At 72.6% G+C, this 41,919-nt stretch carries 43 protein-coding genes; 22 read left to right on the plus strand and 21 right to left on the minus strand.

Annotation, left to right across the window (positions count from 1 at the left end; all coding sequences use genetic code 11):
* Positions 1–214: 214 nt before the first annotated feature.
* Positions 215–1,714, plus strand: coding sequence for a SulP family inorganic anion transporter (locus tag ACZ6I1_RS31870; protein WP_469292378.1), 1,500 nt, complete (start codon positions 215–217; stop codon positions 1,712–1,714).
* An 84-nt stretch (positions 1,715–1,798) separates the two neighbouring features.
* On the opposite strand, the gene ACZ6I1_RS31875 is transcribed toward ACZ6I1_RS31870, so the two are convergent.
* The gene (locus tag ACZ6I1_RS31875; protein WP_469292412.1) at positions 1,799–3,370 is read right to left on the minus strand and encodes a M4 family metallopeptidase; all 1,572 of its coding nucleotides are present in this window, start codon (positions 3,368–3,370) and stop codon (positions 1,799–1,801) included.
* A gap of 210 nt (positions 3,371–3,580) precedes the next feature.
* A complete protein-coding gene (locus ACZ6I1_RS31880) occupies positions 3,581–4,621 on the minus strand; it encodes a M4 family metallopeptidase (protein WP_469292379.1) in 1,041 nt (346 codons plus the stop codon).
* Between the two features lie 258 nt (positions 4,622–4,879).
* Between ACZ6I1_RS31880 and ACZ6I1_RS31885 the strand changes: the two genes are divergently transcribed.
* The 5 genes from ACZ6I1_RS31885 to ACZ6I1_RS31905 are packed head-to-tail and all read left to right on the plus strand — an operon-like array spanning position 4,880 to position 9,447.
* Positions 4,880–5,509 (plus strand): RNA polymerase sigma factor, encoded by a 630-nt coding sequence (locus ACZ6I1_RS31885; protein WP_469292380.1) that lies wholly within the window; start codon positions 4,880–4,882, stop codon positions 5,507–5,509.
* Positions 5,506–6,393: a hypothetical protein gene (locus tag ACZ6I1_RS31890; protein WP_469292381.1), complete on the plus strand. Its 888-nt coding sequence runs from the start codon at positions 5,506–5,508 to the stop codon at positions 6,391–6,393. The genes ACZ6I1_RS31885 and ACZ6I1_RS31890 overlap by 4 nt, the downstream gene beginning before the upstream one ends.
* 14 nt (positions 6,394–6,407) lie before the next feature.
* Positions 6,408–6,962, plus strand: a complete 555-nt coding sequence (locus ACZ6I1_RS31895; RefSeq protein ID WP_469292382.1) for a hypothetical protein — start codon at positions 6,408–6,410, stop codon at positions 6,960–6,962.
* A gap of 38 nt (positions 6,963–7,000) precedes the next feature.
* Positions 7,001–9,154, plus strand: a complete 2,154-nt coding sequence (locus tag ACZ6I1_RS31900) for a bifunctional polysaccharide deacetylase/glycosyltransferase family 2 protein (RefSeq protein WP_469292383.1) — start codon at positions 7,001–7,003, stop codon at positions 9,152–9,154.
* Positions 9,070–9,447: a hypothetical protein gene (locus ACZ6I1_RS31905; RefSeq protein ID WP_469292413.1), complete on the plus strand. Its 378-nt coding sequence runs from the start codon at positions 9,070–9,072 to the stop codon at positions 9,445–9,447. The genes ACZ6I1_RS31900 and ACZ6I1_RS31905 overlap by 85 nt, the downstream gene beginning before the upstream one ends.
* 43 nt (positions 9,448–9,490) lie before the next feature.
* Here ACZ6I1_RS31905 and ACZ6I1_RS31910 read toward each other — a convergent pair whose 3' ends face one another.
* From ACZ6I1_RS31910 to ACZ6I1_RS31925, 4 genes are all read right to left on the minus strand, one after another.
* Positions 9,491–9,997, minus strand: coding sequence for a DUF5956 family protein (locus ACZ6I1_RS31910; RefSeq protein WP_469292384.1), 507 nt, complete (start codon positions 9,995–9,997; stop codon positions 9,491–9,493).
* 50 nt (positions 9,998–10,047) lie between these two features.
* On the minus strand, positions 10,048–10,659 hold the full coding sequence (locus ACZ6I1_RS31915; protein WP_469292385.1) for an HD domain-containing protein: 612 nt from the start codon (positions 10,657–10,659) through the stop codon (positions 10,048–10,050).
* Positions 10,660–10,670: 11 nt separating this feature from the next.
* Positions 10,671–11,978, minus strand: a complete 1,308-nt coding sequence (codA, locus tag ACZ6I1_RS31920; protein ID WP_469292386.1) for a cytosine deaminase — start codon at positions 11,976–11,978, stop codon at positions 10,671–10,673.
* Between the two features lie 66 nt (positions 11,979–12,044).
* Positions 12,045–12,212: a hypothetical protein gene (locus ACZ6I1_RS31925; RefSeq protein ID WP_215143325.1), complete on the minus strand. Its 168-nt coding sequence runs from the start codon at positions 12,210–12,212 to the stop codon at positions 12,045–12,047.
* Positions 12,213–12,311: 99 nt separating this feature from the next.
* Between ACZ6I1_RS31925 and ACZ6I1_RS31930 the strand changes: the two genes are divergently transcribed.
* Together ACZ6I1_RS31930 and ACZ6I1_RS31935 are read left to right on the plus strand one after the other, a co-directional pair.
* Complete coding sequence (locus ACZ6I1_RS31930; protein WP_469292387.1) at positions 12,312–14,135, plus strand: S9 family peptidase; 1,824 nt, start codon at positions 12,312–12,314, stop codon at positions 14,133–14,135.
* Positions 14,136–14,169: 34 nt separating this feature from the next.
* Positions 14,170–14,946, plus strand: coding sequence for an SURF1 family protein (locus ACZ6I1_RS31935; RefSeq protein ID WP_469292388.1), 777 nt, complete (start codon positions 14,170–14,172; stop codon positions 14,944–14,946).
* Positions 14,947–14,957: 11 nt separating this feature from the next.
* Here ACZ6I1_RS31935 and ACZ6I1_RS31940 read toward each other — a convergent pair whose 3' ends face one another.
* From ACZ6I1_RS31940 to ACZ6I1_RS31970, 7 genes are all read right to left on the minus strand, one after another.
* Positions 14,958–16,025: a hypothetical protein gene (locus tag ACZ6I1_RS31940; RefSeq protein ID WP_469292389.1), complete on the minus strand. Its 1,068-nt coding sequence runs from the start codon at positions 16,023–16,025 to the stop codon at positions 14,958–14,960.
* The gene (locus tag ACZ6I1_RS31945) at positions 16,022–16,582 is read right to left on the minus strand and encodes a SigE family RNA polymerase sigma factor (protein ID WP_469292414.1); all 561 of its coding nucleotides are present in this window, start codon (positions 16,580–16,582) and stop codon (positions 16,022–16,024) included. The genes ACZ6I1_RS31940 and ACZ6I1_RS31945 overlap by 4 nt, the downstream gene beginning before the upstream one ends.
* 430 nt (positions 16,583–17,012) lie before the next feature.
* Positions 17,013–18,086 carry an aspartate-semialdehyde dehydrogenase gene (locus ACZ6I1_RS31950; protein WP_469292390.1) on the minus strand — a complete coding sequence of 358 codons (1,074 nt, stop codon included), beginning with the start codon at positions 18,084–18,086 and terminating at the stop codon, positions 17,013–17,015.
* A complete protein-coding gene (locus ACZ6I1_RS31955) occupies positions 18,083–19,357 on the minus strand; it encodes an aspartate kinase (protein WP_446590598.1) in 1,275 nt (424 codons plus the stop codon). Before ACZ6I1_RS31955 ends, ACZ6I1_RS31950 begins: the two co-directional genes overlap by 4 nt.
* Positions 19,358–19,524: 167 nt before the next feature.
* On the minus strand, positions 19,525–20,172 hold the full coding sequence (locus ACZ6I1_RS31960) for a DUF5063 domain-containing protein (RefSeq protein WP_469292391.1): 648 nt from the start codon (positions 20,170–20,172) through the stop codon (positions 19,525–19,527).
* Positions 20,165–20,764 (minus strand): recombination mediator RecR, encoded by a 600-nt coding sequence (gene recR / locus ACZ6I1_RS31965; protein ID WP_469292392.1) that lies wholly within the window; start codon positions 20,762–20,764, stop codon positions 20,165–20,167. Before recR ends, ACZ6I1_RS31960 begins: the two co-directional genes overlap by 8 nt.
* A 36-nt stretch (positions 20,765–20,800) precedes the next feature.
* Positions 20,801–21,145, minus strand: a complete 345-nt coding sequence (locus ACZ6I1_RS31970) for a YbaB/EbfC family nucleoid-associated protein (RefSeq protein WP_469292393.1) — start codon at positions 21,143–21,145, stop codon at positions 20,801–20,803.
* Positions 21,146–21,401: 256 nt separating this feature from the next.
* Between ACZ6I1_RS31970 and ACZ6I1_RS31975 the strand changes: the two genes are divergently transcribed.
* The gene (locus ACZ6I1_RS31975) at positions 21,402–22,157 is read left to right on the plus strand and encodes an SLATT domain-containing protein (RefSeq protein ID WP_469292394.1); all 756 of its coding nucleotides are present in this window, start codon (positions 21,402–21,404) and stop codon (positions 22,155–22,157) included.
* 58 nt (positions 22,158–22,215) lie between these two features.
* On the opposite strand, the gene ACZ6I1_RS31980 is transcribed toward ACZ6I1_RS31975, so the two are convergent.
* The 3 genes from ACZ6I1_RS31980 to ACZ6I1_RS31990 form a co-directional block, all read right to left on the minus strand.
* Complete coding sequence (locus tag ACZ6I1_RS31980) at positions 22,216–22,866, minus strand: hypothetical protein (protein ID WP_469292395.1); 651 nt, start codon at positions 22,864–22,866, stop codon at positions 22,216–22,218.
* Positions 22,867–22,962: 96 nt separating this feature from the next.
* Positions 22,963–23,631, minus strand: coding sequence for a GntR family transcriptional regulator (locus tag ACZ6I1_RS31985; protein WP_469292396.1), 669 nt, complete (start codon positions 23,629–23,631; stop codon positions 22,963–22,965).
* A 96-nt stretch (positions 23,632–23,727) separates the two neighbouring features.
* Positions 23,728–25,089 carry an aminotransferase class III-fold pyridoxal phosphate-dependent enzyme gene (locus ACZ6I1_RS31990; RefSeq protein ID WP_469292397.1) on the minus strand — a complete coding sequence of 454 codons (1,362 nt, stop codon included), beginning with the start codon at positions 25,087–25,089 and terminating at the stop codon, positions 23,728–23,730.
* A gap of 228 nt (positions 25,090–25,317) precedes the next feature.
* On the opposite strand from ACZ6I1_RS31990, the gene ACZ6I1_RS31995 reads away from it, so the two are divergent.
* From ACZ6I1_RS31995 to ACZ6I1_RS32005, 3 genes are all read left to right on the plus strand, one after another.
* Complete coding sequence (locus tag ACZ6I1_RS31995; RefSeq protein ID WP_469292398.1) at positions 25,318–25,947, plus strand: DJ-1/PfpI family protein; 630 nt, start codon at positions 25,318–25,320, stop codon at positions 25,945–25,947.
* 130 nt (positions 25,948–26,077) lie between these two features.
* Positions 26,078–26,491: a MarR family winged helix-turn-helix transcriptional regulator gene (locus tag ACZ6I1_RS32000; RefSeq protein ID WP_469292399.1), complete on the plus strand. Its 414-nt coding sequence runs from the start codon at positions 26,078–26,080 to the stop codon at positions 26,489–26,491.
* 108 nt (positions 26,492–26,599) lie between these two features.
* Positions 26,600–26,977, plus strand: coding sequence for a nuclear transport factor 2 family protein (locus ACZ6I1_RS32005; protein ID WP_469292400.1), 378 nt, complete (start codon positions 26,600–26,602; stop codon positions 26,975–26,977).
* 2 nt (positions 26,978–26,979) lie between these two features.
* Here ACZ6I1_RS32005 and ACZ6I1_RS32010 read toward each other — a convergent pair whose 3' ends face one another.
* A complete protein-coding gene (locus ACZ6I1_RS32010; protein ID WP_469292415.1) occupies positions 26,980–27,456 on the minus strand; it encodes an HIT family protein in 477 nt (158 codons plus the stop codon).
* Between the two features lie 199 nt (positions 27,457–27,655).
* Here ACZ6I1_RS32010 and ACZ6I1_RS32015 point away from each other — a divergent pair, with 199 nt between their 5' ends.
* From ACZ6I1_RS32015 to ACZ6I1_RS32045, 7 genes are all read left to right on the plus strand, one after another.
* Positions 27,656–28,714: an alpha/beta hydrolase gene (locus tag ACZ6I1_RS32015; protein ID WP_469292401.1), complete on the plus strand. Its 1,059-nt coding sequence runs from the start codon at positions 27,656–27,658 to the stop codon at positions 28,712–28,714.
* On the plus strand, positions 28,707–29,912 hold the full coding sequence (locus ACZ6I1_RS32020) for an acyltransferase family protein (RefSeq protein WP_469292402.1): 1,206 nt from the start codon (positions 28,707–28,709) through the stop codon (positions 29,910–29,912). The genes ACZ6I1_RS32015 and ACZ6I1_RS32020 overlap by 8 nt, the downstream gene beginning before the upstream one ends.
* Positions 29,905–31,257 carry a sensor histidine kinase gene (locus ACZ6I1_RS32025; RefSeq protein WP_469292403.1) on the plus strand — a complete coding sequence of 451 codons (1,353 nt, stop codon included), beginning with the start codon at positions 29,905–29,907 and terminating at the stop codon, positions 31,255–31,257. The genes ACZ6I1_RS32020 and ACZ6I1_RS32025 overlap by 8 nt, the downstream gene beginning before the upstream one ends.
* Positions 31,254–31,925 (plus strand): response regulator, encoded by a 672-nt coding sequence (locus ACZ6I1_RS32030; RefSeq protein WP_215143277.1) that lies wholly within the window; start codon positions 31,254–31,256, stop codon positions 31,923–31,925. The genes ACZ6I1_RS32025 and ACZ6I1_RS32030 overlap by 4 nt, the downstream gene beginning before the upstream one ends.
* A gap of 149 nt (positions 31,926–32,074) precedes the next feature.
* On the plus strand, positions 32,075–33,370 hold the full coding sequence (locus tag ACZ6I1_RS32035; RefSeq protein WP_469292404.1) for a sensor histidine kinase: 1,296 nt from the start codon (positions 32,075–32,077) through the stop codon (positions 33,368–33,370).
* Positions 33,367–34,026 (plus strand): response regulator, encoded by a 660-nt coding sequence (locus tag ACZ6I1_RS32040; RefSeq protein WP_469292405.1) that lies wholly within the window; start codon positions 33,367–33,369, stop codon positions 34,024–34,026. Before ACZ6I1_RS32035 ends, ACZ6I1_RS32040 begins: the two co-directional genes overlap by 4 nt.
* 9 nt (positions 34,027–34,035) lie before the next feature.
* The gene (locus ACZ6I1_RS32045) at positions 34,036–35,244 is read left to right on the plus strand and encodes a cytochrome P450 (protein WP_469292406.1); all 1,209 of its coding nucleotides are present in this window, start codon (positions 34,036–34,038) and stop codon (positions 35,242–35,244) included.
* Between the two features lie 9 nt (positions 35,245–35,253).
* Here the strand turns inward: ACZ6I1_RS32045 and ACZ6I1_RS32050 are convergent, their stop codons facing one another.
* Together ACZ6I1_RS32050 and ACZ6I1_RS32055 are read right to left on the minus strand one after the other, a co-directional pair.
* Positions 35,254–36,837: an ABC transporter permease gene (locus tag ACZ6I1_RS32050; RefSeq protein ID WP_469292407.1), complete on the minus strand. Its 1,584-nt coding sequence runs from the start codon at positions 36,835–36,837 to the stop codon at positions 35,254–35,256.
* Positions 36,834–37,751, minus strand: a complete 918-nt coding sequence (locus ACZ6I1_RS32055) for an ABC transporter ATP-binding protein (RefSeq protein WP_469292408.1) — start codon at positions 37,749–37,751, stop codon at positions 36,834–36,836. The genes ACZ6I1_RS32050 and ACZ6I1_RS32055 overlap by 4 nt, the downstream gene beginning before the upstream one ends.
* 87 nt (positions 37,752–37,838) lie before the next feature.
* Here ACZ6I1_RS32055 and ACZ6I1_RS32060 point away from each other — a divergent pair, with 87 nt between their 5' ends.
* Positions 37,839–38,321, plus strand: coding sequence for a GbsR/MarR family transcriptional regulator (locus ACZ6I1_RS32060; protein ID WP_469292416.1), 483 nt, complete (start codon positions 37,839–37,841; stop codon positions 38,319–38,321).
* On the opposite strand, the gene ACZ6I1_RS32065 is transcribed toward ACZ6I1_RS32060, so the two are convergent.
* The gene (locus ACZ6I1_RS32065) at positions 38,294–38,791 is read right to left on the minus strand and encodes a hypothetical protein (protein WP_469292409.1); all 498 of its coding nucleotides are present in this window, start codon (positions 38,789–38,791) and stop codon (positions 38,294–38,296) included. The two genes, ACZ6I1_RS32060 and ACZ6I1_RS32065, sit on opposite strands and share 28 nt — an antisense overlap.
* Before the next feature lie 30 nt (positions 38,792–38,821).
* A complete protein-coding gene (locus ACZ6I1_RS32070; protein WP_469292410.1) occupies positions 38,822–39,676 on the minus strand; it encodes a diacylglycerol kinase family protein in 855 nt (284 codons plus the stop codon).
* 163 nt (positions 39,677–39,839) lie between these two features.
* Between ACZ6I1_RS32070 and ACZ6I1_RS32075 the strand changes: the two genes are divergently transcribed.
* Together ACZ6I1_RS32075 and ACZ6I1_RS32080 are read left to right on the plus strand one after the other, a co-directional pair.
* Positions 39,840–41,123, plus strand: a complete 1,284-nt coding sequence (locus ACZ6I1_RS32075; protein ID WP_362588411.1) for an adenylosuccinate synthase — start codon at positions 39,840–39,842, stop codon at positions 41,121–41,123.
* Between the two features lie 185 nt (positions 41,124–41,308).
* A complete protein-coding gene (locus tag ACZ6I1_RS32080) occupies positions 41,309–41,815 on the plus strand; it encodes a carboxymuconolactone decarboxylase family protein (protein ID WP_469292411.1) in 507 nt (168 codons plus the stop codon).
* The last annotated feature ends 104 nt before the right edge of the window (positions 41,816–41,919 follow it).

A 41,919-nucleotide genomic window follows, 5' to 3' on the forward strand; every position in this document is an offset into this window, starting at 1 on the left:
AGCTTCACAGGTCCCTGAGCCGTCCGGATCTTGCGGATCTCGAAGTCCATCGCATCCCCTGAACTGGGGTGTTGCAACGACTCCTAGAACCCAAGATCGCGGATCAGGCCCTTCCTGTCGTCTCGGCTCCTGTCGTCCCCGCGCGCCCGCCTGCCCGGTTCGGGTGCATCCGATCCCGAGGTCTGTGCCCGTGTCTCCCGTGTCTTCTTCCCCTGTGTCCGGATCCGCGAGGCTGCGCGGGGCGTTTCGTCCTTCGCCGCCGGTCTGGCTCTCGCCCAAGGTGTTCCGGACCGAGGTGCTCGCCGGTCTGGTGGTCGCGCTCGCGCTGATCCCCGAGGCGATCTCGTTCTCGATCATCGCGGGAGTGGATCCGGCGATCGGGCTGTTCGCCTCGTTCACCATGGCCGTCGTGATCTCCGTCGTGGGCGGCCGGCCGGCGATGATCTCCGCCGCCACCGGTGCGGTCGCCCTCGTGATCGCCCCGCTGAACCGGGAGCACGGGCTCGGCTACCTGATCGCGGCGGTGATCCTGGCCGGTGTCTTCCAGATCGTGCTCGGCGCGCTGGGCGTGGCGAAGCTGATGCGGTTCATACCCCGCTCGGTGATGGTGGGCTTCGTCAACTCCCTCGCCATCCTGGTCTTCATGGCCCAGACGCGCGAGATGGTCGGCGTTCCCTGGGCCGCCTACTTGCTGATGGCCGCCGGGCTGGCGCTGATGGTGTTCTTCCCGAAGGTCACGAAGGCGGTGCCGGCGCCGCTGGTGTCCATCGTCATCCTCACCGTGATCACCGTGGCCGCGGGCATCGCCGTCCCGACCGTCGGCGACAAGGGCGCGCTGCCCTCCGCGCTGCCGGTGCCGGGCCTGCCGGACGTGCCGTTCACCCTGGACACGCTGACCCTCATCGCCCCGTACGCGCTGGCCATGGCGCTCGTCGGGCTGATGGAGTCGCTGATGACGGCGAAGCTGGTCGACGAGATCACCGACACCCGGTCCTCGAAGACGCGGGAGTCCATCGGCCAGGGCATCGCGAACATCGTCACCGGGTTCTTCGGCGGCATGGGCGGCTGCGCGATGATCGGCCAGACGATGATCAACGTGAAGGTGTCCGGGGCCCGCACCCGGCTGTCGACCTTCCTCGCGGGTGCCTTCCTGATGGTGCTGTGCATCGCCTTCGGGCCGGTCGTCTCCGACATCCCGATGGCGGCGCTCGTCGCGGTCATGGTCATGGTGTGCTTCGCGACGTTCGACTGGCACTCCATCGCGCCGAAGACCCTCAAGCGGATGCCCACCGGTGAGATCGCCGTCATGGTCGTCACCGTCGTGTGCGTGGTCGTCAGCCACAACCTGGCCGTGGGCGTCGTCGTGGGTTCCGTCACCGCGATGGTCATCTTCGCGAAGCGGGTCGCCCGGCTGGCGAACGTCACCTCCGTCCTCGATCCGGACGGCGGCCAGGTCGTCTACTGCGTGACCGGCGAGCTGTTCTTCGCCTCCTCCAACGACCTGGTGGGGCAGTTCGACTACGCCGGCGACCCGGACAAGGTGGTCATCGACCTCAGCGGCGCCCACATCTGGGACGCGTCCTCGGTGGCCGCGCTGGACGCGATCGAGCACCGGTACGCCCAGCGGGGCAAGACCGTCGAGATCACCGGCCTGAACGAGGCCAGCGCCCGCATCCACGGCACGCTCAGCGGCGAACTCTCCTCAGGGACCTGACGCGCCGCGTCGCCGCGCCCCGGCGGGGAGGAAGCCCGGTGCCGAGGGGGCGGAGCCCCGTCCCGGCACCGGGCTGTCAGTGCGTCACTTGACGTTGACGGCCGTCCACGCGGCCGCCACCTGCTGGTATTCGGCGCCGGACGTGCCGTACAGGTCGGCCGTCGCCTGCAGGGTCGCGGTGCGCGCCCCCGCGTAGTTGGTGGTCGACGTCATGTAGGTCGACAGCGCCTTGTACCAGATCTTGTAGGCCTTGGTCCGGCCGATGCCGGTGACGGTGGAGCCGTCGTAGGTCGGGGAGTCGTAGGACACGCCGTTGATCGTCTTCGCGCCGCTGCCCTCGGAGAGCAGGTAGAAGAAGTGGTTGGCGACGCCCGAGGAGTGGTGGACGTCGAGCCGGCCGACGGTCTTCGACCAGTAGTCGGCGGAGGAGCCGTCCTTGCTGGGCTTGTCCATGTAGCGCAGCGGGGTGCCGTTGCCGCGGATGTCGATCTTCTCGCCGATGAGGTAGTCGCCGGCGTCGGCCGGGTTGTTGGCGAAGAACTCCACCGAGGTGCCGAGGATGTCGCTGGTGGCCTCGTTGAGGCCGCCGGACTCGCGGTTGTAGTTCAGCTTGGCGGTGGCGGCGGTCAGGCCGTGCGTCATCTCGTGGCCGGCGACGTCCAGCGAGGTGAGCGGCTTGAGGTTGCCCGCGCCGTCGCCGTAGGTCATGCAGAAGCACTGGTCGGACCAGAAGGCGTTGACGTACGCGTTGCCGTAGTGGACCCGGGTGTACGCGGCCTTGCCGTCGCCGGCGATGCCGTTGCGGCCGAGCTCGGCCTGGTAGAAGTCCCAGGTCACGGCCGCGCCGTAGTGGGCGTCGACGGCGGCGGTCTGCCGGTTCGTGGCCAGTCCGTCGCCCCACTTGTCGTCGGCGTCGGTGAAGAGGCTGCCGGTGCCGGTGGTGCCGCCGTTCAGGTCGTACGTCTTGTGGCCGCCGCGGGCCGCGTCGGTCAGGTTGTACGTCGACCCGCTCAGGGTGCTGCCGACCGCGACGGAGCCGGAGTACTGGCCGGTGCCGGTGCCGGTGTGGACGGCCTCGTAGGACCAGAGCTCGGCGCCGGTGGCCGCGTCCGTGATGACGTGGCGCTCGCTCGGGGTGCCGTCGGGCTGGGTGCCGGTGACGACGGCCTCGTAGGCGAAGACCGGCGTGCCCTCCGCGGCCCAGACCACCTGGCGGGCGCCGGCGGGCGCGGCCTTCGGGGAGCGGGCGGCGGCGGGGGCTATGCGGGCTTCGGTGCCCTTGGTGGTCTTGCGGCTGCCGTCCTTCTTCTGGTGGACGACCAGGTCGCCGCCGAGGACGGGCAGACCCGCGTAGGTGCGCTCGTAGCGGGTGTGGACCGTGCCGTCCGCGTCCTTGATCACGTCCCGGGCCACGAGGCGTTCCTGGTCGGAGAGGCCGATGGCGCGCGCGGTACCGACCGCTTCGGTCTGGGCGGCGGCGATCGCCTGGGCGCGCGCGGAGGCCGACAGCCGGACGGCGGTGGCTCCCTCCTCGCGCTCGGCGGCCGCGTTGGCGGAACCGCTCTGGACGGCGATCGCGACCATCGCCGCGGAGGCGACGAGCGCTGCGGTGCGCAGCACGCGGGTCCGGCTGCGGGAGGTGGGGGATGAGGACATGTGGTGGGTCACTCGTTCTCCTTCGTTGCCGTGGGGGCGGCAGCGAGCGTGCCAGGAAGGAGGGCCCGATTGACAGGTATGCAACAAGAATTTGACGAGCTCTTGTCCGGAGAGAGGACTTTCCTGTCCGCTCAACGGTCAAAAACGGAACATTCCGCTTGGCCCCGGGGCCGGTTGGGCTCCGGGGCCGGGCGGTGTCGCCAACGGCCGTCAGACGCCGGGGATCTGACGGGCCTGGAACGCGCCGCGCACCGCGTCCGCCGCGCTCTTGCCGTGCATGCGCTCGGCGGTCGCGATCGTCTTCAGCGCCGCGTCCGTGAAGCTGGTGTCCGCCGCGAAGCCGAACTGCGCGTTGACGATGATGCGGTCGGCGGTCCTGGCCCCCAGGGCCTTCCGGATGTCGAAGAGCGCGCGCGACCAGATCTCGCCGTCCGCGTGGACCTCGCCCACCCGGTCCGCGTAGACCTTGGAGCCGTCGATCCGGCGCAGGCAGTGCGGGGCCTCGCTGTAGGAGATCGAGTCCCAGTCGGCGACGCACGCCTCGTCGGCCGTACGGACCCAGCCGTACCGGGCGACGGCGTGCGAGCCGACCTCGACGGCCAGGTAGTCGCCGAAGGCCTCGCCGATCGCCCCGGCCTCCGGGGAGGTGCCGAAGCCGGGGACCTGGGCCTCGTGGACCGCGTGCCCGTACTCGTGGACGATCACCTCGGCGTCCTCGGCGTCGTCGACACCGCCCTTACCGAAGCGGATCTCGTCCTTCCGGTCGGTGAAGTAGGAGTTGTCGGCGCCCCACTGGTTGATGCGCACCGGCTGGACCCGGTCGTTGGCCCCGGGAAGCTCGCTGCCGAAGCCCAGTCCCTGCAGGTACTCCTGCGCCTCGTTGACCCAGAAGTAGGCCATCACCTGCTCGAACTGGTCGTCGTGGCGGTCGTACGAGGCCGCGTCCGCGGTCTTCGCGGAGGCCCCGGTGTCCGACCTGACACGGGCCCACCTGCCCGACAGCCCGCCGCTCGCGTCGAGGTTGCGCAGCGCGGCCGTGGCGTACGCGGAAGCGGGTACGGAGCCGGCGGAGTCCTTGGCGTCGGCCAGCGCCTGATCCCCGGAGGACTGGACGGGGTTGACCATGAAGACGCGGCCCTGGGGGAGGGATCCGGCCGGGGCGGCCGGGGACGCCGAGGCGGGTGCGGCCAGGGCGAGTGCCGCGGTGGCGGCGGCCGCGGCGATCAGGCCGCTGGGTATACGGCGAGGCATGAACATCCTCCTGTGACGGGCGTGATGTGCCGGAAGAACGTGCGTGGCGTGGTGCGGACGCGATCCTTGCCCAACCCTGCGGGCTTTGACCAGGCCTTGGCGCCGTGCTCTCGCGCGAACACCGCGCTCTTCGCGCGAACACCAGGTGATATCTGGATCATCGGGTGAACTGCCGGATTCCCGTGCCGCATCATGACCCGCGTGCAGAGTGCGGAGGAGTTCGGCGAGGCCGACAGTGAGTCAGGACGCCCGGGAGACATGTCCAGGGAGGTCGCAGCGGCGCAACGGGGGGACGAGGCGGCCTTCCGGGCGCTCTTCCGGCAGGTGCAGCCGGGGCTGCTGCGCTATCTGACCGTGCTGGTCGGGGAGGAGGCCGAGGACGTCGCGTCCGAGACCTGGCTGCAGGTCGCCCGCGACCTGGGGACGTTCCACGGGGACTTCGACGGGTTCCGCGGCTGGGTGACGGCGATCGGCCGCAACCGGGCGCTGGACCTGCTGCGCCGTCGGCGCCGGCGCCCGACGGCCGATCTGCCGGTCGAGTACCTGCTCGACCGGCGGGCCCCCGAGGACACCGAGTCGAGTGCGCTGGCCACGGTCGCCACCGCCGACGCGCTCGCCCTGATAGCCCGGCTGCCCCGCGACCAGGGCGAGGCCGTGCTGCTGCGCGTGGTCATGGACCTCGACGCGGAGAGCGCGGCGCGCGTGCTCGGCAAACGGGCCGGTGCGGTGCGCACGGCCGCGCACCGGGGCCTGCGCAGGCTCGCCAAGCTCCTCGCACAGCAGGAGCACCGGGAGAGCGGCACCGGCAGTTCCCAGCAGCCACTCGAAGGAAGTTTCGCCCCGGAAGTGACACCGACGACGTCTCCGACGCTGAAGGATGCGAGATGAGCACCAACCGATCCCGCCGGATCGACCGCGACACGGCCGAGCAGCTGCTCGGCGGCGCCAGAACCGGTGCAGTACCCGGTGACGACGCCCTCGCGGGACTGCTCGCCGCCGCCTCCGCGCCTGTGGGCGACGGTGAACTGCCCGGCGAGCAGGCGGCCATGGCGGCGTTTCGGTCTGCCCGCCTTGCCCAGGTTTCCACCACTACGTCCATCATTGCGTCCCCTGCTGCGTCCACCGGCGTGGCCACCCCCAGGAAGCGGAACATGCTGACCCCGGCGATGCTCCTGAGCGCGAAGGTCGCGGCCGCCGTGGTGGCCACCGCCCTCGGCGGAGTCGCCGTGGCCGCCGGCACCGGCCATCTGCCCGCCGCCCTGGGCGGCAAGCCGGCGAGCAGCGCCCCGGCCGCTTCCCCGTCCGCTTCCGCGCCGGCCTCCGGGCCCGGGGAGCCGGCGCCGGGGGTGCTCGCCTCGCCCGAGGCGGTACCCGCCGCTCTCGCCGAGCTCTGCCGCGCCTACGCCGCGGACATCGCCCCGGGCGGGCGGGAGCCCGCCGAGGTCCTCGCGGACCACCGCTTCGCCCCGCTGGTCGCCGCGGCCGGAAGGCCGGCCGACGTCCCCGGCTACTGCGCCCCCGTCCTGGGCGGGCCGGGCGAAACCCCGGCCGCCCCGCCGGCCGCGCAGCCGACGGACGGACCGCGCGGCGCCTCAGCCTCCCCGAAGCCGCCCGGGAAGCCCTCCGGGAAACCCGAGCCCGGCAAGCAGCCCGAGGTTCCGGAAGCGACCCGTACACCCGGCTCCGGCGGCCGTCCGACCGGCCGGCCGAGCACCGGCCCGACGGTGCCCCAGCCTCGCGACGGCACCCCGACCACCCGCCCCATCCCGTAGAGGCAGACCCACTGATGCGACCACAACCGGGTTACGCGGACGACGACACGCTGGAGCTTCCGCGTGTCCACGCGGCCTCTCCGAGCGCGGCCGAAGCAGCCGGAGCGGCCGGAGCGGCCGAGCCGAGCCCGGTGTTCGTGGACTCCTCGGGGCGGCGCCAGCGCCGGGTCCGCCGCCTGGGATGGCTGCTCGTCGTACCCGCCGCCGGGTACGTGGTCCTCGTCCTCAGCTCGCTGTTCGGCGGGCCGACGCTCGAGTCACCCTTCCTGCCCGCCCCGCGCAGTGCGGACGCCGCCCCGAGCAAGGCGCCCGCCGCCGAGCCCCGCCGCCCGTCGGCCTCCGCCGCACCGCGCCGCACCCCGGCTGCCACCGGCGCCGCCTCACGGGCCCCCGAGCCCACCGCCCCGGCGCCCCAGGCCCCCACCGGGAACGGCGCCGCCCCGACGGCCGCGCCGACACCCCCCACCACCAACGGGAACGGGGCCTCGCCGGGCTCCGGCTCGGCCGGCCAGGGCAAGCCGACGGCCCGGCCCGGCCAAGGCGGCGGCAAACCCACCGCCCATCCGTAGACCCCGAACAGACCCCCTGGCAGGAAGCACCCCCTCCCGTGTCGAAGAACCGCCGACTCCCCCGCGGGCGGCACAGCACGGTGCGCAGCGTCCCCCTGCGCACCCACTGGCTGCTGCTGACCGCGCTCGTCATCACCCTCTCGGCGGCGCTGCTGCTCCAGGGCTACGCCCACCACATGTTCGACACCACCGCCGACGGGGCGCCGCGCCCGGCCGGTTCCTCGGCGTCCGTGCCGGAGCAGATCCGCTCCGGCGGCCCGGTCGTCGAAGGCGCCGCCGGACGAGTGGCCGGTCCCGCGCCCCGCACGATCGCCCTGACCTTCGACGACGGCCCCGACCCGGTCTGGACCCCGAAGATCCTCGACGTGCTGCACCGCCACCAGGTGCCGGCCACGTTCTTCACCGTCGGCGCCCAGGTGTCCGCCCATCCCGAGCTGGCCCGGCGGATCGTCGAGGACGGCCACCAGATCGGTGTCCACACCTTCACCCACACCGATCTCGGCGCGGCCTCCGCGTGGCGGCGCTCCCTTGAGCTGCGCGAGAGCCAGCTCGTCATCGCGGGCGCCACCGGCGTCACCACGCCGCTGCTGCGACCGCCGTACTCCTCCACCAACCGGGCCCTGACGGACGCCGACTGGGACACCGTCGTGGAAGCCGGGCAGGACGGCTACCTCACCGTCCTCACCACGCAGGACAGCGAGGACTGGCGCCGCCCGGGCGTCGCGCAGATCGTCGCCAACTCCACCCCCAAGGGCACGGACGGCCAGATCCTGCTGATGCACGACGCGGGCGGCGACCGCTCGCAGACCGTCGCGGCGCTGGACCAGCTCCTGCCCGACCTCAAGAAGGCGGGCTTCCGCTTCGCCACGGTCAGCGACGCGGTCGGCCTTCCGGCACCCGTGAAGCCCGCCTCCGCCGTCGACGAGTGGCAGGGGCTCGCCCTCATCAACGCGCTGCGCGCCAGCGGCTGGGTGCTCGACGCGCTCGGCTGGCTGCTGTGGGCGGCCGGCGCCATCAGCGTGCTGCGCGCCATCGCCGTGTTCGCCGCCGCGCGCCGCCATGTCCGTACGCGCCGCAGGCCGTGGGGCAGGCCGGTCACCGAGCCGGTCAGCGTCATCGTCCCCGCCTACAACGAGAGCGCCGGCATCGAGGCGGCCGTCCGCTCCCTGCTCGCGTCGGACCACCAGGTGGAGGTCATCGTGGTCGACGACGGCTCCACCGACGGCACCGCCGACATCGTCGAAGGCCTGAACCTGCGCGGCGTACGCGTCATCCGCCAGCAGAACGCCGGCAAGCCGGCGGCGCTCAACACCGGCATAGCCGCGGCCACCTGCAACCTCGTCGTCATGGTGGACGGCGACACCGTCTTCGAGCCGGACGCCGTCCGGATGATCGTCCAACCCTTCGCCAACCGGCGGGTCGGCGCCGTTTCGGGCAATGCGAAGGTCGTCAACCGCGGCGGCCTGCTCGGGCGCTGGCAGCACATCGAGTACGTGGTCGGCTTCAACCTCGACCGGCGCCTGTTCGACCTCGCGGAGTGCATGCCCACCGTGCCCGGTGCGATCGGCGCGTTCCGCCGCGAGGCACTGCTGCGGGTGGGCGGGGTCAGCGACATCACCCTCGCCGAGGACACCGACCTCACGATGGCGCTGTGCCGCAACGGATGGCGGGTGGTGTACGAGGAGCGGGCCATCGCCTGGACCGAGGCGCCCGCCACGCTCGGCGCACTGTGGAAGCAGCGCTACCGCTGGTGCTACGGCACCCTGCAGGCCATGTGGAAGCACCGGGGCGCCCTCACCCAGCGCGGCCAGGCCGGCAAGCTGGGCCGGCGCGGCCTGCTCTACCTGCTGATGTTCCAGGTCCTGCTGCCGCTGCTCGCACCGGTCGTGGACGTCTTCGCCGTCTTCGGCCTGATCTTTCTCGACCCGGTCCGCATCATCGGCCTGTGGTGCGCTTTCCTGCTCCTCCAGGTCCTGATGGGGCTCTACGCCTTCCACCTGGACGGGGAACGGCCCGGGCCCCTGTGGAGCCTGCCGCTCCAGCAGTTCGTCTACCGCCAGCTGATGTACCTGGTCGTCATCCAGTCGGTGTTCACCGCGATCGCCGGATCACGCCTGCACTGGCAGCGGATGGAACGCTACGGAAGCCTCCAGGTCCCGATGGACCAGACCCCGCCCACGACGGTCCGTTAACCGCCGGCCGCGGCACGGAAACCGCCTGGCCGCCCCGGCTGCCCGAGCAGCCGATCTTCTACCCGGTCCTCAACGAGGACTACGCGGTCAGGATCGCGCGGGACGGGAACGTGAAGCACGACGGCGCCGGCTTCGTCACGCGTTTCGAGGTCGAGTCGGAGTTCTTGAGCCGGTATCCCGTCCGGCAGGCCGGGGGCCGCACGATCCTCGAGCTGTGGGTTCCGGCCGAGGAGCTGGACGACTCCAACGCCCACATCGTCGGCGAGATCCAGGTGGTGCACGCGTTCCGCTGAAGTGGAAGCCCGCCGGCGCGGCGTGCCGTCCCGGGGACGGCCCTCAGGAGCGGTCGAGGGCCTCGAGTTCGGCGCGGACCAGGGCGAGGAACTCGGCGGAGGGCGAGGTTTCCACGCCGCGCCGGGCGGCCAGCGCGTCGAGGTGGCCGAGGAGTTCGGCGACGGTGGCGAAGGGGCCGACCGGGCGCAGCAGCCACAGCCGGCCCCGGGGCCGGGGCGGCAGGCCCAGACCGGCGAGGGCGGTGTCGGTCTCGGCGTCGAGGTCGTGCAGGTCGGCCTCGGGGAGCGGGACGGCCTGGACCCCGGTGATGTGGCCCTCGCCGTCCAGCGAGGTCTCCACCGCCCAGTGCGTGGAGCGGTCCGGGATCCAGGTGCGGGCCTCCGGGGGCCAGACGAAGGGGAGGAAGGCCCAGCGCAGGTCCTCGGGCGCGGGTTCCCAGCCGAGCACCTCCAGCTCCCGGACCTCGGGCAGCCGGTCCGGCTCCAGTTCGCTGCGGCCGGTGCGGCGCAGTGCGAGCGTGTGCGGTGTTCCGTCCTCGTCCCACGACATGCGGGCACGCTATCCGACGGGCCCCCGCGCCCCCCGTCCTCACACGGGTCTCACCCGGGGAACTCCGCCGTCAGCGGGGCCGCGTCCAAGGGGTTCGCCGCGATGCGCAGGGCCGCTCCGCCCGCGACGAAGGCGGCCGCCGCACAGTCGGGCTTGCGCTTCGCCTGGTCCTCGGCCAGGGCGAGGAAGGCGGCGCCGAAGCCGCCCCGCGGATGCGCGGCGAGCAGCTCCGCGGTGAAGGACGGGGCGAACTCGCCCAGCCGCAGCCCCGACACATCGGCGCTCGTCCCCACCTGGAGGAGGTGGCTCTCGACGTCCTCGGCCGCGGTCACGTCGTCCCCCATGTGCCGGACGATCACCTCCGCGGCCCGCGCCCGCCGGTCCGCGGGCCAGCCCAGCCCCGCCGTCAGGACGCGCGCGACGTGGCCGCCCGCCTCCTCGAAGGGCAGCGTGTGGCTGTCGAACGGGGCCGTCAGCCCCAGATCGTGCAGCAGGGCCGACACGTAGAAGAGTTCTGCGTCGTACTCCAGGCCATGCCGCCGCGCGTGGTCGGCCCCGAAGGCGTACGAGCGCACCGAGTGGGCGAGCAGATCCGCGTCCGCGTACTCCGAGGCGACCTGGAAGGCGGCCCGGCCCGCGGCGGTGTCGAAGGTCCATGTCATGGGGCGTCAGCCTAGGACGGGGCGAAGTCGACTTCGGCCTCGGGTTCTCCCGGCCAGGAGAGCAGGGTCGGGGCGGGCGGGGTGCGGGCCAGGACGGTGCCGTGCGCGACGACGTACCGGGGCCGGACCTGGCGGCGGATCGCCTCCTGCGGGGTCGGGGCGGGGAGGAGCACGAAGGAGGCGGGGGCGCCCTCCCTGATGCCGTACTCCGCGTCCGACAGGCCCAGGACCCGCGCCGCACGCTCCGTCACCATCGAAAAGGCCAGCGGGATCTCCTCCGCGCCGGTGAGCTGGGCGGCGTACAGCCCGACGAGGGCGGTCTGGAGCGGGTTGCCGGTGCCGAGCGCGTTCCACGGGTCCATCACGTCGTCGTGCCCGAAGGCCACGTTGACCCCCGCCGCAAGCATCTCCTTGACCTGGGTGAGGCCGCGCCGCTTGGGGTAGGCGTCGAAGCGGCCCTGCAGGTTGAGGTTGGCGAACGGGTTGGCGACCAGGTTGATGCCCGAACGCGCCAGCAGCCGCTGGAGTTTGTAGCTGTAGGCGCCGTTGTAGGAGCCCATGGCCGTCGTGTGGGAGGCCGTGGCCCGCTCGCGCAGGCCCGAGCGCAGTGCGAGGGCGGCCAGCACCTCCACGAAGCGGGACTGCTCGTCGTCGATCTCGTCGCAGTGGGCGTCCACGCGCAGCCCGTGCTCTTCGGCCAGGGCGAAGGCGATGCCCAGCGAGGCGACCCCGTCCTCCCGGGTGTCCTCGAAGTGCGGGATGGCACCGACGACGTCCGCCCCGCGCGCCACGGCCTCCCGCAGCAGCGCCCCGCCGTCCGGGAAGGAGACGATCCCCTCCTGCGGGAAGGCCACGATCTGCAGGGTCATGACGTCCCGGACCCGGTCGCGGACCTCCAGCAGCGCGTCGAGCGCGGTGAGCGCCGGGTCGGTCACGTCGCAGTGGGTCCGCACGTGCAGCACGCCCTGCGCCGCCTGCCAGCGCAGCACCTCGGTGGCCCGCGCGACGACGTCCTCGCGGGTCAGGGTCCGCTTGCGCTCGCTCCAGCAGGCGATGCCCTCCCAGAGGGTGCCGGAGGCGTTGGGGCGCGGTTCGCCGGCCGTCAGGGCCGTGTCCAGGTGGATGTGCGGCTCGACGAAGGGGGCGGTGAGCAGCGAGCCGTGGGCCTCGATGAGGGTCCCCGTGGCGGGCGGCTCCTTCTGGTCGTCGTACGGGACCACCCGCGCGATCCGCCCGTCCTCGGCCACCTCCACGTCGGACAGGCCCCCGAAGGGGCCGTGGGCGTGCAGCAGCCGGGCACCCCGGACGATCATCCGCATGCGGTCAGCGTACGCACGCGGCCCGCGCCCTCGTGGGAGGGCGCGGGCCGTGACCGGGTGCCGGACTCAGCCGCGCTTGGCCTGAGCCTTCTGCTGCATGCCCCGCGTCTTCGCGGAGAGCGACTGCACGTCTCTGACGGCGGCCTTGGCACGCGCCTCGGCCGCGGTGTTCTTCGCCATCGCGCGCTCGGAATCCTGGTGGCCGTGGTGTCCGGTGCGAGCCTTCTTGGCCATGATCACTCCTCCTGGTACACGGAACACGCGTACGGGTTCCACTGTGCGCCCGTTCGGAGCAGTCGGCATCCCGGCGCGGCGTCCGGCAAGAATGGGGGCATGACCAGCGACACCGACCTGACCACCGGCGAGAGCGCCGCTGCCGCCATGCCCGACTGGGAGAAGCGGTTCCGCGCGCCGCGCGTCGGACTGCCCGAGTGGGCCGAGGACGCCCCGGACCGCTCGCTCTTCGTCTCGAACGCGACGGGGACCTTCGAGCTCTACGCCTGGGACCGCGCCACCGGCGTCCAGCGGCAGGCCACCGACCGCCCCAACGGCACCACCGACGGCACCCTCTCCCCCGACGGGGAGTGGATCTGGTGGTTCTCCGACACCGACGGCGACGAGTTCGGCACGTGGGTGCGCCAGCCCTTCGGCGGCGGCCCCGACGAGCCGGCCACCCCCGGCCTGGAACCCTCCTACCCCGCCGGGCTGGCCATCGGCCGCGACGGCACGGCCGTCGTGGGCCGCTCCACCGACGAGGACGGCACCACCATCCACGTGGTCCGGCCGGACGGCTCGGCGCCCGCCGTGATCTACCGGCACCGGGAGTCGGCCGGGGTCGGCGACCTGTCCCACGACGGGACCCTCCTCGCCATCGAGCACACCGAGCACGGTGACGCCATGCACTCCGCCCTGCGCGTGGTCACCCTCGACGGCACCACCGTCGCCGAGCTGGACGACTCCCGGGGCGGCTCCGAGGAGCTGGGCCTGGAGGTACTGGGCTTCGCGCCGGTCCCGGGCGACCCCCGGCTGCTCGTCGGCCACCAGCGGCGCGGCCGCTGGGAGCCGATGGTGTGGGACGCGACCACCGGCACCGAGGAGGAGCTCGCGATCGACCTGCCGGGCGACGTCAGCGCCGAGTGGTACCCGGACGGCTCCGCCCTGCTGATCGCACACCACTTCGAGGCGCGCAGCGAGCTCTGGCGCTACGACCTGGCCGCGCGGGAGCTCGCACGCGTGGACACGCCGCCGGGGACGGTGTCGGCTGCGACGGCGCGCCCCGACGGGACGGTGGAGTTCCAGTGGTCCTCGGCGGCCGAGCCCCCGGCCGTACGGTCCACCTCGGGCGCGATCGTCCTGGACCCTCCCGGTTTCCGGGCGCCCGGCTCGGTCCCGGTCGAGGACGTCTGGGTGGAGGGCCCCGGCGGGCGCATCCACGCGCTCGCGCAGCGGCCGGCCGGACACGGCGACGGCCCCTTCCCGACGGTCTTCGAGATCCACGGCGGGCCCACCTGGCACGACAGCGACGCCTTCGCGGCGACCCCGGCGGCCTGGCTCGACCACGGCTTCGCCGTCGTCCGGGTCAACTACCGGGGCTCGACCGGCTACGGCCGCGCCTGGACGGACGCCCTCAAGCACCGGGTCGGCCTGATCGAGCTGGAGGACATCGCGGCGGTCCGCGAATGGGCCGTCTCCTCCGGCCTGGCGGACCCGGCCCGGCTGGTGCTCTCGGGCGGCTCCTGGGGCGGTTACCTGACGCTGCTGGGCCTCGGCACGCAGCCCGGGGACTGGGCGGTGGGCCTGGCCTCCGTGCCGGTCGCCGACTACGTGACGGCCTACCACGACGAGATGGAGTCGCTGAAGTCCCTGGACCGCACGCTCTTCGGAGGCACGCCGGAGGAGGTCCCGGACCGCTTCGAGGCCTCGTCTCCGCTGACGTACGTCGATGCGGTGAAGGCGCCCGTGTACATCGCGGCCGGCGTCAACGACCCGCGCTGCCCGATCCGGCAGATCGACAACTACGTGGACCGGCTGGCGGCGCGCGGCGCGGTGCACGAGGTGTACCGGTACGACGCCGGGCACGGCTCGCTGGTCGTGGAGGAGCGGATCAAGCAGGTCCGGATGGAACTGGAATTCGCGCTCAAGCACCTGCCCCGCTAGGGGGCTCCCGGTGCACCCCCCGTACGGTGGTGGGGTGCACCGGTTTCTCCTGACCCCGCGCTGGTGGGGGATCAACGTCTTCGTCGCGCTCGCCGTCCCCTTCTGCCTGTTCATGGGGTCCTGGCAGCTCGACCGGTTCGAGGACCGCGTCGACAGCCACCGCGAGGCGACCTCCGAGCGCCCCGCCGACCGGACGGCCGTGCCGCTGGACTCGCTGCTCCCGGTGGACACGAAGACCTCCGGACAGCTGGCTTCCGCGTCCGGGGAGTACGCGGACCAGCTGCTGGTCCCCGAGCGGCGGCTGGACGGCGCGACCGGCTTCTACGTGCTGACCCTGCTGAAGACCGACTCCGGCAAGGCCGTCCCGGTGGTCCGGGGCTGGCTGCCGGGGACCGCCGATCCGGCGAAGGCCCCGGCCGCGCCCACCGGCCGCGTCGAGGTCACCGGCGCGCTCCAGGCCTCGGAGAACTCCGGCACCAAGGGGGTCCACGCGCAGGGCGGCCTCCCGGCCGGGCAGCTCGGCGTGATCGGGGCCGCCTCGCTGGTCAACCTCGTCCCGTACGACCTGTACGACGCCTGGCTGACCGTGCAGACCCCGGCGGACGGCATGACGCCCGTGCCGGCCGCGGCCCCGAGCAACACCGGGCTCGACCTGAAGGCCTTCCAGAACCTCGGCTACACCGGCGAGTGGTTCGTCTTCGTCGCCTTCGTGCTCTTCATGTGGTTCCGCCTCTACCGCCGCGAGGTGGAGACCCTGCGCGACGCCGAGGCCGGCCTGCTGCCCGCGCAGCCGGCAGCCGAGCGGGTCTGATCCCCGCAGGGCTACGGCTTGGGCGCGTCCACCGGGATCGCTCCCGTGCGGTACACCGTTCCCCCGCAGGCTTCGGGGATCGTCGTACGGGTGACCGGGGCGCCCGTCGAGGGCGTGTGGGACACCGCCACGCCCGGAGCCTCCGGCGGCGTGGTGCCCGTGTCCGGTTCGGCGGCGGGCGTCTCGGCGGACCGGCTCCCCGGCGGCTGCGCCCCCGCGTCCGGGCTCGCCGCGGGGCACGGCTCCGCCGAGGGCACCCAGGCGAAGCGGACCTCGTACGCGGAGTTCGGCGGGAGCACCAGCACCGGCGCCTCCGCCGACGGGTCGGGCAGCAACCCGCTCGCCGGGTCCCCCGCCGTGTGGCCGACCACGGCGACGCCGGAGCCCGGGCCCGTCGGGGCGCCGGCCGCGGCGGCCGCCGTCACGGTGTCCGGGCCGCTGACGGTGCAGCCCTGCGCCGACACGTTGGTGACCTTGAAACTGCCGTAGACCTTGCCGTCGGCCTCCGGGGCGCGGGCCGAGCCCACCACCCCCAGCTGCTCGGCCCCGCACCCGGGCGCACCCGGCGCCGCCGCCGGCGGCTGCGGGCCGTTGCCGGCGCCCACGACCGCGCCGGGGTCGGTACCGCTGCTCGACGGGCCGGCCGTCACACCGCCGGCCGGGGAACCGGTGGCCGCGGGGTCCGGCTGCCCGGTGGTGCCGCCCGCCTCGGGGGTACCGCCGCCGGAGCGGGTGGCCCTGGGATGGCTCCCGTATCCGTTCTGGTGCGGGTCGGAGAACGAGGAGCCGGGCTTCCCGCCGGACGCGGTCCCGTGCCCGGCCATCGCCGAATGCTCGGTGGTGGCGGCCTCGTCGGCCGCCACGTGCAGGGCGGCCGGGATGGCCGTCCCGGCGAGCAGAGCGGCCGCGGCGGCGCCGACGAAGACCTGCCGTTTGAGGGTCCGGCGGGCCGGTACGGCGTACCGCAGCCGCTCCAGCGCCCCGTCGGCGGGCTGCAGGCCCTCGACGGCCCCGCGCAGCAGGCCCCGCAGCGCCTCTTCGTCGCTCGCGCCGCCGGGCGCGGTGTGGTCGTCCCTCATGACTGCGCAGCCTCCATCGCCACCCGCAGCGCGGCAATCCCCCGCGATCCGTACGCCTTCACCGAGCCGAGCGACACCCCGAGCGTCTCGGCGACCTGGGCTTCCGTCATGTCCGCGAAGTACCGCAGCACGAGCACCTCTCGCTGGCGACGCTGCAGTCCGCGCATCGCCTTGATCAGATCGTCACGTTCCAGCTGGTCGTACGCGCCTTCCTCGGCGCTCGCCATGTCCGGCATCGGCTTCGACAGCAGCTTGAGGCCGAGGATGCGCCGGCGCAGGGCGGACCGGGAGAGGTTCACGACGGTCTGGCGCAGGTAGGCCAGCGTCTTGTCGCGGTCCCGGACCCGGTTGCGGGCGGAGTGCACGCGGATGAACGCCTCCTGGACCACGTCCTCACAGGAGGCCGTGTCGTCGAGGAGCAGCGCGGCGAGGCCCAGGAGCGAGCGGTAGTGCGCCTGGTAGGTCTCCGTGAGGTGGTCGACGGTGGTGCCCGCCACGACCTCGCGCACCGCCTCGGGCGCGACGTCGGCCACCGCGCCGGGCGCGACTTCCGCCACCGTCTCGGCCGCGGCCACCGTCTGGGCCCCGGCCTCGCTCGCCGGGGGCGTCTCGCCGCCCGCCTCAGCGCTGTCGCGCGGCGCGGGCACGCGGCCGCCCGGGGTCGGCACGACGGCCCGTACGGGCACGTGGGAGGGCCCGGCGGGCGGGATGGGAACGATCACAGGAAGACCGCCGCCGGGCGGGCGGGAGCCCCGGCGCGACGGGATGATCCCGATGCGCGCCGGTAGGACGGCCAGTTCCAGCAGTGCCTCTGCCACGCCTGTAGGACACGCGTCCCCCCGTCAGGGTTGTACGCGCGAGGCAGCCGCCACAGCAATATCCCCATCGCCCTCATGCGTACCCGCTCTTCCCGATTGCCCCGTCTATCAGGACGGCAGTCGGGCCATCACCTTGATCAAGGGATCAGCACCGATCCTACAAAGCGAATTACGCAGATTCACCTGCGATCAGTTCCGCGATCTGCGTCGCATTCAGGGCTGCGCCCTTGCGGAGATTGTCGGCGCACACGAAGAACTCCAGCGCACGCCGGTCGTCGAGCGAGACCCGCACCCGCCCCACCCAGGCGGGATCCGTTCCGGCGGCGTCCGCCGGCGTCGGGAACTCCCCCGCGGCCGGGTCGTCGACGAGCACCACACCGGGTGCGGCGTCCAGGACCTGCCGGGCGTGCTCGGCGCCCACTTCGGTCTCGAACCGGGCCCGCACGGTCAGGGAGTGCCCCGTCACCACGGGAACCTGTACGCAGGTCACGGCGATCGGGAGCTCCGGCAGGCCCAGGATCCGGCGGGTCTCCCCCCGGACCGCCAGCTCGTGCGAGGACCAGCCGTCCTCGCGCAGTTCCCCGGACCAGGGCACGACGTTGAGGGCGAGCGGAGCCGCGAAGGGCCCGGTGTCCTCGCCCACGGCCCGGCGTACGTCTCCGGTCTGCTCGCCCAGGGTGGTCCCGGCGACCAGCGACACCTGGCGGCGCAGCGCCTCGGTGCCGGCCCGGCCGGCGGCGCTCGCGGCCTGGTACGAGGAAACGACCAGCTCGGAGAGGGTGTACTCGGCGTGCAGCGCGCCCAGGACCGCGATCATGGCGGCGGTCACGCAGTCCGGGGTGGCGACGATCCCGCGCGGCCGGACGCGTACGGCGTGCGCGTTGACCTCGGGCACCACCAGGGGGACCTCGGGGTCCTCCCGGAAGGCCGCGGACTGGTCGACGACGACGGCACCGCGTGCGGTGACGACGGGGGCCCAGCGGGCCGAGACCTCGGCCGGGGTCAGGAAGAGCGCGACATCGCCCGGCCCGAGCCCGTCGAAGGCGTCCTCGGTGAGGAGGAGCACCTCGATCTCCTCCGCGCGGACGGCCAGCCTGCGGCCGGCCGAGCGCGCGGAGGCGATCAGGCGGATGTCGCCCCAGACGTCGGCCCGCAGGGACAGCATCTGGAGCAGGACGGTGCCGACCGCTCCGGTCGCCCCGACCACGGCGAGCGCCGGGGCGGAGGACCGGGCGCCGGTCATCGTCCGGTGCCTCCGTAGACGACGGCCTCGTCACTGTCGGAGTCGAGGCCGAAGGCCGTGTGCACGGCGCGGACGGCCTCGTTGACGTCGTCCTGGCGGGTCACGACCGAGATGCGGATCTCGGAGGTGGAGATCAGCTCGATGTTGACGCCCGCGTCGGACAGCGCCTGGAAGAAGGAGGCGGTGACGCCCGGGTTGGTCTTCATGCCCGCGCCGACCAGGGAGATCTTGCCGATCTGGTCGTCGTAGCGCAGGGAGTCGAAGCCGATCTGGGCCTTCGCCTTCTCCAGGGCGTCGATGGCCTTGTGGCCCTCGGTCTTGGGAAGCGTGAAGGAGATGTCGGTGAGGCCCGTCGAGGCCGCCGACACGTTCTGCACGATCATGTCGATGTTGATCTCGGCGTCCGCGATCGCGCGGAAGATCGCCGCGGCCTCGCCCGGCTTGTCCGGGACGCCGACAACCGTGATCTTGGCTTCGGAGACGTCGTGAGCGACTCCGGAGATGATGGCGTGCTCCACCTGCTCGTCCCCTTGCGGATTCTCGTTGCTGACCCAGGTGCCCGGCAGTCCCGAGAAGGACGAGCGGACGTGGATCGGAATGTTGTATCGGCGTGCGTACTCGACACAGCGGTGCAGCAGCACCTTGGAACCGGAGGCGGCGAGCTCCAGCATGTCCTCGGAGGAGATCCAGTCGATCTTCTTGGCCTTCTTCACGACGCGGGGGTCCGCGGTGAAGACGCCGTCGACGTCGGTGTAGATCTCGCAGACCTCGGCGTCCAGCGCCGCGGCGAGCGCGACGGCGGTGGTGTCCGAGCCGCCGCGGCCCAGGGTGGTGATGTCCTTGGAGTCCGCGGACACGCCCTGGAAGCCGGCGACGATGGCGATGTTGCCCTCGTCCAGCGCGGTGCGGATGCGGCCCGGCGTGACATCGATGATGCGCGCTTTGTTGTGGACCGAGTCGGTGATCACGCCTGCCTGGCTGCCGGTGAACGACTGGGCCTCGTGGCCCAGGTTTTTGATCGCCATGGCCAGCAGGGCCATGGAGATCCGCTCTCCGGCGGTCAGCAGCATGTCGAATTCGCGCCCGGCAGGCATGGGAGAAACCTGCTCGGCGAGATCGATCAGCTCGTCCGTCGTGTCGCCCATCGCGGAAACCACGACGACCACCTGGTGGCCGTTCTTCTTGGCATCCACGATCCGCTTGGCGACGCGCTTGATGCCTTCGGCATCGGCTACGGAGGAGCCTCCGTACTTCTGCACGACAAGGCCCACGTGCGCTCCTCGCTCAGTCCGTCTCATTTGCTGGTGCAGTCTAACGAGCGCCCGGGATCCGACCGCTTCGTACCACATCATGAGATGTGAAGATCAAAGGACGGGTTGCCCCGGCCGGGCGGTCATTTCCCGGGCGTTCCTCTCCCGGGTGCCCGGTTTCCGGGTGATCATTTACGGCCGAGGCGGCCGAGCTCCTGGGCCATGACCTCGCCGGCCTGCTCGGCGAGGTCGTCCTCCGTCACGTCCTCGTCCGTGTCCAGGCCGTCCAGGGCGGCGAGGGGCTGGTCCAGGCGTACGTGCGCGATCAGCGACTGGAGCGCGCGCAGGGTGGCCGAGGCCGTCGGGCCCCAGTTGGTGAAGTACGAGAACTGCCACCACCACAGCGCCTCGGTGATCCGGCCGGCCTGGTGGTGGATGAGCCCGTGCCGCAGGTCGGCGACGACGTCGGCCAGGTCGTCGGAGATCCGGTGCGGGACCGGCGCCTTGCGGGGCTCGTACGGGTCGAAGACCTCGGAGTAGACGTCGACCGGCTCGAGCATGATCGCGAAACGCTCGCGCAGGTCGTCCACATCCGGCTCCGGCCCCAGGTCGGGCTCGTAGCGCTCCTCGGGCAGCACGTCCTGGTACGCGCCCAGCCGGCCGCCCGCCAGCAGCAGCTGCGACACCTCCAGGAGGAGGAAGGGCACGGCGCTGTCCGGGTCCTCGCCCTTGGCCACCTCGGTGACCGCGACGAGGAACGACTCGATCTGGTCCGCGATCGAGGCGGCGAAATCGTCCGGATCCTGGCCGATGGCGTGCAGCGTTGCGTCAGACATCGAGAAGTCGCCTTCCTTCAAAGGCCCGCCCGAGCGTGACCTCGTCCGCGTACTCCAGATCTCCCCCGACGGGGAGCCCGCTGGCCAGGCGGGTGACCTTCAGGCCCATGGGCTTGATCATGCGGGCGAGGTAGGTGGCGGTCGCCTCGCCCTCCAGGTTCGGGTCGGTGGCCAGGATCAGCTCGGTCACCTCGCCGTCCGCGAGGCGCGCCAGCAGCTCGCGGATGCGCAGGTCGTCCGGGCCGACGCCCTCGATCGGGCTGATGGCCCCGCCGAGCACGTGGTACCGGCCCCGGAACTCGCGGGTCCGCTCGATCGCGACGACGTCCTTCGACTCCTCGACGACACAGATGACCGACATGTCGCGGCGCGGGTCACGGCAGATGTTGCACCGCTCCTCCTGCGCCACGTTCCCGCACACCGCGCAGAACCGGACCTTGTCCTTGACCTCCAGCAGCGCGTGCGCGAGGCGGCGGACGTCGGTGGGCTCGGCCTGCAGGATGTGGAAGGCGATCCGCTGCGCGCTCTTGGGCCCGACGCCGGGCAGCCTGCCCAGTTCGTCGATCAGGTCCTGGACCACGCCTTCGTACAACGGACTGCCTTCTTTCGTTCGGGTGGGGCGGGAGTGCTAGAAGGGGAGGCCGGGAATGCCGCTGCCGCCGCCCAGCCCCTGGGCCAGCGGGCCCAGCTTCTGCTGCTGGAGCGCCTGGGCGTTCTCGTTGGCCGCCTGGACGGCCGCGACCACCAGGTCGGCGAGCGTCTCCGTGTCCTCGGGGTCCACGGCCTTCGGGTCGATCACCAGCGCGCGCAGCTCACCGGAACCGGTGACCGTCGCCTTGACGAGACCGCCGCCGGCCTGGCCCTCGACCTCGGTCCTGGCCAGCTCTTCCTGAGCCGCGGCGAGGTCCTGCTGCATCTTCTGGGCCTGCTGGAGCAGCTGCTGCATGTTGGGCTGGCCACTACCGGGAATCACAGGTCACTCACTCCGTACCGTTCGGGACGCTTGGTCAATCCGAGCCTACGTGCTCCCCGGGCGCTGCGCCCTACGCCGTGAGGACCAACTCTTTCGAGTGAGAGACAGGACATGCGCGTACCTGATGGAGACCTCCTTGTGAGCGGAAATCCCGGGATTCGTTGCCCATCGCGCCCCATTCGAAGGTAGGAAGAGCATGCGCATCATTGCGCACACGCGCACCACCACACGTCAGCGCAGGCAGAGGGAGTGCCGGGTGAGCCAGCCGGAGATGCAGCCCGAGGGGCCACCCCGGGATCCCCGGGATCCCCGGGAGGAGGGCAGCGGACCCATGGCGGCGGGCGATCTGACCGGGCGGCCGTTCCCCCTCGGAGACTGGGGCGAGCCCGCCGAGCGGCTCGACGAGCTCTACCGCCGCGTCGAGGCCGATGCGCTGCGCACCGCCGAGTGGTACCTGTCCGACCGGGCCTGGAAGCGCCGGGGGGCGCGCGTGCTGCGCGTCGGGGCCGCCCTGGGCGCCGTCACGGGCGCCGCGCTGCCGCTGCTGGAGCTGACGGGCTCGGCGCCGGGTGTGTCGGCGTACGGGTTCCTGTCCCTGCTGCTGGCGGCGTCCTGCCTGGGCTGCGACCGGTTCTTCGGCCTGACCTCGGGCTGGATGCGGGACGTGGCCACGGCCCAGGCGGTGCAGCGCCGCCTGCAGACCCTGCAGTTCGACTGGGCTTCGGAGAACGTGCGGGAGGTGCTCGGGCCGACGGAGGGCACGGCCAGCGAGGCCGCCGAGCGGTGCCTGACGGTGCTGCGGCGGTTCTCGGAGGACGTGACGGAGCTGGTGCGCTCGGAGACGGCGGAGTGGATGGTGGAATTCAGCTCCGGCCCCGCCCCGCTGGTCATGCAGTCCCTGGGCGCCAGCGGAGCCCGCTCGGACGCGTACGTCCCCCCGGCCCGCTTCCCCCTCCCGCCGGGGACCCGCCCGAACATGCCCCGCCAGCGGCCCCCGGAACAGCCCCGCTGAAGCGGGGCGGGGGGCAGGCTCTGCGCACCTGCGCCCCCGCCCCCTCGGCAGGTCCGCCTCAGCTGAAGATGATCATCGATCCCTGCCCCAGGCTCCGCGTGGCCGCCGCGTGCAGCCCCAGCCACACGTGCCGCTCCCGCGCGAACGGACTGTCGTCGTACGGAATCGGCCCCGCCGGCTCCTCCAGCGAGGTCGGCCGTCCCGGCGGCGCCGGCGCGGCGGGCGGATTCCCCGGGTCTATCCCGATGGCCGGGGCCACGACCGTGAGCTCCCGCAGCAACCCCTGCGCGGACCCCAGCGGCCCCCCGCCGGCCAGCAGCTCCTCGTTCGCCAGTGGAGCGGCGAAGTCCACCGGCACGTACGCCCCGGCATGGTCGTAGTGCCACACCAGGTGCGACTGCTGCGCGGTCGGCTCGAACATCTCCAGCAGCTGCTCGTAGTCCCCGCCGAGCTCGTCCACGGGTGTCACCGGCAGCCCGCAGATCTGCAGCAGGTACGCCCGGCGCAGGAAGTGCAGGGCGTCGTAGTCGAAGCCGGCGACGGGGGCCACGTCCCCGCTCAGGCCCGGCATGTAGGCGAACACGGGCACGGACGGCAGCCCGGCCTCGCCGAGCGCCTTGTCGTACGCGGCGATCTCTTCCGCGAAGGGGTTGTCGGGGCTGTGGCACAGCACGTCGACAAGGGGGACCAGCCACAGGTCACAGGCCACTCGGCCTCCGATCAGTCGTTGCCGCCGATCCGGCCAGCGTAGTGCGCCGGACACGCTCCGCGAAGGGGTGCGCAGAACCCGTACGCGCCAGCGGCCCTAGAGCCCGGCGGCCCAGTCCAGGCCGTGCTGGTTGTACTCGTGCACGATGCGCCGTACCGCGTCCGCGTCGGCGAGGGTCACCGCGTCCACCAGGTCTCCGTGCCCGTCCCACAGCGCCGCCCGCAGCCGGTGCGGATCGCGCTGGAGGTGGGGTACGGCGAAGACCCAGCACTGCACCCGGATGCGGTGCAGGAAATCGGAGATGTAGGTGTTGCCGACCAGCTCGCTGAGCTCCCGCCAGAAGCGCAGGTCGTAGCCGATCAGCACTTCGAGCGAACCGCTCCGTGCGGCCCGCCGCGCCTCCTCGGCCCGGCGCCGCACGGACACCAGCCGCTCGCCGGAGCCGACCGCGGTGCCGTGCTCGGCGAGCCTGCGGAAGATCCCGTCCACGACCAGCGAGCGGGCCTCGATCATGCCCCGGAAGTCGTCCACGGAGAAGATCCGCACCCGGAAGCCGCGGTGCTGGACCAGTTCGAGCAGGCCCTGCGCCGAGAGGTCCACCAGCGCCTCGCGGACGGGGGTCGCGGAGACCTCGTACTGCTCGGCGATCTGCTTGACGGTGAACTCGGTCCCGGGCGGCAGGCGTCCCGCGAGCACCTCGTCACGCAGCGCGTCCGCGATCTGCTGGCGAAGTGTGTTGCGGGTGACAGCGCCGCTGCCTGGCATAGGGGTCCGTCTCCTTAGGTGAACTCCGGACACCTTAGGCCAGGCAGCGAGGCCGAAATAGAGCGGTTGTAGATCGGTATACGAATGTGCCGTCCGCTATCCGGACGTGGTGTGGCGGTCGGCGACCGTCAGCGCCTCGTCCAGCAGGGCCAGCCCCTCCTTGGCCTCCGCCTCCGAGATGGTGCACGGGGGGACGACGTGGGTGCGGTTCATGTTCACGAAGGGCCACAGCCCGGAGGCCTTGCAGGCCGCCGCGAATTCGGCCATCGGCGCGTTGGCGGCGCCGGAGGCGTTGTACGGGACGAGGGGCTCGCGCGTCTCCTTGTCCCGTACGAGTTCCAGGGCCCAGAAGGTGCCCATCCCGCGGACCTCGCCGACGGAGGGGTGGCGCTCGGCGATCTCGGCGAGGGCCGGGCCGATCACGTGCGTGCCGAGGTGGGCGGCGTGCTCGACGATGCCCTCCTCCTCCATCGCGTTGATCGTGGCGACGGCGGCCGCGCAGGCCAGCGGGTGACCGGAGTACGTGAGTCCGCCCGGGTAGGGGCGGGTGGCGAAGGTCTCGGCGATGGCGGCGGAGATGGCGACGCCGCCGAGCGGCACGTACCCGCTGTTCACGCCCTTGGCGAAGGTGATCAGGTCGGGGGTGACGTCCCAGTGGTCGGCGGCGAACCACCTGCCGGTACGGCCGAACCCGGACATGACCTCGTCCAGGATGAAGACGATGCCGTGGCGGTCGCAGAGCTCGCGCACGCCCGCGAGGTAGCCGGCCGGCGGGGTCATGATCCCGGCGGTGCCGGGCACGCTCTCCAGGATGATCGCCGCGATGGTCTGCGGCCCTTCGAAGGCGATCGTGTCGGCGAGGTGCGCGAGGGCGCGCTCGCACTCCTCGGCCTCGGTGGCGGCGTGGAAGGCGGAGCGGTAGAGGTACGGGCCCCAGAAGTGCACGACACCGGCGGCGGCCGTGTCGGACGGCCAGCGGCGCGGGTCGCCGGTGAGGTTGATCGCGGCGGCGGTGGCGCCGTGGTACGAGCGGTAGGTGGACAGCACCTTCGCCCGGCCGGTGTGCAGCCGCGCCATGCGGACGGCGTTCTCGACCGCCTCGGCGCCGCCGTTGGTGAAGAAGATCTTGTCGAGGTCGCCGGGGGTCCGCTCGGCGATGAGGCGTGCGGCCTCGGAGCGGACGTCGACGGCGAACCCGGGCGCCAGGGTGCAGAGCCGGGCGGCCTGCTCCTGCACCGCGGCGACGACCTTGGGGTGCTGGTGGCCGATGTTGGTGTTGACCAGCTGGGAGGAGAAGTCGAGGAAGCGGTTGCCGTCGTAGTCCCAGAAGTACGACCCCTCGGCGCCGGCCACGGCGAGCGGGTCGATCAGGGCCTGGGCGGACCAGGAGTGGAAGACATGCTTCCGGTCGGCGTCCTTCACTGCGGCGAGGGTGTGCGAGGTGACATGAGGGGTCATGGCGTCACGCTAGAAGTGCGCAGGTGGGGACGGATATCGGCGGATTGTATGGGGGTGGGCGGCCGGTCTCGGCAGTCTGTCGGCCACCGGCCCGCCCTTGCGGGGCATTGCGTTGCGCCATGGAGCAACTTGGCTGCATTGACAGCATTGACAGCATTCTGCCGACATGACAGTATGCTGCCATAAGCAGGTTCGTGGAGTAGTACGTCGACGCCGGAGGCGATCACGATGAACGAGACCCCGCGCAAGCCCGTCCACCTCGCCGTCTACGACACGTACGCGGACTGGGAATCCGGCCACACCACCGCCCACCTGACCCAGCGCGGCCACCAGGTCCGCACCGTTGGCCTGGCCGCCGAGCGGCCCGTCACCACCATGGGCGGCGTCCGCATCCAGCCCGACCTGGCCCTGGCCGACCTGCGGCCGCAGGACTCCTCCCTGCTGATCCTCACCGGCGCCTCCCTGTGGGACACCGGCGAGGAGCTGGCGCCGTTCGCCGCGAAGGCCAGGGAGTTCCTGGCCGCGGGCGTGCCGGTCGCGGCGATCTGCGGAGCCACGGCCGGCCTCGCCCGGGAGGGCCTGCTGGACGGGTACGCACACACCAGCGCGGCCTCCTTCTACCTGGCGGAGCAGCCGGGCTACGGGGGCGCCGAGCGGTACGTCGAGGCCGACGCGGTGACGGACGGCGACCTGATCACGGCGGGGCCGACGGAACCGGTGGCGTTCGCCCGCGAGGTGTTCGCCCGGCTGGACGTGTACAAGCCGGACGTACTGGACGCGTGGTACCGGCTGTTCCACGACTCGGACGCGAGCGCGTACCCGGTGCTGATGGCGGCGGCGGAGGCGGGCGATGCGTGAGCAGGGGACGGGGACGGGATCTGTGGCGGGGTCGGAGGCTGGGTCGGGGGCTGGGTCGGGGGCGGCGGCGGAACCGGAGGCTCTGCCGCTCCGGGCCCGGCAGGACCTCCTGAGCCGGACCGCGCTCGGAGTGTTCCGGCTCAACGGCCAGTTCCTCGCGGTGTCGGAGGAGCTGGCCCGCCCGGCCGGCCTGACCGCGGCCTGGTGGCAGGTGCTCGGCGCCGTACTCCGCGAACCCCTCCCGGTCGCGGGCATCGCCCGCGCCATGGGCATCACGCGCCAGAGCGTCCAGCGCATCGCCGACCTGCTCGCCGCCAAGGGCCTGGCGGAGTACGTCCCGAACCCGGCACACCGCCGCGCCAAGCTCCTGCGCCCGACGGAAGCGGGCCGCGCGGCGATCGCCCGCATCACCCCGGGCCACGCTGCCCTGGCCACCCGCCTGGCGGAAGAACTGGGCGACGCCGCCTTCGCCGAAACGGTCCGCGTCCTGGACCGCCTGGCGGCCGCCCTGGACGCGATGGCCACACCACCCCCCGAGGCCTGAGCCCCAGCCCCCGCCCCGGCGCGGCGCGAATGTGTCGATGTCAATAAGCCTGCGGGCGACGCTTGTTGCACCTGCCGGCCCCGTCGGAGACTGCCGACCATGGAGCCGATGGACGTAGTGGCACGCCTGTGGCAGCGCATAGAGGCCCGCGACTGGGACGGCGTGGCCGGCCTCATCGCCGAGGACGCCGTCATCGAATGGCCCGTGAGCGGCGAACGGATCGTCGGCCGCGCCAACTTCATCGCCGTGAACAGCGACGACGGCTACACCGTCGAAAGGTCCGTGGAACTGCTCCGCATCCTCGCCGACGGGGACCTCGTCGTCACCGAGGTGGAAATGCCCCAGGACCACGTGCTCTACCGGGCCGTCTCCCTCTGGACGGTACGGGACGGCGAGATCGTCGGCGCCCGGGAGTACTGGACCAGCCCCGGCCAGGACCCGGCACCTCGCTGGCGCGCCGGTTACGTGGAGCCCCTGGCGACGTGACCTCACGCCCCGCCGAGGGCGTCGAGCTTCTCCCCGATCGCGGCCCGCAGCCCGTCGTGGCGGTCGCCCAGCGCGTGCCGTTCGTCGCGCCAGTGCTCCTCCCCGTACAGCCAGACGGGCATCCGGACGAGGTCGGCGGGCTCCCAGTCGTAGCGCGGCCAGACGTGGGCGTGGAGGTACGGGTCGGTGTTGCCCAGGATCTCGATGTTCACCCGGCGGAACGCGGGGTCGAGGCGGCGACAGGCCCGTTCGACGGCCTCGGCGAGCCGCTCCATGTCGGTGAGGTACGCGGCCCTGCGCGCCCGCGGCAGGTCCGAGAGGCGGGTCACGGCGGGATCGTCGGTCAGCAGGACGCAGTACCCGGGCAGGAACTGCCGGTCCCCGATCACGGCGAAGCCCGCGCCGAGGCGGCGCAGGACGGTCGGGTTCTGCCCCCGGTGAGCACTGCCGATGCGGTCGTGCCGCCAGTCGGTTTCGATCATCCATCGAGCCTACGACCCTAACCGAGCTTGCTGAGCGGCGACTTCGCGCCGTTCCTGCCTCTCAGGTAACCCCTGTCATACCTGAGAGCTACGCAGGAAGACGGCTCTGGAGCGGGACGCGGGTGAAGGGGCGCGATTTCTAACTTCGGAAGCGGAGAAGGGCGCTGACGGCTCTTCCGGACCGAAGGAAGAGACGATGGCAACGGGGACGGGGACGGGGACTAGCGCCGGGGGCGCCGCGGCGACGGACACCGCGACTGGCACGGCGACGCGCACGGCGCGTGGTCGCGGCCTGACGGCCGGCCGGCTGCACCGCACGCTGCTGGCCGCGCTCGTCGCGGCGGCCGTCGTGGTTCCGGTGTCCGCCGCCGCCTCCCCGACGGTCCCCGCGCCGATAGCCGCGGCGTTCACCGAATCCACCGCGCTGCACGACCGGTACACGGCCAACCGTGCGAACCTCGCCGAGGCCGCCGGGATGGCGGCGGACGCCGGACGCACCGGGCGGGCCGCGAAGCTGCACGCCATGGACGCGGCCGGTGCCGCGCAGTTCCTCGCCTTCGACGGCCGCGGGCGCGGCCGGGCCGTCGAGGTGTTCGGCGATCTGGAAACCGCCGACCGGGTCACCGTCCTGGTGCCCGGGTCCGACACGACGCTCGACACCTACCAGAGGTTCCGTGCCGGGGCCGTCTCCCTCCAGCAGCGCCTCCACGCCGAGCATCCCCGCTCCGCCGTGGTCGCCTGGCTGGGGTACGACACCCCCGGCACGGTCAGCACGACCGTCCTGACCGCGGCCCGCGCCGACGAGGCCGCCTCCGAACTCGGGCCCTTCCTCGACCGGTTGCGGGACATGGCGGCGCCCGGCGCGCGCCTCTCCCTGCTGTGCCACTCGTACGGCTCGGTCGTCTGCGCCCGTACCGGGACCGGGCCCGCGGTCACCGACATCGTCCTGTTCGGCAGCCCGGGCACGGGGGCCGGCTCCGCCCGGGACATGCCGACGGGGGCCCGGGTCTGGGCCGGGCGGGGCGGCGGTGACTGGATCGGCCATGTCCCGCACGCCCGGCTCGGCGCGATCGGCTTCGGTACCGACCCCGTGGACCCCGCCTTCGGAGCCCGGGCGTTCGCCGCCGGTTCCGCCGGACACAGCGACTACCTCAAGCCCGGCACCGAGTCCCTGGACAGCCTGGCCGCCATCGTCCTCGGCACCGCAACCGCCGAGGGCGCCGCCCCGACCGCCCCGGAGGCCTCCCGTGCGTGAGCTCCGCGCCCGCTGGTCCGTCCTGGCCGAGGGCATCGACGCGGCCACCCCGGCGGGCCGCGACCGCGCCGTGGACGCGCTGCGGGCCTGCGCGATCCTCGGCGTGGTGCTCGGCCACTGGCTGGTCACCGCCCTGACCACCGCCGACGGCGGGCTGAGCACCACCAGTCCGCTCGCGTACACGGGCCGGCTGGCCCCGGTGTCCTGGGTGTTCCAGACCCTGGCCGTCTTCTTCCTCGTCGGCGGCCACGTCGCCGCCCGCGGCTACGCCTCGGCGCGGGAGCGGGGGGACTCGTACCGCACCTGGATCGGCGGACGGCTGGGCCGGCTGCTGCGTCCGGTCACCGCCGTGCTGGTCCTGTGGGCGGTCGCGGCGGGCGGCATGCTGATCGGCGGGGTCGATGTCGCCACCGTCCAGACGCTGGTCAAGCTGGTGCTGTCCCCGCTGTGGTTCCTGCTGGTGTTCGGCGCGCTGACCGCCGCGACCCCGCTCGTGGCCCGGCTCCATCCGTTGTGGCCGCTGGCCGTCGTGGCGGCCGTCGACCTGTGGCGCTTCGGGCTCGGCGGGCCCGAGTGGGCCGGCTGGGTCAACGTGGCCGCCGGCTGGCTCGTCCCCTACACCCTGGGCGCCGCCTGGTCCCGGGGGGCGTTCGTCCGCCGCGGGCCCGCGCTCCTGCTGCTCGCCGCGGGCGCCGTCGCCACCGGCGCGCTGATCCTGTGGGGCGGATACCCGGCGTCGATGGTCGGCGTCCCCGGGGCCGCCGTATCGAACCTGAACCCTCCGACGCTCGCGGCGGTCGCGTTCGGACTGGCCCAGTGCGGGCTGGCCCTGCTGCTGCGCGAGCCGCTGGGCCGGGCCATGCGACGGCTGCCGGGAGCCTGGGCGGCGGTGGCCCTGGTGAACCTCTCCGCCATGACGATCTTCCTCTGGCACCAGACCGCCATGATGGCCGTCACCGCCCTCGGACTGCTGGCCCCGGGCGACCTGCCCGGCCTGCACACCGTGCCCGACTCACTGCTGTGGATACCGGCCCGGCTGCTGTGGCTGCCCGTGTTCGCCGTCGCCCTGACGGTGTGCTGGGCGGCGTTCCGCGCGTACGAGCGTTCCGGGACAGCGCGGTGGGAGGGCCCCACCCGCATCGTGGCCGGCTCCCGCCACCCGGCGGCGGCCCCCTTCAAGGACATCACCCATGCCTAGGCTGGAGCCCGTGATCAAGCCGAGCGATCCCCCCGTACCCGACGCCCGCGAAGGCCGTGGCGGCCGTCCCGCGCTGCGCGGCCTGGCGCGGGAGATGTTCACCCTGGAATGGGATCCGCTGCCCCGCCTGTCGCGGCCGCGCTGGCTGGCCTGGCTGCCGCATGTGGCCATCGGCTACGCGGCCGTGGCTTCCTGCGCCCTCACGGTCTCGCAGCTCGAGGACCACTACAAGGTCACGGGCGGTCCGGTCGTCGCGATGGCCCTCCTGACCGGTGCCTCCATCGTTCTCGGGATGTTCCGGCCCCTGGCCGGATGGTGGCTCGGCCTCGTCACCGCGGCCATGGTCGCGTGGACGATCTACGGCAACGTCGGCCAGGGCCAGTCCTGGCCGTGGACACCTGCCGGGATCTTCACGTTCGCACCGCTGATCCTGCTGGTGGCCCTGCGCGTGCCGCCCCGGCTGACGATCGGGGTCGTCGGAGTCTCGATCCTCTACTCCGGGCTGGCCGAAACCGCCTTCAGACCGCCGGGCAGTCAGACGGTGCTCCCGGGTGTCGCCCTCCTCTTCGGCTTCGTCGGCGTCCTCGGCTATGCGCTCCGCGCGACGCGCCTGGCGCGCGGCAAGCTCGTCGAGCAGGAGTCCCTCACCGCGGAGGAGCGCGCCCGTCGCACCCTGCTGGAGGAGCGCAGCCGCATCGCCCGCGAGCTGCACGACGTCGTCGCACACCACATGTCGGTCATCTCCATCCAGGCCCAGGTCGCCCCGCACCTGGTGGAGAACCCGTCGGAGGAGCTCAAGGAGAACCTCGCGGGCATTCGGGAGAACGCGCTGGAGGCCCTGACCGAGCTGCGGCGGGTGCTGGGCGTGCTGCGCTCCGAGCAGCCCGACGATCCGGTGGCCCCGCAACATCCGCAGCCCACCCTCGCCGAGCTGGAAGGCCTCGTGGACAACGTGCGGGGCGCCGGACTGGATGTCACCACCGAGATCGCGGGGATACGCCGGCCGCTGACGCCCGGCGTCGAGCTCACCGCGTACCGGATCGTGCAGGAGGCGCTGAGCAACTGTTTGCGCCATGCGCCCGGTTCGCGGGTGGAAGTGGGCATCGCGTACGGGCCGCGTGACCTGCACCTGTGCGTGGCCAACACCGCGCCGACCCGGCCGGCCCCGCCCTCGCCGGGCGCGGGGCACGGGCTGCTGGGCATGCGGGAGCGGGCGGGCATGCTGGGGGGCGAGCTGGCCGCCGGCCCCCTGCCCAGCGGGGGGTACGAGGTGACCGCGGTACTTCCGATGGATCCGCAGGACGAGCCCGGCGGTTCCGCACCCGAGACGACGAGGGATTCATGAGCACCCCGATCAAGGTGATGATCGCCGACGACCAGATGATGGTCCGGCAGGGCTTCACCGTGCTTCTCAACGCCCAGCCCGACATCGAGGTGGTCGGCCAGGCCGTCGACGGGGCCGACGCCGTGGCCAAGGTCGGTGAACTGGGGCCGGACGTGGTCCTGATGGACATCCGCATGCCCGGGATGGGCGGGATCGAGGCGACGTCCGTCATCACCGGCGCCGCGGGCGCCACCGTGAAGGTGCTCGTGCTGACCACCTTCGACCTCGACGAGTACGTGTACGAGGCGCTGCGGGCCGGGGCCTCCGGGTTCCTCCTCAAGGACGCGTCGGCCGACCAGCTCGCGGAGGCGGTGCGGGTGGTGGCCGCCGGGGAGGCGCTGCTCTCGCCGAACATCACGAAGCGGCTGATCACCGAGTTCTCCCGGCTGGGAGCGCCGCGCGCGCCGTCGCGGGCACGGATCGACGAACTGACGGAACGGGAGACCGAAGTCCTCTCGCTCGTGGCCCAGGGCCTGTCGAATGCGGAGATCGCGGCCCACCTGACCGTGGCCGAGCAGACGGTGAAGACCCACGTGGGCCGGATCCTGGTGAAGCTGGGCCTGCGGGACCGCACCCAGGCGGCGGTGTTCGCGTACGAGACCGGCCTGGTCCGTCCGACGGGCTACTGATGTCACCCGTGTAGTACCTGAGGGGGACCCGGGGAAATCCCCTCAGCTGGCGACGCGGACCAGGGAGGCACGGACCTACGGTGGTGCGTATGACCGAGACGACCACCGGGGGGACAGCCCGGACGCCTGAAATCAGGATGGCATCGGGGTTGATCGAGACCCTGCGCCAGGACCTCTTCACCGATGCCTTCGCCTATCGGCCCCTGCCGCTGGCGCAGACACCCGGGCGTTTCGTGCGGCGCCTTCCCGAGGCGATACGCCGGTATGCGCCGTGGAGGCAGTATGCGGCGGTGGGGGCGCTGGCGTTCTTCGTCCTGGTGTTCACGAGCACCACGCAGTCGGGCTATCTCGGCGAAGCCGGCCGGTTCGCCACGGGGCTCGTGGCCACGGTCCCGGTGCTCATGACGCTGGTGCGGCCGATCGGCGCGTGGTGGGCGGCCGTGGCCATGACGCTGGTGCTGGCCGTGGTCGGCGGGGGCGCGGACTGGCCCTGGAGCCCGGGCAGCTTCCTCTCCCACCTCGTGGTCATGGTCCTCGTCACCCTGCGGACCGGGCCCCGGATCGCGGCCTGGATGTGGACGCTCACCCTCGCGCTCGGCTTCGCCATGTCGGTGCTCCTCGGCAACGGGTACGGGACCGGCCTGGCGCAGATGGCGGTGACCTCGGCCTTCGCGCTGGCGATCGCGAGCAGCGTCCAGATACGCCGCTCCGCCAAGGCGGAGGTGAGCGCGCAGCAGGAAGTCACGGCCGTCGAGCGGGACAAGCGGACGCTGCTGGAGGAGCGGACCACGATCGCGCGGGAGCTGCACGACGTGGTGGCCCACCACATGTCGGTGGTGGCGATCCAGGCGGAGGCCGCGCCGTACCGGGTGAAGAATCCGCCGCCGGAGCTGGAGGCGGCGTTCGCCACCATCCGGGAGAACGCGGTGGCGGCGCTGACGGAGCTGCGGCGGGTACTGGGCGTGGTGCGCTCCGCGGACTACGAGGCTCCGGACGCCCCGCAGCCGACGCTGGCTTCGCTGGACGGGCTGCTCGCCAACGTGCGCGAGGCGGGGCTGAGTGTGGAGAAGACGGTCACGGGTGCGGTGCGGGAACTGCCGCAAGGGGTGGAGCTGTCGGCGTACCGGATCATCCAGGAGGCCCTGAGCAACACCCTGCGGCACGCGCCGGGGGCGACGGCCTCCGTGGAGGTCTCGTACGTCCTGGGCGGCCTGGGGATACGCGTCGTCAACGGGGCGGCGACCGCCGACGCGCGGCCCTCGCCGGGGGCCGGGCACGGGATCACCGGCATGCGGGAGCGGGTGGCCATGCTGGAGGGGGAGATGACGGTCGGCGACACCGCGGCCGGCGGGTACGAGGTGGCGGTGTTCATACCGGTGCGCAACCGTCCGGAGCCGGAGACGAAGCCGGTGGCGACGGTGCAGAAGGAGACGGGGGCGGCATGACGATCAGGGTGCTGATCGTCGACGACCAGATGATGGTCCGCGAGGGGTTCTCCGTGCTGCTGAACGCGATGGAGGGCATCGAGGTCGTCGGTGAGGCCGTCGACGGCCGTGAGGCCATCGCGCAGGTGGCGGCGCTGCGGCCGGACGTGGTGCTGATGGACATCCGGATGCCGCGGATGAACGGGCTGGAGGCGACGCGGGAGATCGTGGCGGCCGACACGGACGCGAAGGTGCTGGTCCTGACGACCTTCGACCTCGACGAGTACGTGTACCAGGCGCTGCGGGCCGGGGCTTCCGGGTTCCTCCTCAAGGACGCGTCGGCGCGTCAGCTGGCCGACGGGGTACGGGTGGTGGCGGCCGGGGAGGCGCTGTTGGCGCCGTCGGTGACCAAGCGGCTGATCGCGGAGTTCTCCAAGCTCGCCGAGTCGCCGAAGGTCGCGGATCCGGCGGGGCTGGGCGAGTTGACGGAGCGGGAGAAGGAGGTGCTGGTGCTCATCGCGCAGGGGCTGTCCAACGGGGAGATAGCCGGCCGGCTGATCGTCGCCGAGTCCACGATCAAAACCCACGTGAGCCGGATCCTGGTGAAGCTGGGCCTGCGGGACCGTACGCAGGCGGCGGTGTTCGCGTACGAGACCCGGCTGGTGACTCCGTCGTAGGGTGCGGAGATGGGCTTTGATCCGTGGGATGCCGCGTTCGTCGCCGATCCGTATCCGGCGTACCGGGAGGTGCGGGAGCAGGGGCGGGCCGTGTGGTGCGAGGCCACCGGGCAGTGGCTGGTGCCGCACTACGCCGATGTGAGTGCGCTGCTGCGGGACAGGCGGCTGGGGAGGACCTACCTGCACCGGTTCTCGCACGAGGAGTTCGGGCGTGAGGCGCCGCCCCCGGAGCACGAGCCGTTTCACGTGCTCAACGGGAACGGTCTGCTGGACCTGGAGGATCCCGCGCACGCGCGGGTGCGCAGGCTGGTCGCGAAGGCCTTCACCCCGCGCACGGTGGAGCGGCTGGTGCCCGCCGTGCGGCGGATGGCCGGAGAACTGGTGGGACAGCTCCTCGCGGACGGGGGCGGGGACCTGCTCACCGTGGTCGCCGAGCCGCTGCCCGTTGCGGTGATCGCGGAGCTGCTGGGCGTGCCCGAGGCGGACCGGGGGCTGCTGCGGCCCTGGTCGGCCGACATCTGCGGGATGTACGAGCTGCGGCCCGACGAGGAAACGGCGCGGCGGGCGGTGCGGGCGAGCGTCGAGTTCAGCGCGTACCTGCGCGCACTGATCGCCGAGCGGCGGGCACGCCCGGGGGAGGATCTGATCTCCGGTCTGATCGCCGCTCACGACGAGGAGGGGAGGCTCAGCGAGCAGGAGATGATCTCCACCTGCGTACTCCTGCTGAACGCCGGGCACGAGGCCACCGTCAACACCACGGTCAACGGCTGGTGGGCCCTGTTCCGCCATCCCGGCCAGCTCGCCGCGCTGCGCGCGGATCCGAATCCCGAAAAGTTGTCCACAGCTGTGGATGAACTCATGCGCTTCGACACTCCCCTCCAGATGTTCGAGCGCTGGGTCCTCGACGACATCCGGATCGGGGACACCGAGATCCCCCGCGGGGCCGAGGTCGCGCTGCTCTTCGGGTCCGCGAACCGGGATCCCGCACGGTTCGCCGACCCCGACGCCCTGGACCTCGTACGGGCTGACAATCCGCATCTGGCGTTCGGGGCGGGGATCCACTACTGCCTGGGGGCGCCGCTGGCGCGCCGGGAGCTGGAGGCCTCGTTCGGGGCGCTGCTGGCAGACGGAGTCCCGCCCCTGCGGCTCGTCGAGGAGCCGCAGTGGCGGGACGGGTACGTCATCCGCGGATTGGAGCGCTTGCTCGTGGCCTTCTAGGCGGAGGGCCTAGAAGGCCATGTCGCGGCGGTGCAGGGCCGCGAGGCCGGCCCCCGTCAGGGCCGCCGCCAGCGCCGTCAGGGTCAGCAGCGGGGCCCAGGCCAGGGCCTCGGCCCCGGGCAGCTTCGGCAGGTGGGCGAAGGGCGAGAGGTTCATGACGGCGTCCGGGAGTTCCAGCGCGGGCCCGACCCAGCCGAGGGCCAGCGCTCCCCCGGCCACCGCCCAGGCGGCCCCCGCGTACGCGGGGAGCGCCCCGTACAGCAGGGCGGCGACGGCGCCGATCACCCAGACCGCCGGGAGCTGCGCGAGCGTGGCGCCGACCGCCGCACCGACGCCCTCTGCGGACTGCCCGTGTCCGACGCCCAGTCCGAGCCCGCCGAGCAGCAGGATCAGCGCGGAGCCGCCGAAGGCCACGGCAAGGTGGCCGCCGGCCCAGTGCAGTCGGCCGACCGCGTTCGCGAGCAGCGGTTCGGCGCGCTGCCCCGACTCCTCACCGCTCAGCCGCAGCACCGCCGAGACGATGTACAGGGCGGCGACCAGGCCGAGCATCCCCGTCATGGTGGCGAGGAACGCGTCGGCGATCCCGCTCCGGCCGCCCATCCGCTCGATGATCTCGCGGGTCTTCTCGTTGTCGCCGACCAGCTCGGTGGCCCCGTCCGTGATCCCGCCGAAGACCACACCGGCGGCGAGGAAGCCCAGGCTCCAGCCGATCAGGCTGCCGCGCTGCAACCGCCAGGCCAGCGCCCCGGCCCCGCCGAGCCGGCCCTCGGCGGGGCCGGGGCGGGCGGGCAGGAAGCTCATGCCGATGTCGCGGCGCCCGGCCAGTACGTACGCCGCCGCCACCTGCGCGCTGACGGCCACGGCGAACAGGGCGAACACCCACCAGCGTTCGGCGGCGAAGGCCCGCACGTGCTCCAGCCATCCCAGCGGCGAGATCCACGTCAGCACCGAGGAGCCGGTCTGCGAGCCCGCGTCGCCGGCGGCGCGCAGGACGAACGCCGCGCCGAGCACCGCCCCGGTGAGTCCTTTCGCGAGCCGTGCGCTCTCGGTGAGCTGGGCGGCCATGCCCGCCAGCCCCGCGAAGAGCATCCCGGTCGCGCCGAGGGCGAGCCCGAGGGCCGCCGCGCCGCCGGCGCCCCGCCCGGCGAGGCCGGCGGTCACGAGGAGGGCGACGAGCCCGTTCGCCACGAGGGCGGCGAGCAGCGCGGCCGTCATGGGGGCCCGGCGGCCCACCATGGCGGCGGACAGCAGTTCCTGACGCCCCGTCTCCTCCTCCTCGCGGGTGTGCCGGACCACGATGACCAGGCTCATGACCCCGGCGAGCAGCCCGGCGAAGACCCCGCTGCGCCAGGCGGTCAGAGCGCCGACCGAGTCGCCGAAGAGCGGGCCGTACAGGGCGCGCAGGGACCCGTTGGCGCCCATCGTGACGACGAGCCGGGCCCGTTCGGCGGGCGTCGCGTACACGGATTCGAGGGCGGCGGGCATGCTCAGTACCAGCAGCGAAACGACCGCGATCCAGACCGGCATCATCACGCGGTCGCGGCGCAGGGCCAGCCGCAGCAGGGCGCCCGTCCCGGCGAGTTGGTCCTTCATCGCGACGCACCTTCCGCGACCGCGCCTACGCCCTCGTCCTCGTAGTGGCGCAGGAACAGCTCTTCGAGGGTCGGCGGGGTCGAGGTCAGCGACCGCACGCCCGAGGCGGTGAGGGCGCGCAGTACCGCGTCCAGCTTGTCGGTGTCGGCCTGGAGGCTGACCCGCAGGCCCTGCACGCGCACGTCGTACACGCCCGGCAGGTGGGTGATGCCGTTGGGCGGACCGGCGAGCTCGGCGCTGATCGACGTACGGGTGAGGTGGCGGAGGTCGGCGAGGGTGCCCGTCTCGACGGTGCGGCCCTTGCGGATGATGCTGACCTGGTCGCAGAGGGCCTCGACCTCGCCGAGGATGTGCGAGCTGAGCAGGACGGTGCGCCCGGCGGCGCGGGCCTCGGCGACGCAGGCCCGGAAGACCTCCTCCATCAGCGGGTCGAGGCCGGAGGTGGGTTCGTCCAGGATGAGCAGCTCGGCGTCCGAGGAGAAGGCGGCGACCAGGGCGACCTTCTGCCGGTTGCCCTTGGAGTACGTACGCCCCTTCTTGGTCGGGTCCAGCTCGAACCGTTCGATCAGCTCGGCGCGGCGGGCCCGGTCGAGGCCCCCGCGCAGCCGCCCGTAGAGGTCGATGACCTCGCCGCCGGAGAGGTTGCGCCACAGGGTGACGTCGCCGGGCACGTAGGCGACGCGGCGGTGCAGGGCCACGGCGTCGGCCCACGGGTCGCCGCCGAGGAGTTCGGCGGTGCCGGAGTCGGCGCGCAGCAAGCCCAGCAGGACCCGGATGGTGGTGGACTTCCCGGCGCCGTTGGGGCCGAGGAAGCCGTGTACCTCGCCGGTGGCGACGGAGAGGTCGAGTCCGTCCAGTGCGTGGGTGCGGCCGAACGCCTTGTGGAGTCCGGCGACGCTGATTGCCTTCGTCATGCTTCCGAACGTACGCTAGCTTCACAAAATTGTGAAGCTAAGAAATCGCATAAAGTTGAGAAGGTGTCGGACGAGAGGGCGGGCGAAATGGCGGCGGTACGGGACGCGGAAGCGGTCTCCCGCTTCGTGGAGCGGTTCGCCGCGCAGCTGACCGAGGCGGGGATGCCCCGGATGGCCGCGCGGGTCTTCGCGCAGCTGCTGGCGAGCGACGAGGCCGCGATGACCTCGGCGGAGCTCGGCGAGGCGCTCCGGATCAGCCCGGCGGCCGTGTCGGGGGCCGTGTCCTACCTGGCGCAGGTCAACATGGTCAGCCGCGAGCGCGAACCGGGCTCCCGGCGGGACCGGTACGTCCTGCACAACGAGCTCTGGTACGAGACCTTCACGCGCCGGGACCAGGTCCTGACCCTCTGGGAGAAGACCCTGCGCGAGGGCGCCGACGGCCTCGGCGCGGACACCCCGGCCGGGGCGCGCGTCGCCGAGACGGCGGCCTTCTTCGAGTTCATGCAGGGCGAGCTGCTCGGCCTGCTGGACCGCTGGCGGGCCTACCGGGAGACCCTGGACCTGGGCTGAGCCCGGGCCGGGCGCGCCCGGCCCAGCCGGCGGGCCGCCGGGGCCCACAGGACGCCCCCGGCCGCGGGATCCCCGACCAGCAGGATCCGTACGGCCCCGTCCCCCGCGCCCGGAGGCAGCACCCGCCGGCCCAGCAGCCCCAGGGTCAGCGCGCCCCGCCGCCCGTCCCCCGGGTCCCGCCGGTCCAGGAGCAGCACCGGCGGCAGCCACCCCGTCCGCACCACCACGGCCTCGTACGAGGTCCAGCGCGCGGCCGGGTCCCGCAGGGCCCGGCCGGCCCACCGGGCGGCGAGAAGCTCCCGCACCCCGAACACCACCGGGCTCAGCAGCACCACCAGGGCGACCGGCCGGGTGAGCACCGCCGCCACCAGCGCCGGCCAGCAGAACAGCGGGAGCAGGCACAGCAGCAGCCCGTCCCGCCGCCAGTCGGCGAGCGCGTCGCGCATCGCCTTCGTGACGGGGGCGGTCACCGGGCAGTCACCGGGGCATTCACGGGGCATTCACCGGGGCACGGTGAGCGCCCACGCGGAAGGGTGCAGGGTCCAGGTGCGGCGCCGCACCGGCCCGGTCATCGTCGCGTCGGCCCGGTAGCGGAAGTCCGTGCCCGACACGGACACCGTCTTCGCGCGCGCCGAGACCGTCGAACCCGCGCCGCCGCCTCCCGTACGGATCACGACCTCCGCGAGCCCCCCGTCCTCCCCGGTGGTCACCGTGAGCTCCTCCACCGGCCGGTCCGCGTCCGCGAGCACCACCCCGTCCGCCTCCACCCTCAGCCGCAGCCGGGCCCCGCTCCCCGCCCCGGCCACCGGCCGGACCAGCGTCCGCACCAGCGAGCGGTACGCGCTCCACACCGAGGGCAGCGCCGGGGGCGGCCCGGCCGCCGCAGGGCGCAGCGGCGGGATCCGCAGCGAGCGCAGGACCACCCCGTCGCTGTCGTCCACCAGCAGGTCGCACGTCCGTACCGACCCCTCCAGCACCGCCCGCGCCGCCGCGACGGCCGACAGCGGCACGCCCAGCGACCCGGCCAGCCCCAGCGACCCCGCGGGCCCCACCGGCACCAGCGAAAGGGCCCCCTCCGCCAGCCCCCGCTCGCGGTGCAAAAGCCCCACGGCACGCACCAGAGCCCGGTCGTCACCCACGATCACCGGCCGCCGATGACCCCGGCGGGCCAGCGCCCGCGCAAATTCCTCCTGCGAATCCGGGAGGCAGATTTTCGCCGCCGCGCCCGCTGACAACACATCTTTCGCGATCCGCACGGACTCGCCGTCAAGACGGCGGGCGACCGGGTCGACGAGCACGAGCAGGGCGCCTACCGGCGCGCCCGCGTGGCTCATGGTGGGCTCTGGAGCCGACACCTCGGTCCTTCCTCGGGTAGCATCTTTGTGCAAGAGGCCCTTGCGCTATTGCGCCAGGGCCTTCGTCTATTCCGGGGTACCGGTCCGACGGCTCAGCCTGCGGTGTACATCGTCGTACGCCCCCTGACCTTGGACATGCCCCATCCGGAAGAGGTGTACGCCTGTGCCCGCTCTTGTGCTGCTCGGAGCTCAGTGGGGTGACGAGGGCAAGGGAAAGGCCACCGACCTGCTCGGTGGATCCGTTGATTATGTGGTGCGCTACCAGGGCGGCAACAATGCCGGCCACACGGTCGTCGTCGGCGACCAGAAGTACGCGCTGCACCTTCTCCCTTCCGGCATCCTCTCCCCCGGATGCACCCCGGTCATCGGTAACGGCGTCGTCGTCGACCCGGCCGTCCTGCTCTCCGAGCTGCGCGGCCTGAACGAGCGCGGCATCGACACCTCCAAGCTGCTCATCAGCGGCAACGCGCACCTGATCACGCCGTACAACGTGACCCTCGACAAGGTCGGCGAGCGGTTCCTCGGCAAGCGCAAGATCGGTACGACCGGTCGCGGCATCGGCCCGACGTACGCGGACAAGATCAACCGCATCGGCATCCGCGTCCAGGACCTCTACGACGAGTCGATCCTCACCCAGAAGGTCGAAGCGGCCCTCGAGGGCAAGAACCAGCTCCTCGCGAAGCTCTACAACCGCCGCGCGATCGACGCCGCCGCGATCGTGGAGGAGATGCTCCAGTACGCGGAGCAGATCAAGCCGTACGTCGCCGACACCACCCTGATCCTCAACAACGCGCTGGACGAGGACAAGGTCGTGCTCTTCGAGGGCGGCCAGGGCACCCTGCTCGACGTCGACCACGGCACGTACCCCTTCGTCACCTCCTCGAACCCGACCGCGGGCGGTGCCTGCACCGGTACCGGTGTCGGCCCGACGAAGATCAGCCGCGTCATCGGCATCCTGAAGGCCTACACGACCCGCGTCGGCGCCGGCCCGTTCCCGACCGAGCTGTTCGACCAGGACGGCGAGGACCTGCGCCGCATCGGCGGCGAGCGCGGCGTGACCACCGGCCGCGACCGCCGCTGCGGCTGGTTCGACGCGCCGATCGCGCGCTACGCCACCCGCGTGAACGGCCTGACGGACTTCTTCCTCACCAAGCTGGACGTGCTGACCGGCTGGGAGCAGATCCCGGTGTGCGTCGCGTACGAGATCGACGGCAAGCGCGTCGAGGAGCTCCCGTACTCGCAGTCGGACTTCCACCACGCGAAGCCGATCTACGAATACCTCCCCGGCTGGTCCGAGGACATCACCAAGGCCAAGACCTTCGAGGACCTTCCGGCGAACGCCCAGGCGTACGTCAAGGCCCTCGAAGAGATGTCGGGCGCCCCGATCTCCGCGATCGGCGTCGGCCCCGGCCGCACCGAGACGATCGAGATCAACTCGTTCCTCTAGGCACATCAGGTACGTCCGGTACTTCCGGTACGTCCCCCGAAGGGGCGGCAGGCGCACGCGCGCCCGCCGCCCCTTCGGCGTTCGTTCCCGGGCGCCTCGAAAAGAAAAATCCCGCATCCGGTCACACTCGTGCGCGCCCCTCCGTCAGTGCTGTGTAGACGCCGATCTGAAGGAGCACAGCAGCCATGACGAACACCACCACCCCGGCCCACACCCCCATCTCGCGGATGCCCGACCCGGCCGCGTTCGTCCCCGAGGTGAGCGACGTCAGTGCCGCCCTCTTCCGGGCGACGGGCAACCGCTCGGTGCCGCGCAAGACGATCAGCCTCGTCCACCTGCGCGCCGGGCAGATCGTCCACAACACCTACCTGACCATCCTGAACACCTCGTTCCTGCGCAAGCTCGGCGAGACCGAGGAGCGCATCACCGCCGTCTCCTCCTGGCAGGACGCCCACTGCTTCAACGACGCCGAGCGCGCCGCGCTCGCCCTGGTGGAGGCCACCCTGCAGCCCGCCCCGCACGGCAAGGAGCGGGTCACCGACGAGCTGTACGCCGAGGTCGCCGAGCACTACGACGAGAAGGCGCTGGCCACCCTCACCATCGCGATCGGCCAGATCAACTTCTTCATCGCCCTGGCCGTCATCGGCAAGCCGCAGCCGGTCACCTCGCTGGCCGACGAGCAGTGGGACTGAGGCCCCGGTACGCGGAAGGGGGGGGGGGGGGGGGGGGGGGGGGGGGGGAGGGTGGGGGGGGGGGGGGGGGGGGGGGGGGGGGGGGGGGGGGGGGGGGGGGGGGG

The organism is Streptomyces sp. NPDC046303 (genome assembly GCF_055588085.1).

Excerpts from the sequence above, each read along its gene's own strand:
- ACZ6I1_RS31875 (WP_469292412.1), bottom strand. The coding sequence starts at position 3,370 with ATGTCCTCATCCCCCACCTCCCGCAGCCGGACCCGCGTGCTGCGCACC.
- ACZ6I1_RS31880 (WP_469292379.1), bottom strand. The coding sequence starts at position 4,621 with ATGCCTCGCCGTATACCCAGCGGCCTGATCGCCGCGGCCGCCGCCACC.
- ACZ6I1_RS31885 (WP_469292380.1), top strand. The coding sequence starts at position 4,880 with ATGTCCAGGGAGGTCGCAGCGGCGCAACGGGGGGACGAGGCGGCCTTC.
- ACZ6I1_RS31890 (WP_469292381.1), top strand. The coding sequence starts at position 5,506 with ATGAGCACCAACCGATCCCGCCGGATCGACCGCGACACGGCCGAGCAG.
- ACZ6I1_RS31895 (WP_469292382.1), top strand. The coding sequence starts at position 6,408 with ATGCGACCACAACCGGGTTACGCGGACGACGACACGCTGGAGCTTCCG.
- ACZ6I1_RS31910 (WP_469292384.1), bottom strand. The coding sequence starts at position 9,997 with ATGTCGTGGGACGAGGACGGAACACCGCACACGCTCGCACTGCGCCGC.
- ACZ6I1_RS31915 (WP_469292385.1), bottom strand. The coding sequence starts at position 10,659 with ATGACATGGACCTTCGACACCGCCGCGGGCCGGGCCGCCTTCCAGGTC.
- codA (WP_469292386.1), bottom strand. The coding sequence starts at position 11,978 with ATGCGGATGATCGTCCGGGGTGCCCGGCTGCTGCACGCCCACGGCCCC.
- ACZ6I1_RS31925 (WP_215143325.1), bottom strand. The coding sequence starts at position 12,212 with ATGGCCAAGAAGGCTCGCACCGGACACCACGGCCACCAGGATTCCGAG.
- ACZ6I1_RS31930 (WP_469292387.1), top strand. The coding sequence starts at position 12,312 with ATGACCAGCGACACCGACCTGACCACCGGCGAGAGCGCCGCTGCCGCC.
- ACZ6I1_RS31940 (WP_469292389.1), bottom strand. The coding sequence starts at position 16,025 with ATGAGGGACGACCACACCGCGCCCGGCGGCGCGAGCGACGAAGAGGCG.
- ACZ6I1_RS31950 (WP_469292390.1), bottom strand. The coding sequence starts at position 18,086 with ATGACCGGCGCCCGGTCCTCCGCCCCGGCGCTCGCCGTGGTCGGGGCG.
- ACZ6I1_RS31960 (WP_469292391.1), bottom strand. The coding sequence starts at position 20,172 with ATGTCTGACGCAACGCTGCACGCCATCGGCCAGGATCCGGACGATTTC.
- ACZ6I1_RS31985 (WP_469292396.1), bottom strand. The coding sequence starts at position 23,631 with ATGCCAGGCAGCGGCGCTGTCACCCGCAACACACTTCGCCAGCAGATC.
- ACZ6I1_RS31990 (WP_469292397.1), bottom strand. The coding sequence starts at position 25,089 with ATGACCCCTCATGTCACCTCGCACACCCTCGCCGCAGTGAAGGACGCC.
- ACZ6I1_RS31995 (WP_469292398.1), top strand. The coding sequence starts at position 25,318 with ATGAACGAGACCCCGCGCAAGCCCGTCCACCTCGCCGTCTACGACACG.
- ACZ6I1_RS32005 (WP_469292400.1), top strand. The coding sequence starts at position 26,600 with ATGGACGTAGTGGCACGCCTGTGGCAGCGCATAGAGGCCCGCGACTGG.
- ACZ6I1_RS32015 (WP_469292401.1), top strand. The coding sequence starts at position 27,656 with ATGGCAACGGGGACGGGGACGGGGACTAGCGCCGGGGGCGCCGCGGCG.
- ACZ6I1_RS32025 (WP_469292403.1), top strand. The coding sequence starts at position 29,905 with ATGCCTAGGCTGGAGCCCGTGATCAAGCCGAGCGATCCCCCCGTACCC.
- ACZ6I1_RS32030 (WP_215143277.1), top strand. The coding sequence starts at position 31,254 with ATGAGCACCCCGATCAAGGTGATGATCGCCGACGACCAGATGATGGTC.
- ACZ6I1_RS32040 (WP_469292405.1), top strand. The coding sequence starts at position 33,367 with ATGACGATCAGGGTGCTGATCGTCGACGACCAGATGATGGTCCGCGAG.
- ACZ6I1_RS32045 (WP_469292406.1), top strand. The coding sequence starts at position 34,036 with ATGGGCTTTGATCCGTGGGATGCCGCGTTCGTCGCCGATCCGTATCCG.
- ACZ6I1_RS32050 (WP_469292407.1), bottom strand. The coding sequence starts at position 36,837 with ATGAAGGACCAACTCGCCGGGACGGGCGCCCTGCTGCGGCTGGCCCTG.
- ACZ6I1_RS32055 (WP_469292408.1), bottom strand. The coding sequence starts at position 37,751 with ATGACGAAGGCAATCAGCGTCGCCGGACTCCACAAGGCGTTCGGCCGC.
- ACZ6I1_RS32060 (WP_469292416.1), top strand. The coding sequence starts at position 37,839 with ATGGCGGCGGTACGGGACGCGGAAGCGGTCTCCCGCTTCGTGGAGCGG.
- ACZ6I1_RS32080 (WP_469292411.1), top strand. The coding sequence starts at position 41,309 with ATGACGAACACCACCACCCCGGCCCACACCCCCATCTCGCGGATGCCC.